At 45.5% G+C, this 57,671-nt stretch carries 49 protein-coding genes and 1 tRNA gene (2 of these 50 cut by a window edge); 22 read left to right on the top strand and 28 right to left on the bottom strand.

Going from position 1 to position 57,671, the window contains the following annotated elements:
- Positions 1-318 carry the 3' end of a class II fructose-bisphosphate aldolase gene (locus KO473_RS14755; protein ID WP_005780641.1) on the top strand. 687 nt of this gene lie to the left of the window's left edge, so 318 of the gene's 1,005 nt are visible here — the last part of the coding sequence; its start codon lies beyond the left edge, outside the window; it ends in the stop codon at positions 316-318.
- 485 nt (positions 319-803) lie between these two features.
- On the opposite strand, the gene KO473_RS14750 is transcribed toward KO473_RS14755, so the two are convergent.
- The 12 genes from KO473_RS14750 to KO473_RS14695 all read right to left on the bottom strand — a co-directional run bounded on the left by KO473_RS14750 (position 804) and on the right by KO473_RS14695 (position 14,705).
- Positions 804-2,399 carry an MFS transporter gene (locus KO473_RS14750; protein ID WP_122130175.1) on the bottom strand — a complete coding sequence of 532 codons (1,596 nt, stop codon included), beginning with the start codon at positions 2,397-2,399 and terminating at the stop codon, positions 804-806.
- 4 nt (positions 2,400-2,403) lie between these two features.
- Positions 2,404-3,471: an HlyD family secretion protein gene (locus KO473_RS14745; protein WP_005807672.1), complete on the bottom strand. Its 1,068-nt coding sequence runs from the start codon at positions 3,469-3,471 to the stop codon at positions 2,404-2,406.
- A 14-nt stretch (positions 3,472-3,485) separates the two neighbouring features.
- Positions 3,486-3,926: a MarR family winged helix-turn-helix transcriptional regulator gene (locus tag KO473_RS14740; RefSeq protein WP_005780636.1), complete on the bottom strand. Its 441-nt coding sequence runs from the start codon at positions 3,924-3,926 to the stop codon at positions 3,486-3,488.
- A 123-nt stretch (positions 3,927-4,049) separates the two neighbouring features.
- Positions 4,050-5,900 (bottom strand): glycoside hydrolase family 13 protein, encoded by a 1,851-nt coding sequence (locus KO473_RS14735; protein ID WP_122130174.1) that lies wholly within the window; start codon positions 5,898-5,900, stop codon positions 4,050-4,052.
- Between the two features lie 166 nt (positions 5,901-6,066).
- Entirely contained in the window at positions 6,067-7,365 is a 1,299-nt protein-coding gene (locus tag KO473_RS14730) for a tetratricopeptide repeat protein (protein ID WP_122130173.1), read from the bottom strand.
- Between the two features lie 20 nt (positions 7,366-7,385).
- The gene (locus tag KO473_RS14725; protein WP_005821189.1) at positions 7,386-8,720 is read right to left on the bottom strand and encodes a lipopolysaccharide assembly protein LapB; all 1,335 of its coding nucleotides are present in this window, start codon (positions 8,718-8,720) and stop codon (positions 7,386-7,388) included.
- A gap of 152 nt (positions 8,721-8,872) precedes the next feature.
- Positions 8,873-10,033, bottom strand: coding sequence for a sodium ion-translocating decarboxylase subunit beta (locus tag KO473_RS14720; RefSeq protein ID WP_005780630.1), 1,161 nt, complete (start codon positions 10,031-10,033; stop codon positions 8,873-8,875).
- Positions 10,034-10,035: 2 nt separating this feature from the next.
- Entirely contained in the window at positions 10,036-10,467 is a 432-nt protein-coding gene (locus KO473_RS14715) for a biotin/lipoyl-containing protein (protein WP_005780629.1), read from the bottom strand.
- Positions 10,468-10,492: 25 nt separating this feature from the next.
- A complete protein-coding gene (locus KO473_RS14710) occupies positions 10,493-11,407 on the bottom strand; it encodes an OadG family transporter subunit (protein WP_005780627.1) in 915 nt (304 codons plus the stop codon).
- 19 nt (positions 11,408-11,426) lie between these two features.
- On the bottom strand, positions 11,427-12,980 hold the full coding sequence (locus tag KO473_RS14705; protein ID WP_005821186.1) for an acyl-CoA carboxylase subunit beta: 1,554 nt from the start codon (positions 12,978-12,980) through the stop codon (positions 11,427-11,429).
- Positions 12,981-13,105: 125 nt separating this feature from the next.
- The gene (mce, locus tag KO473_RS14700; RefSeq protein WP_005780623.1) at positions 13,106-13,510 is read right to left on the bottom strand and encodes a methylmalonyl-CoA epimerase; all 405 of its coding nucleotides are present in this window, start codon (positions 13,508-13,510) and stop codon (positions 13,106-13,108) included.
- 211 nt (positions 13,511-13,721) lie between these two features.
- Complete coding sequence (locus KO473_RS14695) at positions 13,722-14,705, bottom strand: GNAT family N-acetyltransferase (RefSeq protein WP_005780621.1); 984 nt, start codon at positions 14,703-14,705, stop codon at positions 13,722-13,724.
- Positions 14,706-14,821: 116 nt separating this feature from the next.
- On the opposite strand from KO473_RS14695, the gene KO473_RS14690 reads away from it, so the two are divergent.
- The 6 genes from KO473_RS14690 (at position 14,822) to KO473_RS14665 (ending at position 18,302) form a co-directional block, all read left to right on the top strand.
- Positions 14,822-15,364: a carbonic anhydrase gene (locus tag KO473_RS14690; protein WP_005780619.1), complete on the top strand. Its 543-nt coding sequence runs from the start codon at positions 14,822-14,824 to the stop codon at positions 15,362-15,364.
- Between the two features lie 125 nt (positions 15,365-15,489).
- On the top strand, positions 15,490-16,026 hold the full coding sequence (locus KO473_RS14685; RefSeq protein ID WP_005780618.1) for a nitroreductase family protein: 537 nt from the start codon (positions 15,490-15,492) through the stop codon (positions 16,024-16,026).
- 2 nt (positions 16,027-16,028) lie between these two features.
- Positions 16,029-16,361 carry a hypothetical protein gene (locus KO473_RS14680; protein ID WP_005780616.1) on the top strand — a complete coding sequence of 111 codons (333 nt, stop codon included), beginning with the start codon at positions 16,029-16,031 and terminating at the stop codon, positions 16,359-16,361.
- On the top strand, positions 16,358-17,149 hold the full coding sequence (locus KO473_RS14675; protein ID WP_005780614.1) for a Rossmann-like and DUF2520 domain-containing protein: 792 nt from the start codon (positions 16,358-16,360) through the stop codon (positions 17,147-17,149). Before KO473_RS14680 ends, KO473_RS14675 begins: the two co-directional genes overlap by 4 nt.
- Positions 17,150-17,167: 18 nt before the next feature.
- Positions 17,168-17,689, top strand: a complete 522-nt coding sequence (locus KO473_RS14670; protein WP_005807661.1) for an HAD family hydrolase — start codon at positions 17,168-17,170, stop codon at positions 17,687-17,689.
- A 31-nt stretch (positions 17,690-17,720) separates the two neighbouring features.
- A complete protein-coding gene (locus KO473_RS14665) occupies positions 17,721-18,302 on the top strand; it encodes a Maf-like protein (protein ID WP_005821183.1) in 582 nt (193 codons plus the stop codon).
- Between the two features lie 152 nt (positions 18,303-18,454).
- Here KO473_RS14665 and KO473_RS14660 read toward each other — a convergent pair whose 3' ends face one another.
- The 5 genes from KO473_RS14660 to KO473_RS14640 are packed head-to-tail and all read right to left on the bottom strand — an operon-like array spanning position 18,455 to position 23,166.
- Positions 18,455-18,847: a hypothetical protein gene (locus KO473_RS14660; RefSeq protein WP_005807659.1), complete on the bottom strand. Its 393-nt coding sequence runs from the start codon at positions 18,845-18,847 to the stop codon at positions 18,455-18,457.
- A 43-nt stretch (positions 18,848-18,890) separates the two neighbouring features.
- Positions 18,891-19,982 carry a hypothetical protein gene (locus tag KO473_RS14655; RefSeq protein WP_005821181.1) on the bottom strand — a complete coding sequence of 364 codons (1,092 nt, stop codon included), beginning with the start codon at positions 19,980-19,982 and terminating at the stop codon, positions 18,891-18,893.
- A gap of 18 nt (positions 19,983-20,000) precedes the next feature.
- Positions 20,001-21,383: an MBOAT family protein gene (locus tag KO473_RS14650; protein ID WP_005821179.1), complete on the bottom strand. Its 1,383-nt coding sequence runs from the start codon at positions 21,381-21,383 to the stop codon at positions 20,001-20,003.
- A gap of 3 nt (positions 21,384-21,386) precedes the next feature.
- Positions 21,387-21,629, bottom strand: coding sequence for an acyl carrier protein (locus KO473_RS14645; protein ID WP_005807656.1), 243 nt, complete (start codon positions 21,627-21,629; stop codon positions 21,387-21,389).
- A 13-nt stretch (positions 21,630-21,642) separates the two neighbouring features.
- A complete protein-coding gene (locus KO473_RS14640) occupies positions 21,643-23,166 on the bottom strand; it encodes an amino acid adenylation domain-containing protein (RefSeq protein ID WP_005821177.1) in 1,524 nt (507 codons plus the stop codon).
- Positions 23,167-23,382: 216 nt separating this feature from the next.
- Between KO473_RS14640 and KO473_RS14635 the strand changes: the two genes are divergently transcribed.
- Positions 23,383-24,300 carry a hypothetical protein gene (locus tag KO473_RS14635; RefSeq protein ID WP_005821175.1) on the top strand — a complete coding sequence of 306 codons (918 nt, stop codon included), beginning with the start codon at positions 23,383-23,385 and terminating at the stop codon, positions 24,298-24,300.
- A gap of 165 nt (positions 24,301-24,465) precedes the next feature.
- A complete protein-coding gene (locus KO473_RS14630) occupies positions 24,466-25,302 on the top strand; it encodes a glycoside hydrolase family 16 protein (protein ID WP_005780598.1) in 837 nt (278 codons plus the stop codon).
- Positions 25,303-25,636: 334 nt separating this feature from the next.
- Here the strand turns inward: KO473_RS14630 and KO473_RS14625 are convergent, their stop codons facing one another.
- The 9 genes from KO473_RS14625 to pheS all read right to left on the bottom strand — a co-directional run bounded on the left by KO473_RS14625 (position 25,637) and on the right by pheS (position 36,254).
- A complete protein-coding gene (locus tag KO473_RS14625) occupies positions 25,637-26,146 on the bottom strand; it encodes a DUF3836 domain-containing protein (protein ID WP_005821171.1) in 510 nt (169 codons plus the stop codon).
- A gap of 218 nt (positions 26,147-26,364) precedes the next feature.
- Positions 26,365-28,563 (bottom strand): tetratricopeptide repeat protein, encoded by a 2,199-nt coding sequence (locus KO473_RS14620; RefSeq protein WP_005821169.1) that lies wholly within the window; start codon positions 28,561-28,563, stop codon positions 26,365-26,367.
- A 3-nt stretch (positions 28,564-28,566) separates the two neighbouring features.
- On the bottom strand, positions 28,567-29,757 hold the full coding sequence (locus KO473_RS14615; RefSeq protein WP_005821167.1) for a DUF418 domain-containing protein: 1,191 nt from the start codon (positions 29,755-29,757) through the stop codon (positions 28,567-28,569).
- An 11-nt stretch (positions 29,758-29,768) separates the two neighbouring features.
- A complete protein-coding gene (locus KO473_RS14610; protein WP_005807639.1) occupies positions 29,769-30,803 on the bottom strand; it encodes a porin in 1,035 nt (344 codons plus the stop codon).
- A 19-nt stretch (positions 30,804-30,822) separates the two neighbouring features.
- A complete protein-coding gene (locus KO473_RS14605) occupies positions 30,823-31,842 on the bottom strand; it encodes an ABC transporter substrate-binding protein (protein WP_005821165.1) in 1,020 nt (339 codons plus the stop codon).
- Positions 31,843-31,849: 7 nt separating this feature from the next.
- Positions 31,850-33,109, bottom strand: a complete 1,260-nt coding sequence (gene pgk / locus KO473_RS14600; RefSeq protein ID WP_005807633.1) for a phosphoglycerate kinase — start codon at positions 33,107-33,109, stop codon at positions 31,850-31,852.
- Between the two features lie 89 nt (positions 33,110-33,198).
- Complete coding sequence (gene nth / locus KO473_RS14595; protein WP_005821162.1) at positions 33,199-33,876, bottom strand: endonuclease III; 678 nt, start codon at positions 33,874-33,876, stop codon at positions 33,199-33,201.
- On the bottom strand, positions 33,873-35,066 hold the full coding sequence (locus KO473_RS14590) for an MFS transporter (RefSeq protein WP_005780580.1): 1,194 nt from the start codon (positions 35,064-35,066) through the stop codon (positions 33,873-33,875). The genes nth and KO473_RS14590 overlap by 4 nt, the downstream gene beginning before the upstream one ends.
- A gap of 168 nt (positions 35,067-35,234) precedes the next feature.
- Positions 35,235-36,254, bottom strand: coding sequence for a phenylalanine--tRNA ligase subunit alpha (gene pheS / locus KO473_RS14585; RefSeq protein WP_005780578.1), 1,020 nt, complete (start codon positions 36,252-36,254; stop codon positions 35,235-35,237).
- A gap of 540 nt (positions 36,255-36,794) precedes the next feature.
- Here pheS and KO473_RS14580 point away from each other — a divergent pair.
- The gene (locus tag KO473_RS14580; RefSeq protein WP_232303456.1) at positions 36,795-37,931 is read left to right on the top strand and encodes a hypothetical protein; all 1,137 of its coding nucleotides are present in this window, start codon (positions 36,795-36,797) and stop codon (positions 37,929-37,931) included.
- Between the two features lie 218 nt (positions 37,932-38,149).
- Here KO473_RS14580 and KO473_RS14575 read toward each other — a convergent pair.
- Positions 38,150-38,223, bottom strand: a tRNA-Ala gene (locus tag KO473_RS14575).
- A 114-nt stretch (positions 38,224-38,337) separates the two neighbouring features.
- Between KO473_RS14575 and KO473_RS14570 the strand changes: the two genes are divergently transcribed.
- From KO473_RS14570 to KO473_RS14525, 10 genes are all read left to right on the top strand, one after another.
- Complete coding sequence (locus tag KO473_RS14570) at positions 38,338-38,640, top strand: DUF4286 family protein (RefSeq protein WP_005821157.1); 303 nt, start codon at positions 38,338-38,340, stop codon at positions 38,638-38,640.
- Complete coding sequence (gene ruvC, locus KO473_RS14565) at positions 38,637-39,203, top strand: crossover junction endodeoxyribonuclease RuvC (RefSeq protein WP_005780571.1); 567 nt, start codon at positions 38,637-38,639, stop codon at positions 39,201-39,203. The genes KO473_RS14570 and ruvC overlap by 4 nt, the downstream gene beginning before the upstream one ends.
- A 49-nt stretch (positions 39,204-39,252) precedes the next feature.
- Positions 39,253-41,253, top strand: coding sequence for a type I pullulanase (gene pulA / locus KO473_RS14560; RefSeq protein WP_005780569.1), 2,001 nt, complete (start codon positions 39,253-39,255; stop codon positions 41,251-41,253).
- Positions 41,254-41,432: 179 nt separating this feature from the next.
- Positions 41,433-41,990, top strand: a complete 558-nt coding sequence (locus tag KO473_RS14555) for an RNA polymerase sigma-70 factor (protein ID WP_005807607.1) — start codon at positions 41,433-41,435, stop codon at positions 41,988-41,990.
- Between the two features lie 89 nt (positions 41,991-42,079).
- Positions 42,080-43,078, top strand: a complete 999-nt coding sequence (locus KO473_RS14550; RefSeq protein ID WP_005821151.1) for a FecR family protein — start codon at positions 42,080-42,082, stop codon at positions 43,076-43,078.
- 137 nt (positions 43,079-43,215) lie between these two features.
- Complete coding sequence (locus KO473_RS14545) at positions 43,216-46,653, top strand: TonB-dependent receptor (protein WP_216035110.1); 3,438 nt, start codon at positions 43,216-43,218, stop codon at positions 46,651-46,653.
- Between the two features lie 14 nt (positions 46,654-46,667).
- Entirely contained in the window at positions 46,668-48,533 is a 1,866-nt protein-coding gene (locus KO473_RS14540) for a RagB/SusD family nutrient uptake outer membrane protein (protein ID WP_005821147.1), read from the top strand.
- A gap of 106 nt (positions 48,534-48,639) precedes the next feature.
- Positions 48,640-50,196: a beta-N-acetylhexosaminidase gene (locus KO473_RS14535; RefSeq protein ID WP_005821145.1), complete on the top strand. Its 1,557-nt coding sequence runs from the start codon at positions 48,640-48,642 to the stop codon at positions 50,194-50,196.
- Positions 50,197-50,211: 15 nt separating this feature from the next.
- Positions 50,212-51,726, top strand: coding sequence for an arylsulfatase (locus KO473_RS14530; RefSeq protein ID WP_005821144.1), 1,515 nt, complete (start codon positions 50,212-50,214; stop codon positions 51,724-51,726).
- Between the two features lie 300 nt (positions 51,727-52,026).
- On the top strand, positions 52,027-53,481 hold the full coding sequence (locus KO473_RS14525) for an ATP-binding cassette domain-containing protein (RefSeq protein WP_005821143.1): 1,455 nt from the start codon (positions 52,027-52,029) through the stop codon (positions 53,479-53,481).
- A 219-nt stretch (positions 53,482-53,700) separates the two neighbouring features.
- Here KO473_RS14525 and KO473_RS14520 read toward each other — a convergent pair whose 3' ends face one another.
- Complete coding sequence (locus KO473_RS14520; protein ID WP_005821141.1) at positions 53,701-56,043, bottom strand: PDZ domain-containing protein; 2,343 nt, start codon at positions 56,041-56,043, stop codon at positions 53,701-53,703.
- 156 nt (positions 56,044-56,199) lie between these two features.
- On the opposite strand from KO473_RS14520, the gene gpmA reads away from it, so the two are divergent.
- Both gpmA and KO473_RS14510 read left to right on the top strand, forming a co-directional pair.
- On the top strand, positions 56,200-56,946 hold the full coding sequence (gene gpmA, locus KO473_RS14515; protein WP_005807593.1) for a 2,3-diphosphoglycerate-dependent phosphoglycerate mutase: 747 nt from the start codon (positions 56,200-56,202) through the stop codon (positions 56,944-56,946).
- Between the two features lie 167 nt (positions 56,947-57,113).
- Positions 57,114-57,671, top strand: partial view of a class I fructose-bisphosphate aldolase gene (locus KO473_RS14510; RefSeq protein ID WP_005780549.1) — the 5' portion only. The gene runs 495 nt beyond the window's last position; only the first 558 of its 1,053 coding nucleotides appear in the window; its start codon is at positions 57,114-57,116; its stop codon lies beyond the right edge, outside the window.

Here is a 57,671-nt window from a genome sequence, read left to right as displayed (position 1 = left end):
CCTATCGTTCTTCACGGATCATCTTCAGTTCCTGAAGAAGAAGTTGCAACCATTAACCAATTTGGTGGTGCGCTGAAAGCTGCTATCGGTATTCCTGAAGACGAGTTGCGTAAAGCTGCTGCTTCTGCTGTTTGCAAAATCAACATCGACTCAGACTCTCGTTTGGCTATGACTGCTGCTATCCGTAAGGTATTTGCAGAAAAACCGGCTGAGTTCGACCCACGTAAATACCTGGGACCGGCTCGCGACAACATGGAAAAACTCTACAAGCACAAAATCATCAATGTGCTGGGTTCAGACAATAAGTTGGCTGAATAAAAAAACATGATGTTGTTCATGTTTATTTAATTTACATTTTTGGAAGGCCACTCAAGCGATTGAGTGGCTTTTTTTAGGCCGGTCCGAAAATCCGGTTGCCATCCGGTTCGGGTTTTGATTCACTACGAAGGGGTACAGAAGGCACAGAGTTTTCATCTTTTGTTTATGAAAGGTTCCGGAGAGAAATTCTCTTCTGTGAGACGTTATTCTCTTCTGTGGTGAATAATCAGATCCACCGGGTTTTCGGGACTGGCTTATCAAAGTTTTACATGCCGGGATAAATGGTTTTACGTACCGGGGTAAATGGTTTTACATGCCGGGATAAAAGCCTTTACATACCGGAGATAATGTCTTTACATACCGGGATAAATGGATTTACATTGAAAGAAAAATATTGGAAAATATAATCTGTTGATTATCAAATTTATCGGGACGGTTGTCAAACTACATATTTGCCGGAGGAATCTTTATTCTTTCCTCGTTCGTTATACCATATCGTCTCCCGTCTTTACGACAGCCACTTTCAATGTCTTATGGAAAGGGATAAAAGCTGCAACGACTGCAACCACCAGTGCCAGTATCAGCACATAACCGATCAGTGTTTTCAGTGCCAGTAACAGAGATTGCTGTTGCAAAGTGGAGTACAGGCTGTTGGTTGCCAACTGGCCGGCTTCGCTGAATTCGTGCCCCTGTGCCAGGGCGCTGTTCAGTGCCTGGTTATATTTCTGTTCGGCTATTGGATTGGTCAGCGTCATATTTTCCGAAAGAACATTCATGCCTTTCACCTGAAGATAATAGAGCATGTTATTGAAAAACGAGGCCGACAGGACCGGTGCCAGTGCCGACCGGAAGGAAATCAGGAAGAAAGCGTTGGACAGTGTCAGGCGCGGGTCTAAATCTTCGACGACAAAAACGCCGAATGCGATAAACAGGACCATCATGCCCACTCCCCGGAATAAAATAGGGAGGTAGAGCATTTCGTAAGTGCCATACGGGGTTATGCCAAAGTAGAGAATTGCCAGATAAATGACGTAACAGAACATGCCGCCTGAAATCAGAAAGCGAAACCGCCACCGTTGCCATCGGAACCACCAGAAACAAATAATCGCTCCCACGACATAGCCGGGCAACAGCCACAGGCTGAGTGAATTGGCGTGAATGCTGTCTACCCGGATAATACTGTTCATGTAGTTGGTCACCAGTGAACTGGTGGCTGTCAGAAACATGGCGAGTACCATGAAGCCGTATCCGATGATGGATTTATGCAGAGTAAGTGGTTTCAGACTGACGAAAGGCTTCGGCTGTGTCCGTTGCCGGTAGATGAAAAGAGCTATCAGGAGAGGGATGATGAATACGTATACTCTTATTTTAGGGGATGCGAACCAGTCGAGTGTTTTGCCATAAGTGAAGGTATAGAGTGTCAGCAGATAGGCAGAGGCAATGATGAACATGCTCTTTCCGTCCATCTCCTTGAACGGGATGTGGACGGGACGTTGTGCGTAACGGAAAAAACACAATACAAACAGAATGGCAACCAGTAGAAGGATGGTGACGAAATAGTACATGTGCTGCCATTGATAATGATAGGCCAATTGTGCCGTGATAGCCATTGACAACTGTCCTCCGGAGAAGACAATGGGATAGAAGTAGGCGTAAAATTCACTTCGTATGTTTTTGGGACTGAAAAGTGGACGGATCAGGATGATGAACTCGAGCATGACGAAACCTTTGAGGAATCCCATGAAGAAACAGCATCCCATGATGACGTCCATGCTGCCTGTCTGTGCACAGATCAGACTGAAGAAAACCTGTAGCAATAAGTCTGTGAGCAACAAGGTCTTCGAAGTGGCTATAGCACGTATTTTCGGTACGATGGGGTAGGCTACAGCCATCCCCACCGAAGCTGAATAATAGGCCATCGTGATATCTTCGCTCATCACTCCCAGCGTGTTCGACACTTCGATCATACTGCCTGTGTAAGCTCCGTTGAGCAGGGTGATGGGAAAAATGACGATGAACATCGTTGCGATGCCCAACCATTGGGGCACCCAGGGGCGGGTAGGGAGGTTGAGCTTTACCATAGGCTTATGGGCGGACCGCCTCCGTTTCTACCATCATTCCGGCACGGAGGCATTCCATCTCTTTGGGTGAGGCATCGTTGAGGTCAATGCGGACAGGAATGCGCTGCTGTACTTTGACAAAGTTCCCGGCCGAATTGTCGGTAGGCACCAGGGAGTATTTTGACCCGGTAGCTTCGGAAATGGCCGTGACGGTTCCATGAAAAGTCCGGCCGCTGAAAGCATCTACTTTAATGCGAACCTTTTGTCCGATGTAGATGTGGGCTATCTGAGTCTCTTTATAGTTGGCAGTTACCCATTTATCATTGCCTCGTACCAGATACGAGAGAGTCTGTCCCCCTTGTACGAACTGTCCCGGTTCAAGGGTGCGCCGTCCCATGTATCCGTCATAAGGTGCGGTGACGACGGTATATGACAGGTTCAGTTTAGCCATATCCACTTCGGCCTCCTTACGGAGGATATTGGCTTCGGCACTGGTACTGCGTTTACTGGTTTCAGAGTACTGCGATTGGGCGGCTTCTTTCTGGCGCAGGAGGGCATTGTAACGTGCCCGGGTCGCTTCAAAATTTGCTTTTGCCAGTTCGTAATCCTGTTGGCTGATGGCCTGTTTTTTCAGGAGCCGGGTGTATCGGTTCAGTTCGGCTTCCTGCTGTGAAAGCCGTGCTTGGGTTTCGGCTATGTTGGCGTCCTGTACGGCAATGTTCACTCCCGAGGTCCGGATGCCGGAGTTCAAAACCTCTCTGGAGCCTAAGGCATCCATCAAAGCGGCTTCCGCATCTTTGAGTCGGATCCGGTATTCACGGTCATCCAGAATCAGGAGCGTGTCGCCGGCATGTACATACTGGTGCTCGGTGAAACGTACTTCTTTGATATATCCCGGTATCCGGATGTTGAGCGGAGCGATGTATTGGTCCACTACGGCATCATTGGTTATTTCGTAGCGGGCATATTTCCAGAAATAGTTTACTGTCCACGAGATACCTGCCAGTGCTAATAATATGCATACCGTGTTGAGAAAGATGTTTCTGTACTTCAGCTTTCTTAATTCTTTTTGTTTCGCTTGATGGGTGGACATGGCCTGAGTTGATTTTAGATTTCGTTGAGAACTTCGTACAGTCTTTTTAAATCTTCGGTACATTCGTTTATCCGGCTGACCTCCATCTCTATTCCCGTTTGGGTATAGATATCGTTGATCAGCGGTTTCACTGTAAGGGCAAGTTCCTCGCCCTGTGCTGTAAGAAAAATCAGCCGGTTTCTCCGGTCGGATGAATCTTCTTTCCGTATCACCCAATTCTTCTTCTCCAGGTTATTGATCAGGTTAGTCAGGCAAGCTTTGTCTTTTGCCGTTTTCTCTGCCAGAGACTGCTGGCTGATGCCTTGTTCGTTCCACAGGCAATTCATTACTTGCAGCATTTCGAAGGTCATATCTACGTTGTGCCGTTTGAGCACCCGTTGAAGGGTTTGACGGAAAGCCATCCGGGTTCGCAGGATTTGTAGAATAAGCTCGCGTGCCGATTCGTTGTTTGTCATCGTTGTATTCTTTTAGTCGGTGCAAAGGTAGCAATATTCTTTGATAATAGTCAAATGTTTGACTATTATTATTCGTGACAAAAAGACTTTTGACACCCCGAGCCTGCTTTGGGGTGAACGGGGCTAAAGCTCTATGACCATTGACTGGCGTGGAGCCATTGTCAGTTCCTCGTTCAGCATTATCATTTTTCCGCTAATGACGTCTTTGCCTTGAGTTTTATCTTTCAGTACTTCAGCGTAATATTTCAGAGGGAGTTTCACCTCCTTATCCGTACCGTTCAACAGGACAAATACTGTTTTTCCGTTATATTCGCGTGCATAGGCATATACACCGTGCTGAACCATGAACTGTTTCATGCTGCCTTTGGCAATCACATCGTTGCCTTTGCGCCAGTTCAGCAGATTGCGGTAGAAGTTATAGCTTTCGTTCTGTAGTTTGGTACGTCCCTCCGGAGTAAGAGCGTTTTCTTTATCATTGGCCCATCCGCCGGGGAAATCTTTTCTGACATAACCGTCGCTTTTGCTCTTTACTCCGTTCATCATGACTTCGGTTCCGTAATAAAGCTGCGGAATGCGCCGGGTGGTCAGCAAAAGGGTAGAGGCCTGTTTCAGCATGTTGAGATTTTCACCTTCACCCAGAAAGCGGTCGGTATCGTGATTCTCTATGAAAGCCAGCACGGATGCGGGATCGGGATACAGATAATCGTATACAAAGTTGTTGTATACCCGATCCAGACCTTTGAACCAGGTGTCGGTCTCTTCATTCTTGGCAGTGTTGATTTTGTCGAAGAAACTGAAGTCCATCACAGTTTTCAGGTTACTGTTGCGTGGGGCGGAGAGTTTGGAATCTTTTTGCCACCAGGCTGTGTAGGCAGGTTCGGTTACCCAGGTTTCGCCTACCGTGTTATAGTTGGGATATTCTTCATTCAGTTCCTTCATCCAGTTGCTCATGGCATCGTAGTCGGCATACGGGTAAGTATCCATCCGGATGCCGTCGATATCGGCATATTCAATCCACCACAAACTGTTTTGCAGGAGATATTTGTATACGTGAGGGTTCTTCTGGTTCAAGTCGGGCATGGCTTCCACAAACCAACCGTCATTCATCTGGTCGAAGTCATACTGTGAGGCGTACGGATCTACGTGAGGAGTCAGTTTGTAAGACGTCTGTACGAAGTTGTCTTTAAAATCGGAGTGGTTGAACCAGTCCTTCGAAGGCATATCCTTGATCCAGGGGTGTTCTACTCCGCAATGGTTGAAGATCATATCCATTACGACTTTAATGCCCCGGTTGTGAGCTTTGTCTATCAGCGAACGATATTCTTCGTTGGTACCGAAACGTGGGTCTACCTTGTAATAATCGGTCGTGGCATAGCCGTGGTACGAACCGCCTTTCATATTATTCTCAAGTACCGGGGTGAACCAGAGTGCGGTCACTCCCAGGTCGGTAAAATAGTCCAGGTTTTGTGCAATACCGGCGAGGTCACCGCCGTGGCGGGCGTTCGGGTCATTGCGGTCTACTTTATATTCTGCCATGCCTTCTATCTGGTCGTTGTCCGGGTTTCCATTGGCAAAGCGATCCGGCATTAACAGATATAGGGCATCCGATGCGTCAAAGCCTTTGTGGTCGGCTCCTGCTTTGCTACGTGCTCTCAATTCGTAATCCTTAACCAGCTTTTTCTTTCCGAGAGTGAATGTAATAGGCATTTTCCCCGGTTTAACATCTTTATCGAGATGAAGATAGACAAGCAGATAATTGTTGCTTTCCAGCTTCACGACGCTGCTGAGTGATACTCCGGGATAGTTTACTGATACGGATGCCTGGCCGATGCCTTCGCCGTATACCATTAACTGGAGTTCCGGATTGTTCATGCCGGTGAACCAGAAGGGCGGATCGATTTTTGATACGTTCATGGCTGCATAAGTACTTAATGAAAGTAAGAGAGAACCTAAGAAGAACAATAATTTTTTCATGATATTAGCTCGTTATTATTTAGATGCTGCTAATATAGGATAAATCATCGGATTGGTTCCTGTTTTCTTCCTTACTGTCCGCCATCTATTTATGCAAACGTTTTCATAGGAGATGCTTAAGCCTGAATCGGGCGTTTGTAATGTGCACAAAAGCCACTTTGGATACCTACTTTTCTCCTTTGAAGAATTTTTCCTTTCGGATACTTTCCAGTTTATTGGCGGCACTTTTATAATAGTCTATGCGAGGTGCGGGCTCCTCTTCTTCGACATCGCCGTCTTGTTGCAGCTCTATTGCCTTCTGTTGGGACTTTGTTCGTAGAAAAGCTTGCAAGTAGCGCTCTGTGGCTTTTGTATCTTTGAGTTTATCGGATAGAAAGGCCATGTTATAAAGCAATATATGCCTGTCGGGGGCATACTTATATTGTTCTTTGATTGCTTTTATCTGCTCGCGGGTCTGTTTGGCCTCTTTATAACAATCCGCAAGTCCGAAATAGAGACGTTCCATTATACTGTCGGTGGGGATAGTCTGGTCGATGGCCTGATTCAGGTACTCAATCCCATCTTGTTTCCATAAAGTCTTGGAGCAGGAGCGTCCCAAGTAGTAGAGCAGGTTGGCGCTGGGGGACTGGCGGGATTTTGCTTTAAGCAGCCAATCGCGTGCTTTAAAGTATTCTTTCGTGGCATAATAGCTGACCCCCAGATAATAACATGTCAGCAGGGTACTGTCTCCCTGGTTTGTCAGATCTTGATAACGTTTGATTGCCATGGGGTAGTCTTTGTGCAGACAATAAGCCAGGGCGTTCTGTCGGTTTACCTCTACATTGGTACTATCCATTTGGCGATATCCTTCTGTCAGGGAGATTGCCCCTTCATAATCCTGCATCGTATTGAGTATGTTGCCCAATCTGGCAACAGACAGATAGTCGGAAGGATATTTTCTGATGATGGAAATGTAACATAACATGCTTTCTATCGGCATGTTAAGTCCTTCCATACTTTCTGCCATTAATCGTAATACGGTAGCGGAACTGTCTTTCTTGGCCAATGTGACGCTTTCGTGCAGTGCATCTCCATATCGCTGCTGGTTGTATAGTAGACGGGTGTATTGCAGGTGTGCGTAAGTATGTTCCGGATTTAACTTCAAAACTTTCCGATAGTATTCCAAGGCCTCGTTGTACTTGCTCAGTTGCCTGCAACATTCAGCGGCTTCTATCAATGCCTGCTGGTTTTCGGGTAATTCGGAAATGATATGTTGTAAAGTGGACAAGGCTTCGGCAGTGTGTCCCAATCCCTTTAAAGCCTTGGCTTTTTGTAACAATAATTGCGATGAAGCAGTTTCTCCATCGATCAGTCTGATGGCCGTTTTGTAGTCATAGTTTGCCATTGCTTCCTGGATAGAAGTTACGTTCTGAGCGGACAATGCTACATTGAAGCCCAGACAGAGGAGGATCAGGAGGTATTTCATATGGGTAAATATAGGTTTTGTTATTTCGGGCTTTGTTCCGGTATTCCCTCGTTAAAGAATTTTTCTTTCTGTAAGTCCTTCAGCCACTTATCGGCAGCGTTGTAGTAGTTTTCAAGTCCCAGAACGAGTTCTCCTGTTTCGGCGGTGGCTTCCTCCTTTTTGGCGTCTTTGTTCCGGGTCTTTAAGAAGGCCTGCAAATAACGTTCGGCTGATTTGTGGTCTTTTAGCTGATATGAATAATTCCAGGCGATGTCATAAAGTAGTTTATGGTTCGTCTTATCATATTTATACAGCTCTTTGAGGGCCTGGATTTGTTTGGGTGTGTCTCTTGCCAGTTTACAGCAATCGACCAAGCCTTTGTAAAGACGAATCATGGTACTGTCTTTGGGGATGGTAAGTTCGATGGCTTTCTCCAGATGTTCTATGCCTTCCTTTTTCCAGGAAGTCTTGGCGCAACATCGTCCCAGATAATAGAGCAAGTTCGGATCTTCTTCCATATCTTTGTACAGTTTGCTGAAGCATGTGTGTGCTTCATAATAATATTCATCTGCGTAATAGCTGATTCCCAGATAGTATAATGTTTGTGTACTGCTGTCTCCCTGCTGGCATAGATTTTCGTAACGTTTGATGGCCATCGGGTATTGTTGGGCACGACAATAGGCAAGTGCGTTTTGCTGGTTTACGATCAGGTTGGTTGAATCCCGTTCTCTGTAGCGTTCGGTCGCTTTGATCGCGTATTCGGGATATCCTGCCGCTATGTTCAGATTTCCCAGTTTGGCCGCTGCTAAATAGTCGTCCGGGTATTTGTCCTGAATGATTTCATAACAGCCGATGGCAGGCAGTATTTGTTGCATTCCTTCAAGGCTCTGTGCCTGTAGGTGGAGTACCACGGCCGAACTGTCTGTTTCGGACATCATTGAGCTCTCTCCAAAAGCTTCGGCATAATTTTTCGTATTGCAAAGCAAGTTGATAAATTGCAAGCGGGCATACTTGTTCTTGGGATTCAAGGTGATGGTTTTCCGGTAATAGTCCAATGCATCGTTATATTTAGCCATTGCTTTGCAACATTCCGCGGCTTCGATGTGTGCCTGTTGGTTGGTAGAATCTGCCGTAATTACTTGGCGGATGACACGGAGAGCCTCGGCGTTGTTGCCGATTCCTTTCAGGGCTTTGGCTTGCTGCATCAATAGCGGGATGGTAGGCTTCTCTTTGTTGATCAGTTCAATGGCAGTCTCGTAATCATAGTTTGCCATTGCTTCCTGAATCTTGTTTTGATTCGTGTTCTGTGCCGTTAGTATGGGGCTAAGACACAAGCAAAAGATAAAGATGAGTGGTTTCATAGCTTTTGTTTTCATAGGGCGTATGTTTTATTGCCTGCAAGTTAGTAAAAATATCGTCTCTACGAAGAGTTCGTAACGTCTTTTAGATAGATTAACGTAAAATGCAAGGCGCCTCTCTTTTCGCAAAGAGAGACGCCCCGGTTCTATTTTATGAAAAAGCTTTTAAACTACATAAGGAATCCGAGCAGGATACCGGCAGCTACGGCTGAACCGATTACTCCCGCCACGTTCGGACCCATAGCGTGCATCAGCAGATAGTTAGTCGGATCGTATTCCAAACCGACCACTTGTGAGATGCGCGCCGAGTCGGGTACGGCAGATACACCTGCATTACCGATCAGCGGATTGATCTTGTTGCCTTTCTTCAGGAAGAGATTGAAGAACTTCACAAACAAGACGCCCGAGGTAGTGGCAATGATGAAAGAGAATGCACCGAGGATGAAGATCAGGATAGAATCCCAGGTGAGGAATTGTGAGGCTTGGGTAGAAGCTCCCACAGTCAGTCCCAACAGGATAGTGATGACATCGATCAACGGACCGCTGGCAGTATTTGCCAAGCGACGGGTTACACCGCTTTCTTTCAATAAATTACCAAAGAACAGCATACCCAGCAAAGGCAGACCCGACGGAACCAGGAAGCAAGTGAGCAACAGACCCACGATGGGGAAAATCACTTTTTCGGTATGCGATACGATTCTTGGTGGTTTCATGCGGATCAGGCGTTCGTGTTTAGTGGTCAGCGCACGCATGATGGGCGGTTGTATCACCGGTACCAGTGCCATGTAAGAATAGGCTGATACGGCGATGGCACCCATCAGGTTCGGAGCCAGTTTAGACGAAAGGAAGATCGCCGTCGGTCCGTCGGCACCACCGATGATACCGATAGCACCGGCTTGGTTAGGCTCAAATCCTATGAGGAGGGCAATGATGTAAGCGCCGAAGATACCGAACTGTGCGGCAGCTCCGATCAGCATCAGTTTGGGGTTGGAGATCAGTGCCGAGAAGTCCGTCATGGCTCCGATGCCTAAGAAAATAAGCGGCGGATACCAACCGGAGGTTACACCTTGATAAAGGATGTTCAGTACCGAACCTTCTTCGTAAATACCCACTTTTAATCCGGCTTCCATATTGAATGGAATATTACCGATCAGAATACCGAAGCCAATGGGGATCAGCAGCATCGGTTCAAATTCTTTGGCTACGGCAAGGTAGATAAAGAAAAGACCGATTAGCAACATGAAAAGATGTCCGGGTGTCGCGTTTGCGAAACCGGTGTATCCCCAGAAGTCAACAAGGTTATTCCCTAAGAATGATACGAAATCTCCCATAATTATTCAATGATTACGAGGTCTGTACCTTCAAGTACAGAATCTCCTTTATTAACTTTAATTTCTGCTACTTTTCCATCTTTATTGGCATTGATGTTGTTTTCCATCTTCATAGCCTCAAGGATGATGATAGTCTGGCCTTTCTTGACAGTGTCTCCTGCTTTCACCTTGATGTCGAGGATGACACCCGGCAGCGGAGATTTCACGCCGTCTCTCTTGGAAGCTGTCGGCTGTTTGGTCACTACCGGAGCTCCCGATTCGGTTTTCGGAGCGGCTGCCGGACGGGTAACCGGTTTCGGAGCAGCTTTGACAGGAGTATCCAACTCTACTTTGTAAGAGGTTCCGTTTACTTCAACATTGGCTATGTTATCTTCTACATCGTTCACTGTAACGTTGTAAAGGTTGCCGTTGATTTTATATTTATATTGTTTCATTGCTTCATTTTATTAGGGTTAGTAATTATCTTCTCGGAGTCTGACGCAGTGTGTAGATCTTCGAACTCCACGGTGAGTAGGTGCGTTTCACTTTGTTGATAGTCAGAATCATGTCTTCAACGTCGTGAGCGTCATTCAGGTATTCGTGCAAAGCCATGGCGATAGCGGCGGTCTCTTCACCTGTGTGGCTACCCAGGTTCTTCTCCTTCGCTTCCGTCTTGTCGGTGATACCGGTGGCTTTCATTGCGTTTTTCTTACCCAGTCTGACAGCGATATTACCTACCGCCTTGAATGAAAGATACAAAAGTACCAAACCAATGAATACGACTGACATGGCAATGATGGCCATACCAATACCGATAGAGTCGTGCTTTTTGAAGTTCTCGATCTTCGGGTTTTTGTCGATAGTCATATTGTTGGTGCTTGGAGTGACATAGCTATGTTCTCCACCACCTTTTACTACCCAGTTAGCACTTCCGTCTTTTTCACGGGCGTATGAACGGTCGGCAAGCTGACCGGCAGGGATGGTTACCTCGTCGATCAAAGTTTTACCGTTGGAATCATACAGAGCAATGTAGTTCTCTTTGTCCGGATCGAGCGTAAAGTTTACATGAAACGTACCCCGGTTAGGCATCCCGTCTGCCCAGAACAAAGCATGTTGGCGTGGCTTGATTAAAGTCAGCACGTCGCCTTTGGGAATAGGATATTTGGTCGGATTGTTTTTATCGTTCGTCAGAAAGCAACCTTCCAGATTTACCGAAGCGAAAGAGGTATTGAATATCTCTATCCACGCATTGTGCAGTCCGTAATCATCCTGATAGTTCTGGTCGTTGATGACCAAAACTTCATTGATTTTCAGACTGGTGGCACTTTGCGCCCTGAGCCCCATGCAAACCATTGCCAGCAGAGCGATAAATATCCCGATTCTTTTCTTATTCATAACAATCGATTTTTATTTGTTACAATGGAATATTACCGTGCTTTTTAGCAGGGTTGGTTAATTTCTTGGTTTGCAGCTGTTGCAAAGCGCGGATCACGCGGAAACGAGTGTTTCTCGGTTCGATAACGTCGTCGATGTAGCCGTATTTGGCCGCATTGTACGGGTTTGCGAAGAGTTTGGTATACTCGGCTTCCTTGTCTGCCAGGAATTGAGCAGGGTTTTCCTGATCTTTGGCTTCCTTGGCATACAATACCGCTACTGCACCGGCACCACCCATTACGGCGATTTCGGCTGTCGGCCATGCATAGTTCATGTCACCGCGGAGTTGCTTGCAACTCATTACGATGTGTGAACCACCGTAAGACTTACGCAGGGTTACGGTCACTTTAGGTACAGTGGCTTCGCCGTAAGCATACAGTAATTTGGCTCCGTGCAGGATCACACCATTGTACTCCTGACCTGTGCCCGGAAGGAATCCCGGAACGTCTACCAATGTTACCAGCGGGATGTTGAATGCGTCGCAGAAACGAACGAAACGGGCACCTTTGCGTGATGCATTGCTGTCGAGCACGCCTGCCAGATATTTAGGTTGGTTGGCAACCACACCTACCGACTGTCCGTTCATGCGGGCAAAACCGATGATAAGATTTTTCGCGTAGTCTTTCTGTACTTCCAGAAATTCACCGTTGTCGATGATGGCACCGATCACTTCGTACATATCGTACGGTTTGTTCGGGCTGTCGGGGATAATTTCGTTCAACAGGTCATCCATACGGTCGATCGGGTCGGTACAGTTCACCAATGGGGCTTCTTCCAGATTGTTTTGCGGGATAAAGCTGAGAAGTTTGCGGATGATCGCCAGACCTTCTTCTCCGGTTTCGGCTGTGAAGTGGGTTACACCCGACTTGCTGGCATGTACGCTTGCACCTCCCAGGTCTTCCTGAGATACGTCTTCACCTGTTACTGTTTTTACTACAGCAGGTCCGGTGAGGAACATGTAAGATGTACCTTCGGTCATCAGCGTGAAGTCTGTCAGGGCAGGAGAGTAAACCGCACCTCCGGCACACGGACCGAAAATACCCGAAATCTGTGGAATAACACCCGACGCCATGATATTACGCTGGAAAATTTCAGCATAACCGGACAGAGCGTTGATACCTTCCTGAATACGTGCGCCACCCGAGTCGTTGATACCGATAACAGGAGCACCCATCTTCATGGCCATGTCCATTACTTTACAGATCTTCTGTGCCATGGTTTCCGACAGTGAACCACCGAATACGGTGAAATCTTGTGCGAAAACATATACTAATCTACCTTCTATTGTTCCATAACCGGTTACTACACCGTCGCCGAGGAAATGTTTCTTGTCTTGTCCGAAGTTAGTACATCTGTGTTGAACAAACATATCCAGTTCTTCGAAACTACCTTCGTCAAGCAACTGTGCAATACGCTCGCGGGCCGTATATTTGCCTTTGGCGTGTTGTTTTTCAATAGCCTTTTCGCCACCACCTAAACGAGCCTGAGCGCGAAGTTCAATAAGCTCTTTTACTTTTTCAAGCTGGTTACTCATGAGTTTTTCTTAATTTAAAGGGTTATAATATTTACGATTAGACGATTTGCGATGTACGGTTGAAAATTGATAACCAAAGGTGTTTTCAATCATACATTCTGTGCTTGTCAAGTCGTATCTCTTTTTTAGTGTTCACAGAGTTCGGTCAGTACGCCCAAAGTTGATTTCGGGTGAAGGAAAGCGATATTTAAGCCTTCGGCTCCTTTGCGCGGGGCTTTGTCGATCAGGCGGATTTCCTTGCTTTCGGCTTCTGCCAGAGCGTTAGCCACACCGTCTTCAACGGCAAATGCAACGTGATGAACACCTGCGCCTTTGTTTTCGATGAATTTGGCGATGGTACTTTCCGGACATGTCGGTTCCAGTAATTCGATTTTGGTATCACCTACCTTCAGGAAGGCTGTTCTTACTTTTTGATCTTCTACAGTTTCGATGTTGTAGCATTTCAAACCTAATACGTTTTCATAATACGGAAGGGCTTCCTCGATACTTTTTACGGCAATGCCCAAGTGTTCAATGTGTGAAATCTTCATAACTATATTTTTTAATTTTGGTTTTAATCGTCTTTTTGGAATGGTATAAAACAGCACAAAGAAAATCAATTCTTGTTTAATAAAGAAATTTTTCTGCAATTAATTATGGTGAAAATAGGTTTAAAACCCAAGGGGCGTTACTTTAAAAGGTAGGCATTGTTGGTTTCAAGCCAATTCTTCTTTGGTTTTAAACCCAGAGGATGCTTGATTTTTAGACATATATTTTGATCAGCAGATTGTTCAGCCACTGCCAGCGGAAGCGGAACCAGCGTCGGGTACTGCTTTGTTTGCCGCCGAAGCGGAGTACGAAGTCGCGGTAACCGTGTTTCTTGAAGGGGAGTCCGGCATCCATGAATTCCATGTGACGGAACCCGTTTTGATGTGCGTCTTGTAAAGCTTTCCATACAGCCAGTATACCCGGGTATTGCAGAGCATAGGTTTTCCGCATACCTCCCGAGAACCACAGGTAGGCATCGTTGCCTGAATAGATACAGGCAGATCCTCCGATGATTTTTCCTTTGTAGCGGACAATGAAAATTTTACCTTGCTTGCTGTGGATCAGCCGTGTGTCCATGTGCTGGAAAAAGATGATATTGGGAAAGTGCTTACGGATGCGGGACGAGTAGAGATGTCGCAGCATGTTCGAGAATTCGCGGATTTCTTCTATCGTGTGTGCTTCGTCTACCGATGCGCCATTTTTCAGGCCTTTCTTGATTTGGCGGATACGGGAAGGGCTGAAACGCTGTTCCGCACTTTCGGTGCCGTGTAGTGAATTGCGTACCCGCAGCCAGTTGACAGGGAAGTATTTGTTCGACCGGAAGTATTTGTAACCGAACATGGCATTTTCAAGATTGCGAAATTCTATCAGGAACGAACTCCGCAATACTTCTGTGGTGAGATGCTCCAGCATTTCACCGAATATTTTTTCCTTATCGGCTTCTGCTGTCAGATATTCGCCGGTGCCATAAACTTCACATCGCTTGATAAGGGAAGGAGGAAACATGCGTATGCTTTTGCGGATGGCGGCAAGCAGCCGGGCAATTGGTTTTCCATCTTCCGAAGCCATGATCAGGAGCGGAGTGTAGCCCGGAGTTTCTTCATAAATCTGAAATAACTCCTTTGAATGAAATGTATTGGTTCCGGGAAAATCCGGAATTTCACTCCCTCGGTAATATGTAGTCAGTTTTAATGGCATATCGGGACAAATTTACATTTTTTATTTCTCTTTACAACATTTGCGGGGCTTATTTTGTTGACCTGTTATTTTGTGATTATCTTTGTAGATATACTACAATAAAATCCGTTTCGATTATGTTAGAAGAAATTCTTGAATTCAACAAAAAGTTCGTTGAGAACAAGGGATACGAAAAGTATATTACTAACAAGTACCCCGATAAGAAGATCGCCATCCTTTCATGTATGGATACCCGTCTGACTGAGTTGCTGCCTGCTGCTTTGGGAATCCACAACGGAGACGTGAAGATTATAAAGAATGCCGGTGCCGTCATTTCCCATCCTTTCGGCAGTGTCATCCGTAGCTTGTTGGTAGCCATCATCGAACTGGGGGTGGAAGAAATTATGGTCATTGCCCATTCGGATTGCGGTGCTTGCCACATGAACAGTGATGAAATGATTGCCCACATGAAAGAGCGGGGAATCAAATCTGAAACGATCGACATGATACGCTACTGCGGTGTTGATTTCAGTTCGTGGCTGGGAGGTTTCGACGATCCGGTTGAGTCTGTCAGGGGGACGGTCCGTTCTATCGAGAACCATCCGCTGATCCCGAAAGACGTCCGGGTGCATGGCTTTATCATCGATTCACTGACCGGTGAATTGACGAGAGTGGAATAAATTGCCTATCTTTGCAGGGAAATCATTACCGGTTATGCAGATTCATACAGATCGGACTTTTTATTATGGTTCTGTATAAGTCTGCGGTAAATGTTCGTTTATTAAAAACAATGCATTTATAGTATATGGAAAATTTCAGTGAACTGATAAAGAAACGCCGCAGTATGCGGAAATTTACAGGAGAAGAACTTTCTCAGGAGGAGGTAGTCGCTTTGCTGAAAGCGGCTCTGATGGCTCCCACTTCTAAACGTAGCAATAGTTGGCAGTTTATCGCGGTCGATGATAAAAAGCTGCTTGGCGAACTCTCGCACTGTAAAGAGCAGGCTTCTGCTTTCATTGCCGATGCTGCGCTGGCAATTGTGGTTACTGCCGATCCTTTGGCAAGCGATGTTTGGATTGAAGATGCTTCCATTGCTTCCATCATGATTCAGCTTCAGGCCGAAGACTTGGGATTGGGCAGTTGCTGGGTGCAGGTACGCGAGCGTTATACTGCTGCCGGAATGCCTTCCGATGAGTTTGTGCGTGGTGTGCTCGACATTCCTTTGCAATTACAGGTGTTGTCCATTATTGCGATCGGGCACAAAGGCATGGAGCGCAAGCCCTTCAATGAAGATAATCTGCAATGGGAGAAAATCCATATTAATAAGTTTGGAGGCAAGTAGCGGTGAGTGCGGTAAAAGCAAACAATAAAGATACATATAAAGCCACGGCAGTCACCCTTATTGTGATAGGGATGCTCTATCTGATAGACAAACTGATACACTTTTCTGCATTGGGTATACCCTGGGTGATGAATAAAGATAATCTTTTGCTCTACACTGCGGTTATTTTCCTGTTTATCAAACGGGACAAATCCGTCGGTCTGGTGCTGCTCGGATTGTGGCTGGTGCTGAATATCGGCTTGATTGTCTCACTGCTTGGTTCGATGTCCGGTTACCTGCTGCCCTTGGCTTTATTGATAATCGGAGGTATATTGTATTTGATTTCAACACGATGAAAAGAAGTATAGAAGATACACCGATTGTGTTTATCGGTGCCGGAAATCTTGCCACAAATCTGGCAAAGGTTCTTTATCGGAAAGGATTCCGTATCGTACAGGTATATAGCCGTACGGAAGAGTCGGCCCGTGAGCTGGCGCAGAAAGTAGAAGCTGAGTATACGACGAGCCTTGAAGAGGTGAATCCATATGCAAAGTTGTATATCATTTCGCTCAAAGATTCCGCCTTTGCCGAACTTCTTCCCGCTATCGTAGCCGGTAAACGGAAAGAGGCATTGATGGTGCATACGGCAGGCAGCATTCCGATGAGTATTTGGGAAGGACATGCGTCACATTATGGGGTGTTCTATCCTATGCAGACTTTCAGTAAGCAACGGGAAGTCGATTTTAAGGAGATTCCTTTCTTTATAGAAGCTTCGTCGACCGAAGATGCCGCATTTCTGAAAGCTATTGCGTCTACCTTGTCGAACCGTGTATATGATGCCGATTCGGAACAACGCAAGAGCCTTCATCTGGCTGCTGTGTTCACATGCAATTTCACTAATCACATGTATGCCCTTGCCGCCGAACTGCTTAAGAAATATAACTTGCCGTTCGACGTGATGTTGCCGCTAATTGATGAAACGGCTCGTAAAGTGCACGAATTGGAACCTAAAGCAGCACAGACGGGACCTGCGATCCGTTATGACGAGAACGTCATCGGCAATCATTTGCGGATGCTTGCCGATGATCCCGGGATGCAACAATTATATGAATTACTTAGCCGAAGTATCCACGAAAGACATTAACCCCAAATATAAATAAGAATGAGTACTATCAATTACGACCTCACCCGGATTAAAGCACTTGCTTTTGATGTAGACGGAGTGTTGAGTGCAGATGTGATTCCACTCCATCCGTCGGGTGAACCGATGCGTACGGTAAATATAAAAGACGGCTATGCGATCCAGCTGGCTGTGAAAAAAGGTCTTCATATTGCCATTATCACAGGTGGACGGACCGATGCGGTGCGGAAGCGCTTTGCCGGATTGGGGGTATCCGATCTCTATTTAGGCTCTGCCATAAAGATACACGATTATCGTGATTTCCGTGACAAGCATGGACTCGCGGACGAGGAGATACTCTACATGGGCGATGACGTTCCCGATATGGAAGTGATGCGTGAGTGCGGATTGCCCTGTTGTCCCAAAGATGCCGCTCCCGAGGTGAAAGCCGTTGCCCGCTACATTTCATATGCCGACGGCGGATACGGTTGCGGACGTGATGTGGTGGAGCAAGTACTTAAAGCGCAAGGCAAGTGGTTGTCGGATGATGCTTTCGGGTGGTGATTTTTAGTATATAACTCTTTAATTTATTAGTATGCTTGCTAACTTGAATCGTTATAAAATCGTATTGGCATCTAATTCTCCACGACGGAAAGAGTTGATGACCGGCTTGGGGGTAGATTATGTGGTAAAAACATTGCTTGATGTCGATGAGTCTTATCCCGACTCTCTGCAAGGCGAAGAGATTCCGCTGTTCATAGCCCGTAAGAAAGCGGCCGCTTATCAGTCTGCGATGCACCCGGAGGAACTTTTGATAACTGCCGATACCATAGTCTGGCACGAAGGTAAGGCACTTGGGAAACCTTCCGGACGTGAAGATGCCATAGAGATGTTGCGAAATCTTTCCGGTAAGTCTCATCAGGTGATCACCGGGGTATGCCTCACCACCTGTGAGTGGCAAAAGAGTTTCGCTGCTGTGACAGATGTCCGTTTCGCAACACTTGATGAAGACGAAATTATTTATTATGTCGATCACTATCAGCCAATGGACAAAGCCGGTTCGTATGGCGTGCAGGAGTGGATCGGTTTTGTCGGGGTTGAATCCATTTCCGGCAGTTACTTCAATGTAATGGGGCTTCCTATCCAGAGGCTATACCGGGAGTTGAAACAACTGTAGGAGGCTGTTTCTGACGCTAACTTCATATCGCTTGATTTCGTATGGCATTTTCCTCGTTCATCGGAAGGAGGAGAATGCCATACGTGTTTATTGCCTTGGAGGGATCAGGATGGTAACTTGAGTTGTGTAACGGTCACTATCCTGAGAGTTGATTATTTGTTTTCTGTATTCTCTTTCTCCATTTCGATGTTGATAATCGTGTTGTCCCATTTGTTCATCTTTTGCGTGCCCAGGTCGACTAAGAAGCCCGGCCAGAATAAAATATTCCACAGGCAGGCATTGTTGAAAGTAGATTCCAGGACAAAGGGAGTGGTTTGGTATCCTTCCTTTTTGGCCAATAGCTGTTTGTCTTCTCTTTTCTTTTTGATCTGGACGGTAACACTGTTGTCTTCTTTGATTTCCGCTATTTTCTGTTTGGTCGATGCTTCGTAGATTTTAGTTCCATTCATTCCCGTAAAGGTGATGTCTTGTTTGGAACTGCTGAATAGTGTACAGCAAGATGAACATGAAATGCAGATGGATACTAATAATAAAATCTTTTTCATAAATTAAGTTTTTGATGTTATATAATTATTTTCTCTGATATATTTATCTGTTTGGTGTAAAAGATGTTTTGGGGTTGTTTGATGTTGCTATGGGGTTGTTTTCATAGCCGGCAGGTGCCGAATCTTGATAAATAACTTTCAGCAGGCGTGCCCCCAGCAGAGGACGATAATGACCGGGATCATAGTAATGATGTATATCGGCTGTATATTCATTAGTTCCCGTGAAATCCCATACGGCAGAAGCACCCAGTATCTCCTTCATTCTTTTGATGTCTTCCCGGTTCGTTTTTTTCTGAAAATAATCCGGGCCAATAATGAATTTCAGGTTTGTATGATGCTTATCACAAATTTTTTTAATGGCACGAAGTACTTGAATCTGGCTGACAGACACAGCCGGTAGTTCTTCTTTGCCTGCATCCGTTCGTTTTTTGAATTCTTTTTCATGATGGGTCCAGTACAATTCGCCATCCTGTCCGATCTCTTTTTCTCTGGGATTGATAAAGTTGTTCGTGTAAGGTTCCCGAATGGGATCTCCCGGATTTATGACCCCTTTCATGTAAGGAGCATACTTATGTCCGATCAGGTAGCCTATGTAAGGAATTGTTTTGTCAGGATAGAGGAATTCCTGCAAAAATCTCAGATGGAATCCCAACTGGCTGATACCGGCTGCCTCAGCCGAAAACAGATGGTCGTTGCCTGACAGGGGCTTACTTCTATCCAGTGCTTTTTTATCCAAAACGACTAATACATTTTTCAGAGGGGCACCTACGGAATCGAGTGCTTGAAGCTTCTGGCGCACACCGCCCAGGCTTTCCCAGTTGTCATAAAAGCGCACGGCATGATCGTCCTTATCCAGATACTTCTCCCATTCTCCTGTCAGGAATGCCATGGTACAGGAGTTGCCGAGTATAAACGAGTTATAGGCTATCGAATCACGATTCTGAAGATAATTCTGCCATCCCACATGCGCTTCGTTGAGCAGCACGGGAGAGTTATCGAATCGTTTGTAGGAGTGCAGCACCATATAAGGGTCGAAAATGAAATAGATGGCCACTATCGGGAAAAGCGGTAATGCCAATAACAGGAGTTTCAGGCAGAAACGTGTTTTGGGAGAGATTTTCGGTGAATGTAGCATAGGTGTAATTGGTTTCGGTTAAAATTGTAAATAGATAAAAGTTTCCGTATCGAACTTACCTAACATCAGCAGGGCGAATACCAGCAGATAGTAAACACTCCACCGTAGCCATGCGGGCTGGCGTTCGAGTGTTTCCATCAGGTTATATTTAGATGCATAATATTCATAGATCAATACCAGTAACAGGGCCGAACCTGCTACAATGCAATTGTGGTCGCGTATGCCGATGTTCATTTCCTTCCAGGAAGAATGTACTTCGAACGAGATGTTCCGTAAAAAATACCAGGCATCGCTCAATGATTGTACACGGAAGAAAATAAGTGAGAGCGCAAACAACAGATAGGTACGGATTATCAACAGGCTGTCGGATGCATATTTCCCGATATATTGGGGCAACTTATTGCGAAAAGCAGAGGTTTTCATTTCCCAGCAGATCAATATGCCCTGAATCAGTCCGTATATGGCGAAGGTTAATCCGGAGCCATGCCATAATCCCAATGCCAGAAAGGTGATGATAAGGCTGAAGTAGACTCCCCACTGTCCCCAGTTACGGGTACCGGCGGTTAACGGCACATAGAGATAATCGCGTACCCAAAAAGAGAGTGACATGTGCCAACGGCGCCAGAAATCGGCGGTGGAACGTGCGGCAAACGGGCGGTTGAAGTTTGGCGATAGCTTGATGCCGAACAGGTAGGCTCCTCCGATGGCGATGTCCGTATAGCCGGAGAAATCGGCATATAGTTCGATAGGATAGAGCAGGCAGGTCATCAGTAGTTGGACACCCGAAAGGTCATGGATCGAATGAAACATGATATCCGTCTGCGGGGCTATCTGATTGGTTATAAGCAGTTTCTTTATCAGTCCCAGCAAAATATATTTCAGTCCGGTCACTGCGTTCGAGTAGATGAACGGGCGAGGATCTTTCAGTTGTGGCAACAAGTCTCCACCCCGTTCGATGGGGCCGGAGAGGAATTTCATGAAGAAAAGCATATAGATCAGGAAATCTACCCAGTTTCTTTCGGCACGTTGCTCCTGCCAGTACACATCTGTCAGATAACCGATGGCCTGGAATGTGTAGAATGACATTCCGAGTGGAAAGATGATGTTATCTATCACTGTGCCATGGAGTAGGAGCCATCCGCCTATCAGACCGATGATTCCTGCGATATAGATTACTTTGGTCTTTTTCCCGGATTTCGCCCTGTTTTCCATCCATTGTGCCCAGAAGAAGGTGAACAGTGCCACCACTACTGCTGTCAACAGGAATGGCAGATAATACCATCCGATGAAGATGCAACTGGCTGCCAGTAGTATGAAGTTGCGGGCACGTCCTTTGACTGCATAGTAGAGAAAGAAACAGAGAGTAATCAGAGCCAGGAAACTAAAGGAGAGAAACTGCATGATTTATTCCATTTTGGTTAATAAGGCACTACATAGGTCGCCGACATTCTTGAATTTAATTACTTCCCGAAAGTTGAAACGTACTCCGAAACGTTTCTCGATTTGGGCTATAATTTGCATATGGGTCAGTGAGTCCCAGCCATCTACGTCTTGAGAGGTGGATGATTCGCTGATACAGACGTTGTCCTTCTTTAAAATATCACGGAAAATGCTTTGTAGTTGTTTTAATACTTCTTCTCGGTTCATATTTATATTGTTTTTAGAGTTCCTTCTCTCTTATCAGTTCAACAATTTTTTTTCGATCTGTTTTATTGCTATTGGTTACCGGAAACTGAGGGATACAATGAATTTGTTTCGGTAACATGTATTGTGGCAGCTTTTCTTTCAGATATTCTATCAATGTGTTTTGGTCACATTCGGTCGTTTCGACTGCCAGATGCAGTTCGTTGCAAATTCCGTCACAGATTAACGGAAGGGCAGCCACGTTGCAAGGAGTCTTGAAAAACGACTGGGCAGTGTATTCTATTTCGCTTAGTTCTATTCTGAAGCCCTGTATTTTCACTTGATAGTCCTTACGGCCGCAATAAATGATATCCCCATCGTTGTCTAAAATACACAGGTCTCCGGTTCGGTAATAAATTTGTCCGTCAGGACGGTGTATTAGAGCCGATGCCGATTTTTCCGGATCATCCAGATAGCCTTTCATTACTTGCCGACCGGATACCCAAAGTTCTCCCGTCTCTCCCTGAGGCAGACCATTTCCTTCTTCGTTAACAATGATGACGCGGATACCGGGAAATGGTTTTCCGATAGCCACCATTCCGTTGTAATGCTTGCATGTACCGGAAGCCGGAATACGGTAACAGGTACAGTAAATCGTAGCCTCTGTCGGGCCGTACAGGTTGACGAACTCTGCGTTGGGTGCCGATTTTCTGAATCGTTCCAACAGTTCGGTTTGCGAAGCCTCTGCCGATACTCCCAGATATTTCAGAGCAGGCAGGCTGATTTCATCGAAATAGGGTGAAAGAAGTTGTAATAGAGAGGGGGTGACCGTGGCGAAGGTCAGCTCGTACTTCTCCAGAAGTTCGAACACCTTGAAATGCTTTACATCCTGATGGGCCACTGTATAAACGGAAGCTCCTAAAGTCAGGGGATAAAGTAATGATACGACGGATACGTCAAATGTCAGCTCAAACATTTGTAACATGCGGTCGTGTTCATCCAGGTTCCAGTTAAGGGAATCGTATGCCTGATAAAAAGTGTTCAGATTGGCACGTGTGATGGGGACTCCTTTGGGTTCGCCTGTGCTTCCCGATGTAAAAATGATATAAGCGTTTCTTTCTTCTTCCGGCGGGTAGAATTGCAGCCTTGACAATTCCGACGGTGCTTTTCCCGACAGCTTGTCTGTGTTGATTACTCTGAAGAGGTCGGTTCCGAATGCCGGGCGTTCGACATGGCTTGTGCAGAGCAAAGTATGCAATCCGGCCAGTCCGGCTATTTTGAGATTACGTTCTTCCGGGTAAGCAGGATGCAGAATGACATATGTTTTTCCACTGGCCAGTACCGCCAGAATGGCTGCGTAGGTTTCAATCCGGTTTTCCGCAATGATCCCGATTCTTTCATCTTCTATCTCTGATAGCGAATGGGCGACGGAGGCTGTTATTTTGCCAAGTTGGGCATAAGTATAATGTTTACCGTCAATGATAAATGCTTCGTTTTCGGGATAACGTTGCATGGCGGAAAGAATATCATTGGTAATATCCTTCCGGGGAGATGTTGTCATATCCATTAGTTTTTATTCATGTTTTGGGGTTAGGAATTCCTTCTATCTTCTTGAGATCATTTATTAAAAAGACAGAGAAATGAACTAATCTCCCTACGGGCAATGAATTAAAGAACGTTAATTGTGTGATAACGTATTCTTAACCTTGCTTTCCTTCTTTAATTCGTTATATTTGCATTTTATCCGAATAGGGATTTTACTAAAACTGAAAATAATATGAAACCTGTAACCTTACCCTTACTTAAAAGTCTGTACTATGTTCTCTTTGCTACGGTAGTTGTGATAGTGCTTAGCGGTTGTGAGAAAGATGATGAAAATGAAATTCGTTTTTATACCGGTAATGGTTCTGAAGAGCGTCTCCTGGGAGAAGAGGGACTCTTGATGGATGTTTTGCAAACACCGGCTATGATTTTTCTGAAAGCTGCATCCGGAGATCAGATAAAAGTCCGTTCGGAAGATACTGCGGTGGTCGACGCTACGTATAATCCGTATTACTTAGGAAAAAGATGCATTGAAGTTCGTGTGGCTGGGGTTGGAAAAACTCATATCTGTGTATCTTATCGGGGAGAAGAGCATATTATTCCGGTGGTTGTTGCGTCCCGGTCTGTGGCTTATAGCGGACAATACCGACTTGAAGGTTTCAGATGCTATCAAGGCAGTAGTAAAGGAGGTGTAGAAATCTTTCCGGAGATAGACAGTTATTGGGAAAGCCGTTTCAATAGTTCGGATGGATTTATTAAGGGTTTTCCAAATGATAAGATTGAGTTTATATCTGTTGATAAGTTGAGATTCTCTTCCGACTTTGAAGATGGTACTTCACTTTCATACGAAAAGTATTTTCAGATGCGGAATGATTCTCTTTTCATGCGTTCCCATGCCGAAAATCGTTGGGAATTTTATGGTAAGGTAAATCATAATGTCAATAGTGATCAATTACAGCTGACCTACTCAATTCATTTCTGGACTTACAGTTCGACCGGGCATTTCACTTCTTTTGGGAGGGGACATGATGGCGGCTTTATAGCCAACTATTCTGATTTTTTTTATTATTATCCTGTATTTGAAGATCTTAATCAGATGACATCTGAGAATGATGAAATAGCTTGGTGTAATGTTTCTTATAGTTTTGAATGACATAAACGACGCTCTCTTTATTGATACCTTTTATGGATTCTGGTAAGTCAGATTAGATTGTCCCTATTAAATCGTATAAAAAATCACAGAGAGTTGATGAACTAAATAAATATACAGTTTGTTATTTATCAGTAATTTTATGTTTAACTCTAAAACCTTAGTATTATGAAAAGATCTCTTGTCTTATCATGCGGTGCTGTCATGTCGGTACTTTCTTTCTATGCTTGTTCGTCTTCTGATGATTCGATGGTTACACCTCTGACAAGGTCAGATGCTGTTTCGGAAAAGATAGTTTTTCAAGATGACTTCAATCAGACAGATAGTATTCCCGACAAAACAAAATGGGGCTTGTGCAAAAAAGGTAGTCCTGCCTGGAGCAAATATTTATCCGAAAGTTATGATCAGGCTTATGTACACGATGGGAAGTTAGTACTGATTGCCGAGAAAGTGAATGGAGTATATAAGACGGGAGGGGTGCAGTCATTAGGTAAAGCAGAATTTCAATATGGTAAAATAGAGATATGTGCCCGTTTCACCAAGACGGCAAAGGGTGGATGGCCTGCCATCTGGATGATGCCTGCCAAACCCGTTTACAGTGGATGGCCTGCTTGCGGTGAAATAGATATTATGGAGCAGTTGAATCATGACGGCATTGTATATCAAACAATTCACAGCCACTACAAAAATGACTTGGGATTCACTAAGCCTGTTCCAACAAAAACAGTTCCTTACAATAAAGGGCAATTCAATGTATTTGGTATCGAGTGGACTCCCGAGTCTCTTACTTTTAAAGTGAATGGAGCTACCACTTTAGTCTATCCTAACTTACATTTGGCCGATGAGAGCGTCAAAAAGCAATGGCCGTTCGATACTTCTTTTTATTTGATTTTAAATTATGCTTTGGGCGGTGCAGGTACTTGGCCTGGTACCATAACGGATAGTGAACTGCCTGCGAAGATGGAGATAGACTGGGTAAAAGTAAGTCAACCTGTGGATCGTTAACATTGTTAATACATAATTTCCGTTTTTACTTTCCCGAATATAAACAACAAGTCTTTTGCATGCAAAAGACTTGTTGTTTGCGTTTGAAGAACCAACTTTAATACAGTGTTAAAACTAACTTTCTATACTCAGATACCAAGTGTATTTATCTGTTTGGTTATAAATGCTTTGTCTTGATTCGATGTTCTGAACTCCCAAGAGAGTCTTGGCAAAGAGGAGATGGGGATAACTACTTTTTTATCAACTTCCGGATTTAAATTCTTTCTCTTTGATGTTCTGGTTTCTTTGATTATGTTACCTGAGTTTTCCGTATCTGTGAAATCCGGAATCTCCATTAACGGGTTGTTGCATAAATGTTCTCGTAAATGGGTACTAAGGCATCTTTCTCCAATATCCATTGGTTGGTGCGGGAGTTCATTTTGTATGCGTATTGGGCTATCAGTTGGTTATTACTGTTGGTGATGTATATATATTTTTCTGATGGGCTAAATGATTCTTTTTCTTTATTCCATACAGAATACTCTACCGAAGTTTCTGTTTCATACCGGGAGACAACCGTCAAAGATTCTTTTTCCCATGCGTTTTTAAATACATTCCATGTATAGGTGGATTTCACCGTTCTCTGATGGTCGGTATCGTAGCTGTATTTATGCATTTTTACCGGACTGAGTATGCCTGAAACAGGATTGTCCATAGAATATATTTCACGGCAGACGAGTCTTCCCTTCTCCATCGTATCGTTATGGACAAACTGTTTACCGTTGTTTGTTGCACAAGCAAATCCACATACCGAAACTAATGCTGCAGAGGCTAATACTCTTTTGAAAAATGTAATTGTTTTCATATCCTTTATTATTTAATTAGTTTATATCTTTCTTTGTTTGTTAGACGTTGTTACTTGAATTTAAGTTGCACGGGTATACAATCTTTTTTCAGATTATTTTCTGTAGAGTAAGAATCAATAGGTATGCCAGAATTTAGAAGCTTCATTATTAATAGATTATAAAAAAAACAGGGTGTCCACAATCGGACACCCTGTTCGTTTTTTCTTTCTTGTTTGTTTTAAATCAGATCGAGAACCAATGGAATATCATCGGGGGTAATACCTTTTCCTATGATGATATCCTCGTCCTTGCGGAACATCTCAAGGAACTGCTCTTTACTGCCATAGAGTTCTGCGGCTTTGGAGTAGAAAGGCACGGCTTTCTCTATATCTCCCAATGACCATGCCACATGACCGGCATTCAGGTAGTCTACCGGCATCGGCTTTTGGGCAATCACTTTATCATAGTACTTCATGGCTTGTTCACGTTTTCCTGTCATGAACGAACACCAACCGATGGCACGCCATGCTTTGATGCAATCACTTTCCAGGAAATCGAGTTTGAAGAAGTAGTTCAGTGCTTCTTCGTAATTCCATGTCTCTGCCAGGCAATTGCCAATATAGAAAATTACTTTAGTGTCTTCCGGCAATACTTCTTCCACTTTTCGGTAATATTCCAAAGCTTTGCGGAATTGTCGGTCGAGACGATAACAAATGGCTAAATGGCGATTAGTCCATAAGTTGTTCGGTTTGAGGGTATCTGCTTTCCGATAGGCTTCGATGGCTTGTGTATATCGTTTCAGTTTTTGCAGAGAGTAGCCCTGCTTTTGGTAAACTTCAGCTTCATTCTCTCGTGGGACCATGTAGGCGACTTTGTCATAGGCTTCGGCTGCTTTTTCCCAGTGCTCTTTTCTGAAGTGAAAGTTGGCTAAAGCCAGCAGAGCATCCGGGTTGAACAACATGTCTTCCAATGCCGGATTGCTGTACAGGCAGATGGCCTCTTTGAACAAGTCGCGAAATTCCTGTCTTCGCATATTCAATTTGAAGAAGCGGTATAAGTCGTGCAGATATTGGTTACTTACCGTATCGGGGCGTTCGGAAAATTTCTTCAGTGTTTCGGCTTTCGACTGATCTGCCAATTCTTCCATTTGTTGTTCCGTGAGCTGGCTCAACATCATGTCACGCTGTGATTGCGGTAATTGCTGCATGGTGAAGAACAGCGAATACTTGTCACTGTTACAGAAGAAACCCGACTGCAGGATGATTTCCAACAGACTTCCTCCTTCTGTTTCCCGGTTACGAAACTCTTTAATGACAGCCGATTGTTGTCTGTCGAAAGGATAGAACCAATTGGAGATTTCTCTGAAGAACGGATAGCTTTTAAGTTGTGCAAATGTGCTCATATATACATCGGCACCTTCCAGTTGCAATTCGTTCATTTCACGCAACTTGTCACCCAGTCCGGATTTCTCTATAGCATCGGCCCAGTCGGGATTGGTGTCATCTTTCTCTTCATCGGACTCTTCGAAACCAAACTTCATGTTGCGCATGGGAGACATGCTTTTCAGCATTTCGGGAATGATTTCCTCACGCATTTTTTTGTCGATTTTCTCCGTTTCCTGACTGAGAAGTATTTGGATATGTACGCGTAGCAGTTCTTTTTCGAATGCGGTTTCTTCCATCAGTGCCGTGATACGTAAATTGATTTCCGGATAGAAATCGATACGTGGTGAATAGGCATGGAGAATAAAAGCGATTCCTACCAGAGCCCGCTGGCTGATCTGTACATTGGGGTGACGGTAAGCATCTATCAGCCACAGAAGTTTTCGGAGATCGAAACATTCCATCAGACTAAGGGTAACGGCACTTGTAAAAAGGCAAAGATCGTTCACCGGAAGTAACTCGGACTGAAGCATGGATTGTGCAGTTGTACTTTCTTCCGTACTCCAGTTGCTATTGGTCCAAGTTTGCAGGAACAGAATCCGCAGATTATCTTCGTGACGTTTCAAAACTTCATCCATGTTTTGATCCGAAATGAATCCGCTTACGGCCAGGTCATCATTGAACGATTCAAGCGTGTGTATCAGCATCTCCAGGGTAAGGGGAGAAAGTTCCTCAGTACGTCGCGTACGATATTGATGATAATAATGGCTTGATACGCTGTCGAGTAGTGTAATACGTGCCTGATCGGTGATTTCAAGAGTATCGGCCAGCAATCTTTGATATAATTTCTTACGCTCCGGGTCTTCTACCCCCTGGCGCATGTATTGCAGCATATAGTTGTACGAAGTCTGTATCTGCTCCAGGCGGGTACGGAGCGACCATTCCGGACACTTCCAGAGGAATGATTCCAGTTGAGTCAGCGCCTCCTTCAGTCGTTTTTGTCCGATCAGGCGGAGGATGTATTGATATTGTTCGTTGATAAGTTGTTCGTTCATAATTTACTTTCGTTTATTGTTTCCAATCCAAGTGAGGCGTTTCCATAGGCCTTCGAAGGGACCATGTTTAAAGTGACCGAGCCACCAGGAACAGAAGGCCATTTGAAGAAGTACAAAAAGAATGCCAAAAAAGAAACTGTAAGTAATTCCTAAGAAACGTCCCAATTCAAACCCCCAGTGGTAGAAAAGAAGTGAGCCAATGACGGATTGTCCGATGTAGTTTGTCAGACTCATCTTGCCATACGAGGTGAAACGCATCAGGAATCTGCGGTCTTTGACACGGTAGAAAGTGATAAGCAGTCCGCTGACCAGCAATACCATGAAGCTGAGGTTGCTCAAAGAGCTTATGATCAGTTGCAAGGGAATCAGGAGGGCATCGCGCGTGATGAATCCCGGCAGCATGTTATTCAGACCATATAATGGAAAGAAACATAAGAGTGACATACCTAATGCTTTGAGCCAGCGTTGTTCGTTCTGTTCGCTATAAAGGAATAGTCCCTTACGTCCCACCAGCATACCGAAGAGGAAGAGGGCAGGCGTTTGCAGAATGCGTCCGTGCTCCAATGCCCAAGTCAGGTTGGCAAGTTGCCCTTCCCAGAGGTTCATGCGGATCGTTTCAAGGAAGGTACCGTTTTTCTGCACGTCGAAAGCAATCCCGAAGTAGTGGGAAGCCAGGCTGGGACCGGGTACATAATCCGGGTTGCAGAGAGCATAGATCACTTTGAACCAATCTATCGGTTGCAGGATAAGCAGGGTAGCGAAGATGGTTACACTGCGGCTACCGAGGCGACAGAACAGAGGGAGTATCAGACCGAGCATGGCATACATCGTCAGTATTTCACCTGTAAAAAAAGCAGCGTTGAACTGTCCGATGATGAACAGTAGCACCATCCGCCAGATGAACCGGAGGCGAAAATCTTTACCACGGCGTTGTTGGTTGTTATCCTGAATATAGAAACTGAAGCCGAACAGCAGGGCAAATACGGCATAAGCTTTGTTGCTGAAGACAAAAAAGAGCCCGTTCCAGATAGCTCTGTCGGTAAACTTCATCCATTCGCCGGGGATGGCATCCGGAAAGGAGTAGAAATTAAAATGTTCGATACTATGCAGGATGATGATCCCCATCACAGCCAGTCCTCTCAGTACATCGGCCACGTCTACACGGGCATTGGGTTCGCTGATTTTATGTTCCATTGATTATCGTTTTAGAATCTTACCTGTACCTGCGCCTGAAACAGGTTACTGTCTTTTCCCTTATTCCGGTCGCAAAAAGTATATTGTGCTTGCAGTCTGCATTTGGGATAGAACCAATATTGCAGTCCGGCTATGTAATTCGTCTGTTTTCGGCCGATGGCTTTATCTGCGTTGAAATAGTCATATGAAACTACGAGGTCGAAGTTGCGTAGGAGCCGGCAACTTCCGGTGGCATAAAAACCGTCACTTTTCACAGTTCCGTCCTTTCCCGCCAGATATTCGGAACGGAGGCTGAACGGGCTTGTCGTGATGATACCTCCTATACTCCAGCGATTTTTGGTGTAGTTTTCCCCTGCCGGGATACCGGTTATTTCCGAATCGGCGACGGCATGTCCTGTTCCTTTTATAAACGAACCGCCTACCGACAGCCATTTCAGTGGATTTACCATCAGATTGCCGATGATATCTTTTTGATTGTTTTTATCTTTGATATTGAGTCCTTGTCCGTTCATCACCGCCAGTTTGTAGTATAGCAGGTCGTTCAGTAGTCCTCCGTGGATCATCGCACCGATGTCGCGTCCCGATGTCATGCCACAAGCTACGTCACTGCCGCTTACCCCTGCCAGATAACACACAGACTGTGAGTAGCAGTTAATCAGTTCCACTGTCGTGGGTGATAATTCGTTCTCGATCGTATAAGGGACTTTAAATTCTCCGATGCGGGCTTTCAGTCCGGGTAGAATCTGATAATCGGTATAAACCTCGAGCAGCATACCTCCATTGTAAAAGTCGTACATGAAATCGCAGGTCCAACGGTCGGTGATTCGTCCGTGAGCCATGAAAATGATTCGTTTGATGTCGAATGTATTGGTTTTCTTCGCTGCATCGTCATAAGTATATCCCAGCTGCGCATATCCGGCAAGGGTGATCCGTTCTTTTAGCGTATTGACGACTTTGTTTACCGTCATACCCTCTTTTTTTTCCTGTGCATTCAGGTTGCCGCTTGCCAGTAGCAGCACAAGTGTTAATAGGAATGTGTTTTTCATCTTTACTTTGTTGTATTTATTATGGTTTGAATTGGCCGGGAATGAAGGTCGTATCTACTAAGTTTTCACCCTGATAGTTACCGGGGATTGCTCCTTTGTTCTTCAGCCAGGCAATAGCTTTTTTTATGTCGTGAGAAGACGGACACATGGCAGGTCGATAATCGGGCAAGTCCACCTGGGCAGCCACTGTTTCCGGCAGTCCGAATTCTTGTGTTAATATCTCCCCCCATTTATCCCGGGGATAAGTTTGCAGGTATTTCACGCCGAGATTGTATCCGGTGATAAACCTCCTTATTTCTTCGTTTTTTTCTTTGATGGCCTCTTCTGTGAAAGCCGTTCCGGCGGAATGTATCCCCATTTGGATTGTATTCAGCAATACTGTGTGTCCGTCGTTTACCGCGATTGCCGTTGCCGGACCGGGCAAGAAAGATGCTGTAATCTGTCCGTTTTCCAACATCATCAGCCTCAAAAAAATGTTGTTGATTTCGGGTTTGTTCGCTTCACCGGGAGTAAGACGGGCCTGTTTCATTACTTCGTCGGTGGCATACTCTATCAGGGTATTGCAAGAGATGGCAATGTTTTTCCCTTTTAGGTCTTCCGGATTCCTGACATCATATTTTTTGCTTGTTATCAGGCTAAGGCAGCCATCATTTTCCATAACCAGACGCAAACGGACTCCTTTGGTCTGTAAAAGGGCGGCACACGGATAGTCGGTGAGCATACCATCCAGTTTGCCCGATAAGAAAGCAGCGTCACGATCGGTTGCCGAGGCATAAGTGATGAAGTTGACTTTTATATCCAGCGAATCATAAACACCGTAGCGGGCGGCAATCAGATGAGGCAGTCCGTCGAAAGAAGGCATTAGTCCGAAAGTCAGAGGCTGAAGTTCGGATGACAGCGTATGTCCCTCTTTTTTGTCTGCACAGGCTGATAAAAAAAGCAGTAATATGATGCTGAAAAAGGGTTTCACTCTTGACTTTTTCCTTTTAAAAAAGGCAACTCCGTGAGGGGCTGCCTTTTCTGTTTTATAGTGATTCACTTTAGTCTTATTCCTGAATAGCGGCAATACCCGGAAGAACTTTTCCTTCGATTGCTTCAAGCAATGCTCCACCGCCGGTAGAAACATAAGATACACCGTTTGCCAGGCCGAACTTGTTGACACAAGCTACAGAGTCGCCACCGCCAACGAGTGAGAAAGCTCCGTTCTTAGTAGCTTCTACGATAGCTTCGCCTACCGAGCGTGAACCGTGAGTGAAGTTTTCGAATTCGAATACGCCTGTCGGGCCGTTCCAAAGGATAGTCTTGGAATTCTTGATCACTTCGGCAAAGATTTCTTCTGATTTAGGACCGATGTCAAGACCTTCCCATCCGTCAGGAATTTCATTCACAGGACAGAATTTAGTGTTGGCATCGTTAGAGAAAGAGTCGGCGATCTTAGCGTCAACAGCCAATACCAGATTTACACCTTTGTCTTTAGCCTTTTGCATCAGTTCGCGGGCGAGATCCAGTTTGTCATCTTCGCAGATAGACAGACCGATCTGTCCACCCATAGCTTTGGTGAAAGTATATGTCATACCGCCTGTGATGATCAGGTTGTCTACCTTGTTCAGCAGGTTTTCGATGATTTCGATCTTAGAAGACACTTTAGAACCACCCATGATGGCTGTAAACGGACGTTTGATATCGTTCAATATCTTGTCAACGGCCTTCACTTCTTTCTCCATCAAGTAACCGAACATCTTATTGTTCACATCGAAGTATTTGGCGATCAATGCCGTAGAAGCGTGTGCACGGTGAGCCGTACCGAATGCGTCGTTTACGTAGCAGTCAGCGTATGAAGCCAGTTTCTTTGTAAATTCTTTCTGGCTTTCTTTCACGGCTTTCTTGGCAGCGGCTTTTTCTTCGTCGGTTGCGTCTTCAGCCAGTCCTCTCGGTTTGCCTTCTTCCTCAGCGTAGAAACGGAGATTTTCGAGCAACAGCACTTCGCCCGGTTGTAAAGCGGCAGCTTTCACGGCAGCTTCTTCGCCCATGCAGTCGTTAGCAAACTGAACTTCAACGCCCAGCAGTTCTGACACGTGCTTAACGATATGTTTCAGAGAGAATTTGTCGGCAACGCCTTTCGGACGGCCCAGGTGAGAACCGATGATGATGCTGCCACCGTCTGCCAGAATCTTCTTTAGCGTAGGAAGTGCAGCACGGATACGAGTGTCGTCTGTAATGTTGAAGTTTTCGTCCAAGGGTACATTGAAGTCCACGCGAACGAATGCCTTTTTACCGGCAAAATTGAAATTGTCAATTGTCTGCATAATACTTTATTTATTTACTTTAAAAGTGTTAGTTTCTTTTATGATGACCGCAAAGTTAGTATTAATTTCTCTTTTTTGCTATGAAATCGTTATTTATTCTTCCTCTTCGGTGTGTCTTTGCTAACTTTATACTTCTCACAGTAATATTTACACATTAATTGCAAACCACAGGTTTCACATTTGGGTGTACGTGCCTGGCAGACATAACGTCCGTGTAGAATAAGCCAGTGGTGAGCAATGGGAATCAATTCGTTGGGGATGTTTTTCGTCAGTTCTTTTTCTACACTGAAAGGAGTCGTGCAGGCATCACCCACGAGTCCGATGCGGTGGCTCACTCGGAATACATGTGTGTCTACAGCCATGGCCGCCTTGTTGAATACGACAGACTGGATGACGTTGGCTGTTTTGCGTCCCACTCCGGGCAGTTTGATCAGTTCTTCAAGGGTACCGGGCACTTTGCTGTTAAAGTCACTCACCAGCATTCGTGCCATGCCTACCAAGTGTTTTGACTTATTGTTAGGGTAAGAGACACTGCGGATGTACTCGAATATCACTTCCGGAGTAGTAGCGGCCAGTGCTTCCGGGGTGGGGAAGTCTTGATAGATTTTCGGGGTGATCATGTTCACCCGCTTGTCAGTACATTGTGCGGAGAGGATAACGGCAATCAGCAGTTCGTACGGGTTGTTGTAATGCAGTTCCGTTTCGGCTACGGGTACATTCTCCTGAAACCAGGCGATTACTTTTTCATAACGTTCTTTCTTTGTCATCTTAATTTGTTCTTATGATAATGAGGTGCGACTTTCAAGTTAAAATAGAAGGTGGAGATCACTGTCAGGCAGGCTCCGAAGAGATAGGCCATGTCAAACGAGGTAAATTGGGCGATATAGCCGCCCAGAACCAGACCGATTCCGATGCCTACATCCCACGAGGTGAGATAGGTGGAAGTGGCTGTGCCGCGTTGGCTGTTCGGAGCCAAGTTGACAAACAGCGTGTTGAAGGCTGGAAACATGGTGCCAAACCCGACTCCCAGCAGCAGTGCTACCATGAAGAAAAGCACATCGGTTAGTTCGGGATTTATCTGCATCAGTTTGTCACAGGCAGAAAGAGTGAAGAAACAAATGCACACCAGATAAAGTCCCAGAGTGATAACCTGCGTGATGTGTCCCTTGTCCACCTGCCGTCCGGAGAACATACGTGAGACGGCCATGCCTATTGCCATGAACGTAAAGAACAGACCGGAGCTGAGTGTGATTCCTATTTCTTTGGCATACATGGCTATGTAAGTGCTTGTCATGCCATAGGGGATAGATAGCAAGAGCAGGGCAACGCCGGCCGGTATACCTTTTATTAATACGAAGCGGTCAAGTGAGATTGGCTCCCGCTTGACCGGTTGCTTGACAGGAGTCTTCACCAGACATGCAGCTACAAAACCGGCTGTGCCGGAGAGGAGTGAGCAGAGGAAGATGGTTTCGAATGAACAAGTGTCGTGCATGAAAAGCCCGATCATCGGTCCGAAACTCATGGCGGTGTTGTTCATCAGTCCGTAGTAGCCTACTGCTTCTCCTCGTCGTGAAGAAGGAGTGATGTCGATTACAATGGTGTTTCCTGCTACGGTCACCATACCGAAGGCCAGTCCGTGCACTACACGGAGCATAATGAATAATGACAGTACTCCCGCCAGGATATATCCCGCGAAGACGGTTATGAACACGAAATAAGCGATCAGATAGAGCGGTTTGCGTGCCAGTGTGTCCAGTAGATAGCCTGAAAAGGGGCGAATACAGAGCGAGGCCACAGTGTAGCATGATAAAATAACGCCTACTGCCGCATTTCCGGTTTGGAAAACTTCAGTCAGATAGAAAGGCAGTACAGGCAGAATCAAGTAGAAGGCAAAGTATAAAAGGAAGTTTGCTGCCAGTATCAAGACATAACCGGGAGTGACAAGCCTATCTTTCATTATGGTTTCATAATTAACAGTTGGACGATTTGCGATTGAAGCCACTTCATCCTGTGAAGAACACGAAGTTTGAAGCGAATTAGACGATTTACTCTCTACACATCTTTCTTACCTCCTTCATGTCGGGAGGTAATTTCAATTGTAAATTGTAAATCGCCTGATCGTAAATCAATATGCCGCTTCGAATTCCTTTAGGAAACGGGTATCGTTTTCGGAGAACATCCGGAGGTCCTTCACCTGATATTTCAAGTTTGTGATACGTTCGATACCCATACCTAAGGCATAGCCACTGTAGACTTTGCTGTCAATTCCGTTGGCATCAAGCACATTGGGGTCTACCATGCCGCATCCCAGGATTTCCACCCATCCGGTATGTTTGCAGAAAGGGCAACCTTTTCCGCCGCAGATGTTACAGCTGATGTCCATTTCAGCACTGGGTTCTGTGAACGGGAAGTAGGATGGACGCAGGCGGATTTTCGTATCGGCACCGAACATCTCCTGGGCGAAGAGAAGCAACACCTGTTTCAGGTCGGTGAAAGAAACGTCTTTGTCCACATACAGCGCCTCCACCTGGTGGAAGAAGCAGTGTGCACGATAGCTGATGGCTTCGTTACGGTAAACGCGTCCCGGGCAGATGATGCGGATAGGTGGTTGTGAAACTTCCATTACACGACTCTGCACCGACGAAGTGTGTGTGCGTAGTAGCACGTCGGGGTGTGATTCGATGAAGAATGTATCCTGCATGTCGCGTGCCGGATGATCTTCGGCAAAGTTAAGTGCCGAGAACACGTGCCAGTCATCTTCGATTTCCGGACCCTCGGCGATGTTGAATCCCAGACGGGCAAAGATATCGATGATTTCATTGCGTACAATGGAGAGCGGGTGACGTGTGCCCAGTTCCACAGGGTAAGCCGAACGGGTCAGGTCCAGATCGTCCTGTCCGTTGTCTTGGTTGTCGAACTGTTCTTTCAGTGCGTTGATTTTCTCTTGTGCTTTAGTTTTCAGCTCGTTGAGCCTCATGCCGACTTCTTTTTTCTGTTCGGCAGCCACGTTACGGAAATCTGCCATCAAGTCGTTGATGGCTCCTTTCTTGCTAAGGTATTTGATGCGGAGAGCTTCGAGTTCTTCGGCATTGGCAGCCTTCAAGGCTGCTACCTCTTCAAGAAGTTGATTAATCTTAGCTATCATATCTTGCGATTTATTGTTATTCGGTTTTTCTTTAAATTGCTGCAAAAGTAACAATAATATTGCAATCAAAGGAGATAGAAAGAAATAAAATGTGTCAGTCGGCTGAATTCATCACAGAGTACTTGGGGTACACAAAGGAGAAACAAAGAAGTGAAACTCTATGATAAAGGAAAAAGATGTTTCTTTGGTAATTACTTTATGACTTCTGTGGCTTTTCAGTTTTTCATTGGTGTATAATAATCAGAAGGGTAGAGATATTTTTCTTTCTTTTTTTGGTTTGTTGATACTTCAAGATAAGTTCGGGCAGTGAGTCGGTAACGTGCATGCCTTTCAATGGTTTTCCAACCGCTACCATATTGACATATATAAGAGATAAAATAAAAATAACTTTCTTTTTTTACAAATAATAGGTTGTTCTGTGAAAAATGATTATTTTAGCCGATGCGGGGGAGTGATTGGGCACGATAGCTATTCTTTTCGTCATAAGGTGAATTACGGATGCTTTGGATCTTATGTACAATCTTGCAGACCTTAAATTGTATGGATATGGCCGATTGGATGTCAGTAAAAAGTATATCTGATAAGTATGGGATCAGCGAATCGCGGGTGCTCGGATGGATACGGGAGTGTGAGATAACCTCTTCGACTGTGGGTAGCGTGGTGTTGATTGACGACGAGAGTGTACAGAGATTGATCGGAAACGAGAAGCGGTTGGCGCGCCTGACCACTAATTACGAACAACTTTGTGGGAAGTTTGAACGGCGCATCGAGGCGGAACTTGAGAAGGACGAAGATGCCGCGCTTAAGATGCGCCTCTTTGATGACTTTGCGCCCATCGTGCGCCGGATATTGTCTATGGTGGTGGGTGGCTTGAGTACCGAAGAGCAAAAACTGTTTAATAGTGCCTTTGCCGCCTCTCCTCTTTCAAAGGTAGCCGCCAGAATGAGATTCGATTCTGTATGCGAATACATCAAGGAATTCAGGAAGGTGTTGAGTGATCTGCCCGCAAGTACAAACGAAATCATCAATGGGCTTCAATCAGAACTTTCCAGAAGTCGGAAGAGCGTTGAGTGGTTCAAGAAGCAACAGATGGAAGAGTGGCAAATGATAGAAGCTGCGCGCAGACGTAATACTGATTTGTGGAACAGAAATGAGAGTCTGTCCAAGCAGAATAGATGCTTGGAAAAAGAGAAAGATGAATTGTCGAATCGTCTAAAAACACTGGAAGAGGTACTTGGCGGACGGGAGCGTATAAAAATAGCCGGGCCGGAAAAGGACGAAGATGCCGCAAGCTCCGGAGAAGCGCTTGTAGAGACACCGGAGGTGCCGACAGACCTACACGGCCAACGTTCTGAAGTGGGGAAATTGCAATGCTGCAAATCAAAGCTGTATGACCGGATCATTAGTTTGCGTGAAGAGGTCAGAAAAATCGAGTGGGAGATACAGCTATTGGAAAATCATTTGAAAATTATACGCAGTTGCGATTATGCCGGAATAGTCCTTGAAGTTTGGATTAAAAGGAATTTTGAGAAAAAGGTGAAGGTCTCTATACAAGAAGTGGTAACAGGAGTGGAAGCAGAGACCACGACACATACAGACTCAGAGGTTGCATCGGTGGAAGGAAAAAAGAAAGAAGATGGCTTTTGGCATAAACTTCGTTTCCGGTTTGGTCATTAATTGTGTAGTTGCTCTTTTTTCCCTTGATCCTCAGTTCCGAATAAAACGAAAACTTTTCGTGTTGTAGAGATAGGGGAGAGGCTATCGAGTGTGGGAGGAACATTGGTCCATGATCTGTGGCAAACTGATGTAGAACCGGATAAAAAACAAAATGGGGAAGTCCTCACGGATTTCCCCATTTTAATGATGAAATATTTACTATTTTTATTAATTGGGTGTGGAGAGTATCGGACTCGAACCGATCACCTTAACACTGCCAGTGTTACGCTCTAGCCAGATGAGCTAACCCCCCGTTGTTTTCATGATAACGTTTGCGAACGTTTATCTGTTTTGATGCGGCAAATATAATGCATTATTCTGAAATAATTGCTATGTTTGCGGAAATAATCATCAAAAGATAAAAAATATGCTGATATACAATACCACTTTTCAGGTGGATGACGAGGTTCATGACAATTTCCTGATCTGGATCAAAGAAAGTTATATCCCTGAAGTAGAGAAACACGGAGTACTCCGTGCACCACGTATCTGCCGTGTGTTGAGCCATCGTGACGAGGGCACTTCTTATTCACTCCAATGGGAGGTGGATAATTCCAGCCTTTTGCATCGCTGGCATCAGGAACAAGGTGCACGGCTTAACCAAGAGTTGGTAAAGATATTCAAGGATAAAGTAGTCGGATTTCCGACATTGATGGAGGTACTGGAGTGATTCAGCCGGTTAAAGAGAAGATTATTCTGGGCATCGATCCCGGTACAACGATCATGGGATACGGAGTGCTGCGTGTCCGGGGGACTAAGCCGGAGATGATTGCTATGGGGATTATCGACCTGCGTAAATTCGGCGATCATTACCTTAAACTGCGCCATATACATGAACGGGTACTGAGCATCATTGAAAGCTACTTGCCGGATGAACTGGCGATTGAAGCCCCTTTCTTCGGGAAAAACGTGCAGTCTATGCTGAAACTCGGACGTGCACAAGGAGTGGCAATGGCTGCCGCGCTGAGTCGAGATATTCCTATTACCGAATATGCTCCGCTTAAAATAAAAATGGCTATTACCGGTAACGGGCAGGCTTCAAAAGAGCAAGTGGCCGACATGCTGCAACGCATGCTGCATTTTGCCAAAGAAGACATGCCTGTCTTTATGGATGCTACCGACGGACTGGCAGCTGCCTATTGTCATTTCCTGCAGATGGGGCGTCCTGTGATGGAGAAAGGGTATAGCGGTTGGAAAGATTTTATAGCCAAGAACCCGGAAAGGGTGAAGTAGCCGCGGGCTACTTAATTAATCAGATAATAATTTAATAGAGAGAAAAACCATGAAAATGAACTATCTTGCCTTTATCGGAGTGACTGCGGCCACGGCTGTAGTCAGTTGTACTCCTGCCAAGAAAGAATATGCGTCTTATGAGCTGTATCCGGTGCGTTCGGGCAGTCTCACGGAGATGGAGTATTCACCGGAGGCTACTAAGTTTATCCTTTGGGCACCTACCGCCGATGAAGTTCGTCTGATGTTGTTTGATTCGGGTGAAGGAGGGCATGCTTACGAAACAATTCCTATGGAGCCGGGGGAAGAAGGCACTTGGACAGCAACGGTCAGTAAAGATCTGATGGGGAAATTCTATACATTCAATGTCAAGGTAAACGATAAATGGATGGGAGATACGCCGGGTATCAATGCCAAAGCGGTGGGGGTAAACGGAAAGCGTGCCGCCATTATCGACCTGAAATCCACCGATCCGCAGGGGTGGGAAAACGATCAGCGTCCGCCGTTGAAATCACCTGCGGATGCAGTCATCTACGAGATGCATCATCGTGATTTTTCTGTTGACTCCACGTCGGGCATTCGGAACAAAGGGAAGTTTCTGGCTCTGACCGAACATGGGACACTGAATCCTGCCAAGTTGCTTACCGGTATTGACCATCTGGTGGAACTGGGAGTCACCCATGTACATCTCCTGCCATCTTATGACTATGCCTCAGTGGATGAAACCAAACTGAATGAAAATAAATACAATTGGGGATATGATCCGCAAAATTACAATGTGCCCGATGGTTCGTATTCTACTGATCCTTATGATCCGGCTGTTCGCATCCGTGAATTCAAACAGATGGTGCAGGCGCTCCACAAAGCCGGTATTCGGGTAGTACTCGACGTGGTGTACAATCACACGTACAATACTGACGGAAGCAACTTTGAGCGTACGGTTCCGGGATATTTCTATCGTCAGAAACCCGATGGTTCGCTGGCAAATGGTTCGGCTTGCGGCAACGAAACGGCAAGCAACCGTCCCATGATGCGTAAGTATATGATCGAATCCGTGCTCCACTGGATTAAAGAATATCATATAGACGGTTTCCGCTTCGACCTGATGGGCATTCACGACATCGAGACAATGAATGAAATCCGCAAGGCAGTCAATGCCATTGATCCTTCTATCATTATTTATGGTGAAGGTTGGGCTGCGGAGGCACCACAGTATCCGGGGGATTCGCTGGCTATGAAGGCCAATACTTTCGAGATGCCCGGTATTGCCGCTTTCTCCGACGAACTGCGTGATGCGTTGCGTGGTCCTTTCAATGATAACCATAAAGGGGCTTTCCTCGCCGGAATTCCCGGTGGAGAAGAAAGCATTAAATTCGGAATTGTCGGAGCTATCCAGCATCCTCAAGTCAACAATGACTCTGTGAATTACAGCAAAGCTCCTTGGGCTGCCCAGCCGACTCAAATGATCAGTTACGTGTCCTGCCATGATGATATGTGCCTGGTGGACCGTCTGAAGTCAAGTATTCCCGATATTACTCCCGAACAGCTTGCACGGCTCGATAAACTGGCACAAACGGCGGTGTTTACCTCGCAAGGTATTCCGTTCATTTATGCTGGTGAAGAGGTGATGCGCGATAAGAAAGGGGTGCATAATAGTTTTGAAAGCCCCGATTCCATTAATGCCATCGATTGGAACCGCAAAACCCTCCATGAAGATGTGTTCACTTACTATAAACGTCTGATCAGTCTTCGTAAGGCACATCCCGCTTTCCGTATGGGCGATGCGGAGATGGTGCGTAAATATCTGGAATTTCTTCCGGTGGAGGGCACTAACCTGATAGCTTTTCGTTTGAAAGACCGTGCGAACGGAGACTCTTGGGACAATATAATCGTAGTGCTCAATGCTCGTTCCGTTCCTGCCAAACTGACAATACCTGAAGGCAAATACACCGTTGTCTGCAAAGATGGGGTAATTGATGAGCGAGGTTTGGGGCTGTTGTACGGTCCGGAGATAACGGTTCCGGCACAGTCGGCACTGATCATTCACCAGTAGTATCAGTGATATGGAGAAAGCCCGGAGATAATCCGGGCTTAACTTTGTAAATGCTGATAATAAAAAATTGTAAGGGCATAAAAAACAAATATAAAGTTAACCTAAGTGGATTATCTCTAAAAAAACTGTCCTGATTTGTGGGATATGTGTGCATAGAGCAATCTTAAAATATCTGTATGATGAAATTTATAAGGAAGTCTCCGGCCGATATGGATAATCTGGAAAGTCCTCAAAAGTTTGAGGCTTTTTTTCTGGATTATTACCCTCGAATAAAAGGGTTCATTAATGGCTTGTTGCAGAATGCTGAAGAGGCGGAAGATATCTCTCAGGATATTTTTGCATTATTGTGGCAGAATCGGGGAAACTTGAAATTGATAGACAATCTGGATGCATACCTGTTCCGTATTGCCCGGAATGCGGTTTTCCGGCATATCGAACGTTCCCTGCTATTTCAGAATTATCAATCCTGGCAAACATCGGATGATCATCCGGAACATTGTGAAACAGAGGCGGAACTTGATGCAAAAGAATTGGAACTGATCATAGCCATCGCTGTGGAGAGAATGCCTGCCCAAAGGAAAAAGATCTACCGGATGAGCCGCGAACAGGGACTGAGTAATGAGAAAATAGCCCGTGAATTAAACATTAGTAAGCGTACGGTTGAAAATCATCTGACCCAGGCTCTGGCCGATATACGCAAAATATTGCTCTTGGTTATTATGGCTACTATCGTATAAACTTAGTAGTTTATTCCAAAAAAATCTCTTTCGGACTGTGTGTGTTTGGCGGGTTACGTATCTTATATACATAACCCATAAAATATACTATGTCTGACGCATACAAAATTATACGCAACTTTATGGCTTTTACAGCCAGTCCGGATCTTAAAAGCAAAGTCTGGACATGGCTCCTTGATTCGTCCGGCAAGGAACGGAAAGAAAAAGCACTCCATCAGATATGGGATGATTATCATCCTGCGGCAGATGCCTGTACCCGACATTCTTTACGGAAGTTTCAAAAAAAAGCAGGCTTTCCTTTATGTAAGCCGTCAAACCTTTATCGGTGGGCACGTATAGCAGCTTTTCTACTTATTCCGTTGGTGTCCATTGCTACTGCCTATGTATATGTCAGGCTGCATACGCACGATGTCCGTTTTGTCGAATGTATTGTCCCCAAGGGTGAACAAAAAGAAGTCACACTTCCCGATGGTTCGGTCATCACCCTGAATTCCGGGTCTGTATTTTTATATCCCACACATTTTACAGGCGACACTCGTTCCGTATATCTTTCGGGCGAGGGGCATTTTAAGGTTGCACCAGACAAGAAACTTCCTTTTGTGGTAGAAACTAATCACCTGGATGTCTGTGTGCTGGGTACTCAGTTTAATGTGCAGGCGTATCCTTTGGATAAGAGAACGATTACCACATTGGAGACCGGTTCTGTTGCCGTTAGGAAGAAGAATCAGACGGATTGTTTTGTTACTTTAGAACCCAACCAGCAACTGGAGTATGAAAACCGGGATGGAAAGTTTTATAAAAGGAATATAGACGCCTCCGTCTATTCGGGCTGGACTAAGGGTGAAATGAATTTTGTCTCTCAATCATTTAGGGAAATCCTGAAAACGCTGGAAAGAAGATATGCCGTATCCATCCGGTTATCATCCGATCTGACAGAATCGGACCGTATCAACTCGGATCTTTATACAATAAAGTTTAAGTACCGTGATAGTATCTTTCATGTTTTGGACATTGTGACAAAAACTGTAGGAGGTATCACCTATAAAGTGGGGAAGGACGAAACCATATCTATTTGTCCGCTAAAATAAAAGAAAGGAGAGCTGCCATATGAAAAAAAGGGAACCGGAAACAAATTACCACACCCATTTCCGATCCCCGAAATCAATCAAAAACTTTTTAACCTTTAGAGACTTTAAACAGTATTAATTGATTAACTCACAAAATTATGAAATTAAAAATCAATTTAAGGAATATTTTATCCGTAAAAATTCATAAAATAGTCCTTTTACTTCTCGCTTTATGCATTTATAACACTGCTTACGGGCAGAATCAGCGAATAAGTGTATATGGTAACAATCAATCTTTGCAAAAAGTATTCGAACAGATAGAGCAGCAAACCAAGTTAAGTGTGACATACAATCAGACCAAGCTGGATGTAAACAAGAAAATTAAGGAAAACTTTATAGACAAAAAGCTTTCTTTTGTGATGGATGCTCTTTTGAAGAATACCGGGTTTACTTGTAACTATGAACCTGAACATATAGTTATTACTCCTTCTGTGCAGCCAAAAGAGAAAGCTGCTGCCAAACAAACTGTCCAGATGAAAAAAATAATGGGTAAGGTAACCGGCATTACCGGTGAGCCTCTCATAGGGGCCAATGTACTTGCCATAGGCAGTAAGCAGGCTACGATCACGAATCTCAACGGAGAGTTCACGTTAGAAGTTCCTGCGGACGGCAAGCTGCAGGTTACGTATATCGGTTATTTGCCGCAAGAGGTCAGTACCAATGGAAAAACTCAAATCGTCATTCAGTTGAAAGAAGATTCACAATTGATGGATGAAGTAGTGGTTGTCGGCTTCGGAACACAAAAGAAGGTCAATCTGACGGGAGCGGTTACAGCTGTTAATGTGCAGGAAACATTAGGAGATCGTCCGATAGCGAATATTACGGCGGCCCTGCAGGGAGTTGTTCCCGGGTTAAAAATTGAAGGTGCAACCGGTACGCCCGGTGACAATCTATCGTATAATATTCGTGGAACCACTTCTATCAACGGTGGTGGTCCGTTGGTGTTGGTCAATAATGTACCGATGGATATAAATATGATTGATCCGCAGGATATAGAATCGGTTTCTGTTTTGAAGGATGCTGCTTCTGCAGCCATTTACGGGGCACGTGCGGCATTTGGAGTGATCCTTATTACTACTAAACAAGGCAAAAAGGATATGGCGCCTAAATTCAATTATAATAATAATTTCTCGTTCTCCAAAGCATTGGAATTACCTCAAAAAGCAAACCCGTTGGAGTCCGTATTGGCATATAAAGAAATGGGATGGCCCAATGATACATATGTGGATGGCAAGAATATACCTCAGTGGGAAACGTATGTACGTGATTATATGGATAATCCTTCTAAATATCCTCAAGGCTACATTTTCGATGAAAAAGGAAATCTGTTCCTGATGAGAGAAAACGACATGTTTGCGGATATGATGGAAAATTATGGTTTTATGAAAAACCATAGCTTCTCGGTTTCGGGCGGAGGTTCCAGAACGAATTACCGCATCGGTTTGGGATATACCAATGAAGACGGAATCCTGATTACGGATAAGGACCGGTATGAACGTGCCAATCTGTCGAGTTTTCTTAGTGTGGAGGTCAACAAATGGCTGACAACTCAGTTGGATATACGGTATGCTAATTCTACCCAGAACAAAGTGGAACAAGGCGGAAGGAATGGAGTCTGGGGAAGTGCCATGCAGCTTCCTTCTTATCAGAATATCTCGCCTTATGAAGTGGACGGGATTACTTATCCCGCTGAAACTTCCGCTACTTATATTCGCTATGGGGAACCGCGTATCGTTAAAAAAACTGACTTTAGAGCCTTGGGACGCATTATTATTTCACCTCTGAAGAACTTGAAGATAACAGGTGAATATACATACAATAGGGTGACAAATTACAACCGTATGTATGTGAAGCAGTATAAATACATAGGAATGAATTTTACTGGTATCCTGAATAATACGGAAAATACCCGGTATGCTCTGACTCAGGGATTTAACAACTACAATGCGATCAACATTTTTGCAAATTACGATTTTTCAATAGGTAATCATAATATAGGGGTGATGGGGGGATTCAATCAGGAAGAGAATCACGCCGAATCACAGTGGACGGAAAGAAAAGATGTATTATTGAGCAACCTGCCGTCCATATCGGGAGCTACCGGAACTACAACGGCTACAGACACATTCAATGAATATGCCCTTAGGGGACTCTTTTACCGTGTTAACTATTCGTACAAAGACCGTTACATGGTTGAAGCCAACGGACGTTATGACGGAACTTCACGTTTCCCTAAAAACAATCGGTTTGGTTTTTTCCCTTCTTTCTCGGGAGGATGGCGCATATCGGAAGAGTCTTTTATGGCAGGAACCCGGAGTGTTCTGTCTAATTTAAAGTTCCGTGCATCTTGGGGATCGATAGGAAATCAGATTATCTTGCTGTCTGATGGCTCGCCGGACAATTATCCGTATATACCGGAAATGGCTCCGGGATTAACTAATTGGTTGGTAGGCGGTAAAAAACCTACGACTCTCTCTACGCCGCCGATGGTCAGCAGTGCGTTTACCTGGGAGAAAGTATATACGCTTGACTTCGGTGTCGACTTCGGATTTTTTGATAACAGGTTGAACGGGACTTTCGACTGGTATCGGCGTGATACGAAAGGAATGTTGGCGCCGGGTATGGATTTGCCTTGGGTGGTGGGAGTAGCTGCTGCCAAGCAAAATGCCGCAGATCTGAAAACCTATGGTTGGGAACTGGAACTCAACTGGAGAGACCGCATTAAAGATTTCAGTTACCGTATCGGATTCAACCTTTACGATTCGCAGAGCGAGATTACCAAGTTCAACAATGAAACCAATTTGTTGGGTACTTATCGGAAAGGGCAGAAGATTGGTGAAATCTGGGGATATGTGACCGATCGTTTTTATAGAGAAGACGATTTCAATGCCGATGGAACTCTTAAAGAAGGCATTCCTATCCCTAAAGGAGCTGGGAAAGTGTATCCGGGAGATGTGCTTTATAAGAATTTTGATGATGATGCCACTACCATCTGGAGTGGAAAAGGGACAGCGGACGATCCGGGCGACCAACGTATTATCGGTAACTCTACGCCGCGTTTCCATTATGGCATCAACGCAGGCTTGAGTTGGAAGGGATTTGATCTTTCCATTTTCCTTCGTGGTGTGGGCAAACGCGACTTTTGGCGTACCGATCAGATTGCATGGCCTACCGCTACATGGGGAAGTTTGTTTAAAGAAACTCTTAATTTCTGGACACCAGAGCATACGGATGCTTATTTTCCGAGAGTATATGCAAACAATGGTGTGAATACCGCTACGAACCGCTGGAAGCAAACCAAATATCTGGCCAATGCGGCTTATGTGAAACTGCAAAACATCACTTTATCCTATACATTGCCTAAGGTATGGACTAAGCAGATTTACTTTGACGAAGTCAAGGTCTTTTTTAGTGGGGAGAACCTTCATACATGGGATCATTTGCCGGAGGGCTTAGAGTCGGATATGCTTTCAAAGGGAGCATGGGAATACCCGTTTATGAAGAAATTTTCACTTGGATTTAATGTCACATTCTAAATAACCGAAATAGTATGAAGAAATATACATTTGCCCTGTTTATATTCTGTGCGATCGCTTTGACCGGTTGCTTGAACAATGATTTTATGGAAAGGTATCCGTTGGGCAATCCGACGGAAGAGACGGCCTTTGTGACGTATGATAACTTCAAGGCGTATGCTTGGGGACTGTATGAAACACTTCCTACATTAGGATATGGTGATACTTCGACGGATGACATTTCATACAATCAAACGCGGGGAAGCAGCGAAAGCAACTGGATCAGGGGGCTGGTTACTGTGCCCGATAAGCGTGACGGCACAGCTTGGAACTATTATGGCTTTATCCGCCGTGTCAATCTGATGCTGGGGCGTATAGACGCTTCTCAAATGACTGAAGTAGAGAAAGCGCATTGGAAAAGTGTCGGATACTTCTTTCGTTCATACCGCTACTTCTCACTGTTGTCCGCTTACGGCGGGGTACCTTGGATTGACCGGGTGCTGAGTGATAATGATACGGAGTTGATCAACGGTCCCCGTGCTTCCAGAGACGAAATAGCGAAGCATATCCTTGAGGATCTGCAATATGCCGAACAACATATCAACGTCAATGGTGATGGCGAAAATACGATTAATAGAGCTGTCGTACAGGCTTTTATGTCCCGTTTTTGTATTTTTGAAGGCACATGGAGGCGGTATCACGGATTGAATGATGCCGATATTTATCTGAAAGAATGTAAACGGGTGTCTGCCGAGGTCATGAAGTCTTATCCGGAAATTTGCAACAACTACGACGATCTGTTTTGTTCGCTTGATTTGAAAGACGTACCGGGAGTTATACTCTATCGTGAGTTCTCAAATGCGGAAAATGTTGTGCATGCTGTCAGCATTGGAGGAACAACCGGGGCGTCTTACTATAATCCGACCCGTGATTTGGTGGACAGTTATCTTTGTTCGGATGGTAAAACCCGTTGGAACAGTCCGCTTTTCCAAGGAGACAAAGACATGTACAGTGAGTTCAGTTGCCGGGATCATCGACTTTGGCTGCAAGTGACCCCTCCTTTCAGAGTAGATCGTTCGGCTTCTACCGATGCGTGGGGTAACAAGTGGAAGTTCACCGATGTCGCTAAGGACAGGAGTTTCATCGATAGCTTGAATATCCGGTTAGGAATAGGGTATGGAAGTGGCAAAGAGAGACAGAAGACACTGCCTTTCCGCCAAGGGTATGACGGAGGTATTCTGGGAGCAGTTCCACATTTCGATTTCTATTTGGAGAATCAGCCTTGGTACAAGTCTGCATTTGGGTATAATAACTGGAAGTATTATTGCACTTACCTGTCGATGGGATCGCAGCGAAATGAAGAGACCGATATGCCACTGTTCAGGGTGGAAGAGGTGATGCTGAATTATGCCGAGGCAATGTGTGAGTTGGGTGAATTCGATCAGTCGGTAGCCGATCAGACGATCAATAAACTGCGTAGCCGTGCCAACGTAGCGTCTATGAAGGTGGCGGAAATCAATGCCGGTTTCGATCCTAAACGTGATTTGGGAGACCCTTCTTATCCGGGTGATTATGCTGTCGATCCTTTATTGTGGGAGGTCCGTCGCGAACGGCGTATCGAGTTATTCTCCGAAGGGTTCAGGTTTGATGATCTGCGGAGGTGGAAAAAGTGCCATTACGCATTAAAGAAGAAGCTGGGTATGTACGTCAAAGCATCGGATTTTCCGGCCGGAACGAAGGTGACGATTGACGGAGGAGGTGTAGAGGGATATCTTGAATTCCATCCTGTACAAACCCATACTTGGCCCGAATATTATTATCTGAATCCTATTCCACGTAATGAAAGGGTGCTGAATCCTCAGTTAACCCAAAATCCGGGTTGGGATGACGGAGTAAAGTAGGAACTTTTCCTGATTGACAAATGGTTTTAACCGTGTGATAAGAGACTGTCCGTAGAAATTCTTATCTTTGGGCTGTTTCTTGTCACACTATAAATACTATGTTTAAATGAAATACCTGATTTTAATACTGTTTTTCCTCGGTTCGCACGCCATCCGCCTATGCGGACAAATCATCTTGCCTACACCTGACTACCTTGAAAAAGCCAATGGACAGTTGCAGTTCCAAGGTGCCATACGGATGCATGCTCAAGATACTTCCGCTTCTTTCCTACGTTTGTTTTATGAAAAACTGATACCGGAAAGTGATATGGAATGGTGTGGAGAGAAGGAGCATAGCCAAATCTGCTGGGAGAAAGATACTACACTTCCGGCAGAGGGATATCGCATTCTTGTTACTCCTGCGAAAATAACTGTTTGTGCGGCAGATAACGCCGGTTTTATTTATGCCATTCAGAGCCTGAGACAATGGAGCATACGGGTAGGAAACAAGTTGATATTCCCTTGTGTAGAAATTACTGACTTTCCGCGGGTGAAATGGCGTAGCTTTATGCTGGATTCGGGACGTCAGTACCAGAAGGTCTCTACCATCAAGAAGTATATCGATATGGCTTCGATGCTGAAAATGAATTACTTTCATTGGCATCTGACCGAGGGCCTCGGCTGGCGTATCGAGATAAAACGCTATCCGCTCCTGACTCGGATCGGAGCTTTCGTAGGACAGGGACCGGAGCAACAGGGCTTCTACTCTCAGGAAGAGGTGAAAGAGATTGTCGGCTATGCGGCGGATCGAGGCATTACGGTTGTTCCCGAGATCGACATGCCCGGACATGCCGAGGCGGCGCTCAATGCGTATCCTGGGTTGGGATGTTTCAACATTCCGGTGAAAGTACCCCAAAGCGGTTTTACACAGAATATTTTTTGCGCGGGCAAAGATAATACACTCACTTTCCTGCAGAATGTACTGGACGAAGTGTGCCGGATGTTTCCGTCCGTCTATATTCATCTCGGAGGCGATGAAGCACCTAAAGGAAACTGGGATAAATGTATGGATTGCCAGGCACGGATTGCGAAAGAAAAATTAAAAGGCAGCCATGACCTGCAATTATGGTTCTCGGCCCAAATGGCAGATTACCTGAAGCGGAAAGGGCGAAAGGCAATCTTTTGGGGAGATGTGATTTATAAAGACGGTTATCCGTTGCCGGATAATGTGGTTATACAGTGGTGGAACTGGAGAGGACATAAGGATCTGGCTTTGAAGAACGCTGTCAGGCATAATTACCCGGTGATTTGCGGTACGAACTATTACACCTATCTCAACTTTCCCCTAACTCCTTGGAGGGGATACGACAAGGACCGCACTTTCGATCTGGAGGACGTATATCTGCATAATCCGTCCTATAGGCGGCAGGAAGAAAATCCACTGATCCTCGGAATGAGTTCTGCATTGTGGACAGACGATGGAGTGACGGAAGATAGGATTGACCGTCGTGTCTTTCCGCGTATTCTCGCACTTGCCGAACAAATGTGGTATTCCGGCAAACCGTTAAGTTTCGATGAGTTTTACGGTAAAGTTCTTCTGAAACAGCCATGGTTCGAACGGCAGGGATATGCATTCGGTCCTGCCTTGAAAAAAGAGGTAGATGTAAACTATAAATGGGACTAAAAAAAGAAACCAATCATGAAAAGAATAGAAATCTATATCGGACTATCTATATTTGCTTTATCGGCCAAAAGCCAGGTGAAAGAATCTCGCCCCAATGTCATATATATCATTATGGATGATTTGGGTTACGGGGATATCGGTTGTTATGGTTCGGAGAAAATAGAAACGCCGAACATCGACCGTTTGTGTAAAGACGGCATCAGTTTCACCCAGCACTATACCGGATCGCCTGTTTCGGCACCGGCACGCTGTGTGCTGATGACAGGTATGCATTCGGGACATGCACAGATACGGGCCAATGATGAAATGGCATACCGGGGAGCTATCATGAACTATGACTCCATGTATGTGCATCCGAGTCTGGAGGGACAGTATCCTCTGAAGGCCAATACGATGACTATCGGAAGGATGATGCAGCAGGCGGGGTATGTCACCGGATGTTACGGGAAATGGGGATTGGGTGCTCCGGGATCGGAGGGTACTCCCAATAAACAGGGATTCGACAGTTTTTACGGATATAACTGTCAGCGGCAAGCGCACAGTTACTATCCGGCCTTTCTGTATAAGGATGAAGACCGTGTATATCTGAACAATAAAGTTCTTGACCCTCACACTGCCCGGCTGGATCCCGGAACAGATCCCCGCGATGAAGCCAGTTATGCCAAATTTTCACAGAAGGAGTATGCCAATGACCTTATTTTTGATGAGCTGATTTCGTTTGTCGGACAGAACAAGAAGAAGCCTTTCTTTTTGATGTGGACTACTCCGCTTCCGCATGTGTCATTACAGGCACCGGAGAAATGGGTGAAACACTATGTCGAAAAGTTTGGAGACGAGGCGCCTTACACCGGGAAAGCCGGATATATGCCTTGTCGGTATCCGCATGCTACTTATGCTGCCATGATCAGTTACTTCGACGAACAGATAGGCAGATTGATAGAGAAACTCAAGGCAGATCATTTGTATGACCATACTATCATCATGTTCACTTCCGATAACGGTCCGACCTTTAACGGTGGAAGCGATTCGCCATGGTTCAATAGTGGAGGCCTTTTCAAGTCGGAGTATGGCTGGGGAAAATGTTTTGTACATGAAGGCGGAATACGGATACCCGCCATCGTTACTTGGCCCGGAAAGATCAAACCTTCCACTCAGACCGACCATATCTGCGGATTTCAGGATATGATGCCTACCTTGGCGGATATTGCGAAGGTTGATTGTCCGCCGACTGACGGAATCAGTTTCCTGCCCACTCTGCTCGGCAAGACCGGAGAACAGAAAGAACATGCATACCTGTATTGGGAATATCCCGATCCGGTGATCGGTCTCAAAGCCATTCGCATGGGTAAGTGGAAAGGAATTGTCAACAACATCCGTAAGGGCAACTCTACAATGGAACTTTATGACTTGGAGAGTGATCTCAGGGAAGAACATGATGTAGCTGCCGAACATCCCGATATCGTCCGCAAGCTGACGAAGCTGATGGAAGAGTCGCACACCGAACCGGAGAACCCCAAATTCAAGTTCTGATCGGCCGCGATCGTCCGAAGCCTTACGGGAGGGTGAGTTCGTGGAGGTTGTCAAAACTCACCACAGAGGGCGAAGAGTAACACAGAGGCGATTTAAGTTATTGATTATTGGTGAAAAGGCTCTGTGCTACTCTGTGGTAAGAAAAGTTTCGACGCATCCCCTTCCGGAAAGATCAGCAGAGGCCGCCGAAGACGGATAAAAGCGTATAAATATGCCCCTCCGATTGATTTTTTACCCTTATTCTGTCTCTTTGTGCGGATTTTGGTATAATTTTGCCCCGCCCAATAATGAAATAGGATCATGGAACAATACACATTCAGTATAGCGGGTGGCGTGGCACGCAACCCGCTTGTGCGTTTGGCACAACCAGTCACGGCGCAAATCGCTACCGGCGAACATATCGCTATCGTAGGACCCAATGGGGGAGGGAAAAGCTTGTTTGTAGACACGCTTTTGGGTAAATATCCTTTGCGTGAGGGTACATTGGACTACGATTTTTCTCCTTCTTCTACCCGGACGGTATATGATAACGTGAAATATATTGCTTTCCGTGACACCTACGGGGCGGCGGATGCCAACTATTACTATCAGCAACGCTGGAATGCCCACGATCAGGAAGATGCCCCCTCTGTGCGGGAGATGTTGGGAGAGATCAAGGATGAAAGACTGAAAGAGGAATTGTTCGAACTCTTCCACATCGAGCCATTGTTGGACAAGAAGATCATCCTTCTTTCCAGTGGCGAATTACGTAAATTTCAACTGACTAAAACCCTCCTGACAGCTCCTCGGGTATTGATTATGGACAATCCTTTTATCGGTTTGGATGCGCCTACCCGTGAATTGCTTTTCTCGCTGCTCGAACGTCTCACCCGCTTGTCATCCGTGCAAATCATTCTTGTGCTTTCGATGCTCGATGATATCCCTTCGTTCATTACCCATGTGATTCCGGTAGAAGACCTGCACGTGCTTCCGAAAATGGAAAGGGAGGCTTATCTGGCTTCATTTTGTGTGACCAATGAGGCCGAAGTCCTGGACGCACTGCAACAGCGTATAGCCGGATTACCTTATGACGGAGCAAACTATGACTCCGAAGAGGTGGTAAAATTAAATAAGGTCAGCATCCGTTATGATGACCGTACCATCCTGAAAGAACTCGACTGGACTGTCCGTCGGGGCGAGAAGTGGGCATTGAGCGGAGAAAACGGTGCCGGTAAATCTACGTTGCTTAGTTTGGTTTGTGCGGATAATCCTCAGTCGTATGCCTGTGACATCAGCCTTTTCGGACGCAAGCGGGGTACAGGTGAAAGCATTTGGGAGATAAAAAAGCATATCGGTTACGTCAGTCCCGAAATGCACCGTGCTTATCTAAAGAATCTACCGGCCATTGAGATTGTAGCTTCCGGGTTGCATGACAGCATCGGCTTGTATAAGCGTCCACAGGAAAGCCAGATGGCCACCTGCGAGTGGTGGATGGATGTGTTTGGCATTGCCGCTCTGAAAGACAGACCTTTTCTTCAACTCTCGAGTGGTGAACAGCGCTTGGCATTGCTGGCCCGTGCTTTCGTGAAAGATCCGGAATTACTTATTCTGGACGAACCGCTGCACGGACTCGATACGTACAATCGCCGGCGGGTGAAAAAGATCATCGAGGCCTTCTGCTGCCGTGAAGATAAAACGATGATTATGGTAACCCATTATGAGTCGGAACTGCCCTCTGTCATTACCGATCGCCTTTTTCTAAAGAGAAATCGTTGAGCGTGACGGGCGGCAACGCCTGTTTTGGGTTATGTTGTTTATCAGTGGATTAATCTTTCCCTGTGGCGCATGGTGATATACACTCTGTTATATTTTAAACCAACGCCTCCTGCCTTTCAAACCTATGGTCCTTTGGTTTAAAAGGCAGGCATGCCCGTATGCGTGATGGGTGTCCTTCGCCGAAACGGGCTCCACTGATGCCCTTAGCCGTATCTTGCTTTACATCGTTACCTCATTTTCTTTCTGATTTCGGAAGAAGATGATCCGGAACTTGCTGCCTTCGGGTGACTTCCGGGTCTCGGTTTCTATATCCGTCCGGTTATTCATTGGTTTGCCGTTAATGCTCAGAATCACGTCATTGGCTTGCAGGGCGGTTATTCCCTTTTCGATCTTCACTACCAGTATACCTCGTATTTTGTCGAGTCCCGTGGCCGAACGTTCTCCTTCGGTCGACACCTCTTTCAAGGTTAACCCCTTCCACGAATACGTCTGTACTGTCTCTGGTTTTTCTTCCGGAATTTTGAAAACCGGCAATTCCGGAGTAGCCGCCAAAGCTTTCAGGTGTGGGCATTGTACGCCGAAGTGCTCCATATCGAAATTCCGGAAACCCGTCTTCAAGGCAGGCGAATTTTCTTTTACCCGGTAGTCTCCTTTTTCAGGAGCAATGAAGAGCGGATCACCGTAAAGTGAATGGAGGTCCGTTCCTCTGTTTTGCGCCTGCTCCAGTCCTTGCTCGGTGACAAAAAAGTTAGTGTCTGTTTCCTTTCCCCATTCTTTTACCTGAATGGGGCGATAGGGAGTCGTGACGATGTTGTGACGGAAAATGTCTTGAGAGTTTGCAAACCAAACGTGCGGATGGAATGTGTTGTTGACCATAATGTTGTTTTCCACCGTTCGCGCGAAGCCTTCGCGCAATTTCAATCCTCCGTGTAGGCAGAGGTTGTTGTAGATGTGATAGTTGGAAGAACCGTCGTCCAGATCGATGTCCCATCCATGGTCGCACCTCCAGCGGTTGTTGCGGATGACAGTCGTTTCGGTAGCGTCCCGGAATACCATTTGAGGATGTTCTTTCGCGAACTCATCCATCACATTCCGGTCGGGATGCCAATAGCGGTCGCGTCCCCAGGAGTTGAAGGACCCGTGGTCGCCTGTCTCGAGTACGGTGTCGAACACATCGTTTCCTTCTATCATATGTCCTCCCCAGGTACCTTCACTGACGTTGATGCCGGCACGGGGCAGGTCGTAAATACTGTTGTTACGGATGGTGATTCGTGCGGACATAGATAGCTGGATACCGGCTCCCTGCTTTTCTATCTCTCCGATCGAGTGAATCAGATTGTCGTCCACCAGGCAGTCTGAGGGATAGTCGGGGGTGAGAGGGCCTGTCCCTTTATCCATCTGCTCCCAGGTTTGCGACTTTCCGTACTCGAACAGAGGGGAACGGACGGCATCCGGAGAGCCTACAAAGCAAACGGCACTGGCTCCTATACGGGTGATATGATTTTGGCTGACACGGTGGTTGCGGTTATAATTGGAGAAGAAGATAGCATTGCCTCCTATATCGTGCAGGTAGCAGCCGTTTACAGAGCATTTTTCGGCATTTTCAATTATCAGGGCTCCTCCCCGATAGATTTTCCAGTCACTGCGCAATAGGGGTTCATTGGTTTTCATAAAGGTGCGCAGGGTTTGTGTCAGTTCCAAATGGTCTACGGATACGTGACGGACCGGATTTCCGGGTTTTCCTTTCAGGATAAAGAGGGTTTCTGTCTGCGGCACTTCGAACAAGGCGGTTTGCAGATTGAGTTCTCGTGGCGGATAGAAATAGAGTGTATGGGTTTCTTTATCAAAATACCATTCCCCTTCGGCATCCAACTCTTCAAAGATGTTTTCTACCATGCGGTAAGTGTCGTGCATACCCATCTGGCGGTTGTTCTGAAATCCGCCTTTCAGTATCAGTTCGCCTTTGGCGTCTTTGCCTTCGATGCTGTATTGGTAGCCTCCCCATTCTCTGCTGTGCATGGCGTGCAGATAACCTCCCGCGGGGTTGCTCCAGTTTTTCACACGTTCGGGCGAGCAGGCGTCAGCTGCATATCCGTTGAAGATGCGTATATTCGGATCAAAATTCGGATACCGTGCCGATATCTGTTTTTTTCCGTTCACAAAGAGCTGGTCGGGGATCAGTTCTTCTTCCACTTGGGTCTGCATGATACCGTTTTTATACTCTTTCCAACACAGGTTCCGGAGTATACGCGAACCACTGATGACCGCCTTTTGTCCGGGATACGAAGAAAAACGGACCGGATGTTCGGGTGTGCCCGAAGTCTCGTTTGTGATAAGAATCGGAGTGGACAGGTAGTTGGTGCCTTCGCAGTAGATGGTGATGGAACGCCGGCCGGCCTGCCGTGAGGCCTTTTTCCAGGCATATTCTAAAGTAGCCATCGGCTTTTCCGCTGTTCCGGGATGATGGTCGCTGCCCGAAGGTGATACATAGAGTGTTATCTCTGTTTGGGCGGATAGCAGACCGGATACGAATAGTAGTAATGGAAAAAAGAGTTTTCTCATGTGTTGTTCATTTAGAAATTAAATAAAAAGGTTACTTACAGTGCACAAAGGTAACTTTTCTCAGCATACTTCAGCATAGATATTTAGAAAAAGTTTCGTGAACTTTGTACTCAGTACAAATGTTCTATAGTAAACACCTAAAGAAAGGAGAGTTGAATGAAAAAGATTGTATTGCTCCGTCATGGAGAAAGTGCATGGAACAAAGAGAACCGTTTTACCGGTTGGACAGATGTCGATCTGACAGAAAAGGGAATTGCCGAAGCCTGCAAAGCGGGTGAACTACTGAAAGAAAATGGATTTAATTTCGATAAAGCTTATACTTCGTACCTTAAACGAGCGGTGAAAACGCTGAATTGTGTGCTCGACCGGATGGATCAGGACTGGATTCCGGTGGAGAAGAGTTGGCGTCTGAATGAGAAGCATTATGGCGATCTGCAAGGATTGAATAAAAGCGAGACGGCTGCCAAATACGGTGACGAACAGGTGCTTATCTGGCGTAGGAGTTATGATATAGCTCCCAATGCCCTGTCGGAAGACGATCCGAGAAATCCACGTTTTGAGAACCGCTATCGGGAAGTGCCCGATGCAGAACTTCCCCGGACGGAATCTTTGAAAGATACCATCGACCGCATCATGCCTTATTGGAAATGTATCATTTTCCCGAATCTGAAAACCGCTGATGAAATTCTGGTGGTTGCCCACGGCAACAGTTTGCGGGGCATTATCAAGCACTTGAAGCACATCTCCGATGAAGAGATCGTGAAACTGAATCTGCCGACTGCTGTTCCTTACGTATTTGAATTCAGTGACGAACTGAATCTGGAAAAAGACTATTTCCTGGGTGACCCCGAAGAAATCCGGAAACTGATGGAAGCGGTTGCCAATCAGGGAAAGAAAAAATAAGATAAGAGGAAACCCCTCATTACGGAATAAAAATGAATATTATTCACCACAGAGTACACGGAGGACACAGAGTTTTAATCTCTTGTTTATTAAGATGTTTAAGAGAAAGATATTCTCTGTGTTCTCTGTGTACTCCGTGGTGAATAAAACTCAAAACCATTACAATTATGAATAAAATTATAGAACTATTGGGTAATCAGGCTGAATACTACCTGAACCACACTTGTAAAACCATTGATAAATCACTGATTCACGTGCCGTCACCGGATACGATCGATAAGATATGGATTGACTCGGACCGTAACATACAGACCTTACGTAGTTTGCAGACTTTGCTGGGACATGGTCGTCTGGCAAATACGGGATATGTGTCCATTCTTCCTGTCGACCAGGATATTGAGCATACAGCCGGAGCTTCGTTCGCTCCGAATCCCATCTATTTCGACCCGGAAAATATTGTAAAACTGGCCATTGAAGGCGGATGTAATGCCGTTGCTTCTACTTTCGGTATTCTGGGGGCTGTTGCCCGTAAGTACGCTCACAAAATTCCTTTTGTAGTGAAACTGAACCATAATGAACTGCTGTCTTATCCCAATTCGTATGATCAGGTGTTGTTTGGCACCGTCAAGGAGGCATGGGAGATGGGAGCGGTGGCTGTGGGAGCTACTATCTATTTCGGTTCCGAGCAAAGCCGTCGTCAGTTGGTAGAGATTGCCGAGGCTTTT

Source organism: Bacteroides sp. HF-4919, assembly GCF_018860125.1.
The sequence above is the reverse complement of the archived record's forward strand: the minus strand, read 5'-3'. Positions and strand labels throughout refer to the sequence as shown.

Bases quoted from the DNA above. Each gene is read 5' to 3' on its own strand.
- KO473_RS14580 (WP_232303456.1), top strand. From the start codon at position 36,795: ATGGATATGGCCGATTGGATGTCAGTAAAAAGTATATCTGATAAGTAT.
- KO473_RS14555 (WP_005807607.1), top strand. From the start codon at position 41,433: ATGAAATTTATAAGGAAGTCTCCGGCCGATATGGATAATCTGGAAAGT.
- KO473_RS14695 (WP_005780621.1), bottom strand. From the start codon at position 14,705: ATGCCATTAAAACTGACTACATATTACCGAGGGAGTGAAATTCCGGAT.
- KO473_RS14715 (WP_005780629.1), bottom strand. From the start codon at position 10,467: ATGAAACAATATAAATATAAAATCAACGGCAACCTTTACAACGTTACA.
- KO473_RS14660 (WP_005807659.1), bottom strand. From the start codon at position 18,847: ATGAAAAAGATTTTATTATTAGTATCCATCTGCATTTCATGTTCATCT.
- KO473_RS14670 (WP_005807661.1), top strand. From the start codon at position 17,168: ATGAGTACTATCAATTACGACCTCACCCGGATTAAAGCACTTGCTTTT.
- KO473_RS14625 (WP_005821171.1), bottom strand. From the start codon at position 26,146: ATGAAAACAATTACATTTTTCAAAAGAGTATTAGCCTCTGCAGCATTA.
- KO473_RS14535 (WP_005821145.1), top strand. From the start codon at position 48,640: ATGAAATACCTGATTTTAATACTGTTTTTCCTCGGTTCGCACGCCATC.
- KO473_RS14720 (WP_005780630.1), bottom strand. From the start codon at position 10,033: ATGGGAGATTTCGTATCATTCTTAGGGAATAACCTTGTTGACTTCTGG.
- KO473_RS14545 (WP_216035110.1), top strand. From the start codon at position 43,216: ATGAAATTAAAAATCAATTTAAGGAATATTTTATCCGTAAAAATTCAT.
- gpmA (WP_005807593.1), top strand. From the start codon at position 56,200: ATGAAAAAGATTGTATTGCTCCGTCATGGAGAAAGTGCATGGAACAAA.
- KO473_RS14570 (WP_005821157.1), top strand. From the start codon at position 38,338: ATGCTGATATACAATACCACTTTTCAGGTGGATGACGAGGTTCATGAC.
- KO473_RS14735 (WP_122130174.1), bottom strand. From the start codon at position 5,900: ATGAAAAAATTATTGTTCTTCTTAGGTTCTCTCTTACTTTCATTAAGT.
- mce (WP_005780623.1), bottom strand. From the start codon at position 13,510: ATGAAGATTTCACACATTGAACACTTGGGCATTGCCGTAAAAAGTATC.
- KO473_RS14540 (WP_005821147.1), top strand. From the start codon at position 46,668: ATGAAGAAATATACATTTGCCCTGTTTATATTCTGTGCGATCGCTTTG.
- KO473_RS14745 (WP_005807672.1), bottom strand. From the start codon at position 3,471: ATGTCCACCCATCAAGCGAAACAAAAAGAATTAAGAAAGCTGAAGTAC.
- KO473_RS14610 (WP_005807639.1), bottom strand. From the start codon at position 30,803: ATGAAAAACACATTCCTATTAACACTTGTGCTGCTACTGGCAAGCGGC.
- KO473_RS14705 (WP_005821186.1), bottom strand. From the start codon at position 12,980: ATGAGTAACCAGCTTGAAAAAGTAAAAGAGCTTATTGAACTTCGCGCT.
- KO473_RS14730 (WP_122130173.1), bottom strand. From the start codon at position 7,365: ATGAAATACCTCCTGATCCTCCTCTGTCTGGGCTTCAATGTAGCATTG.
- pulA (WP_005780569.1), top strand. From the start codon at position 39,253: ATGAAAATGAACTATCTTGCCTTTATCGGAGTGACTGCGGCCACGGCT.
- KO473_RS14740 (WP_005780636.1), bottom strand. From the start codon at position 3,926: ATGACAAACAACGAATCGGCACGCGAGCTTATTCTACAAATCCTGCGA.
- KO473_RS14635 (WP_005821175.1), top strand. From the start codon at position 23,383: ATGAAACCTGTAACCTTACCCTTACTTAAAAGTCTGTACTATGTTCTC.
- KO473_RS14630 (WP_005780598.1), top strand. From the start codon at position 24,466: ATGAAAAGATCTCTTGTCTTATCATGCGGTGCTGTCATGTCGGTACTT.
- pheS (WP_005780578.1), bottom strand. From the start codon at position 36,254: ATGATAGCTAAGATTAATCAACTTCTTGAAGAGGTAGCAGCCTTGAAG.
- KO473_RS14525 (WP_005821143.1), top strand. From the start codon at position 52,027: ATGGAACAATACACATTCAGTATAGCGGGTGGCGTGGCACGCAACCCG.
- KO473_RS14645 (WP_005807656.1), bottom strand. From the start codon at position 21,629: ATGAACCGAGAAGAAGTATTAAAACAACTACAAAGCATTTTCCGTGAT.
- KO473_RS14520 (WP_005821141.1), bottom strand. From the start codon at position 56,043: ATGAGAAAACTCTTTTTTCCATTACTACTATTCGTATCCGGTCTGCTA.
- KO473_RS14620 (WP_005821169.1), bottom strand. From the start codon at position 28,563: ATGAACGAACAACTTATCAACGAACAATATCAATACATCCTCCGCCTG.
- KO473_RS14530 (WP_005821144.1), top strand. From the start codon at position 50,212: ATGAAAAGAATAGAAATCTATATCGGACTATCTATATTTGCTTTATCG.
- KO473_RS14710 (WP_005780627.1), bottom strand. From the start codon at position 11,407: ATGAATAAGAAAAGAATCGGGATATTTATCGCTCTGCTGGCAATGGTT.
- KO473_RS14615 (WP_005821167.1), bottom strand. From the start codon at position 29,757: ATGGAACATAAAATCAGCGAACCCAATGCCCGTGTAGACGTGGCCGAT.
- KO473_RS14550 (WP_005821151.1), top strand. From the start codon at position 42,080: ATGTCTGACGCATACAAAATTATACGCAACTTTATGGCTTTTACAGCC.
- pgk (WP_005807633.1), bottom strand. From the start codon at position 33,109: ATGCAGACAATTGACAATTTCAATTTTGCCGGTAAAAAGGCATTCGTT.
- KO473_RS14685 (WP_005780618.1), top strand. From the start codon at position 15,490: ATGGAAAATTTCAGTGAACTGATAAAGAAACGCCGCAGTATGCGGAAA.
- KO473_RS14665 (WP_005821183.1), top strand. From the start codon at position 17,721: ATGCTTGCTAACTTGAATCGTTATAAAATCGTATTGGCATCTAATTCT.
- KO473_RS14590 (WP_005780580.1), bottom strand. From the start codon at position 35,066: ATGAAAGATAGGCTTGTCACTCCCGGTTATGTCTTGATACTGGCAGCA.
- KO473_RS14750 (WP_122130175.1), bottom strand. From the start codon at position 2,399: ATGGTAAAGCTCAACCTCCCTACCCGCCCCTGGGTGCCCCAATGGTTG.
- nth (WP_005821162.1), bottom strand. From the start codon at position 33,876: ATGACAAAGAAAGAACGTTATGAAAAAGTAATCGCCTGGTTTCAGGAG.
- KO473_RS14655 (WP_005821181.1), bottom strand. From the start codon at position 19,982: ATGCTACATTCACCGAAAATCTCTCCCAAAACACGTTTCTGCCTGAAA.
- KO473_RS14640 (WP_005821177.1), bottom strand. From the start codon at position 23,166: ATGACAACATCTCCCCGGAAGGATATTACCAATGATATTCTTTCCGCC.
- KO473_RS14725 (WP_005821189.1), bottom strand. From the start codon at position 8,720: ATGAAAACAAAAGCTATGAAACCACTCATCTTTATCTTTTGCTTGTGT.
- KO473_RS14650 (WP_005821179.1), bottom strand. From the start codon at position 21,383: ATGCAGTTTCTCTCCTTTAGTTTCCTGGCTCTGATTACTCTCTGTTTC.
- KO473_RS14690 (WP_005780619.1), top strand. From the start codon at position 14,822: ATGTTAGAAGAAATTCTTGAATTCAACAAAAAGTTCGTTGAGAACAAG.
- KO473_RS14675 (WP_005780614.1), top strand. From the start codon at position 16,358: ATGAAAAGAAGTATAGAAGATACACCGATTGTGTTTATCGGTGCCGGA.